The organism is Novosphingobium sp. ERN07, assembly GCF_012641335.1.
Lineage (GTDB): Bacteria > Pseudomonadota > Alphaproteobacteria > Sphingomonadales > Sphingomonadaceae > Novosphingobium.
Map to the genome: position 1 here is coordinate 1 of NZ_JABAID010000021.1, position 57671 is coordinate 57671.

Sequence of the window (57671 nt, forward strand, 5' to 3'; positions counted from 1 at the left end):
ATAATCTGCGCCTCGGTGAAACGGCTCTTCCTCATGCGTCTGCTCCTTACAGTGGCAGACTCTACATCAGAATGAGGGAACTTTCGGGGGGCAGGTCAGCCTAACTGAACTGCGCCTGCGGCATCCCGCTTCCGTCATAGACGGGCTGTTTGGCCACAACCTTGTACTTGTCCACCTCCGCGCCGGTCATTCCGGCTTCGACAAGATAGTTTGCCATGCTGCTGTAGAGTGGCCCCGCCAGATGTGCGGCCAGTGCGCCCACATCTTCCCATTCTTCATAGACCCATACCCGCGAGGGCTTCAGCGGATCAGAATTCCAGACGTAGTGAATGCAGCCATGCTCTTCATAGGTCGGCAGGATGAATTGGGCGCCACCGCGCACCACGTCTGCCGCATCCTTGCCCTCAAAATCGATCCATCCCCACAATGTCACCCGTTCCACGCACGCTCTCCCATGCTGCTTGATGCCGGGACGCTACGCATTCAAAAGTCTGCGTGGAATTGGTTATTCCATCAGGTAGACTATGGCGAAGCTCGGGTGAGGAGTGGTGGACGCACTTGGGCTCGAACCAAGGACCCGCTGATTAAGAGTCAGCTGCTCTACCAACTGAGCTATGCGTCCGTACCCGGCAAAGGGCCGCTTGGTGGGCGGCGAGGAAAGCGATGGTGGTGGACGCACTTGGGCTCGAACCAAGGACCCGCTGATTAAGAGTCAGCTGCTCTACCAACTGAGCTATGCGTCCATGCCATCAGGCATTCCCGTTCGGGAGCCGCCCCAATAGCGATTTTATCCGCGCTGCCAAGCCCAAAATTGCAGTTTTACGAAAGGCCTTTCGGTGCGCTGCGGCTCCACCGCTCAACAGCCATGATCGTACCGATGCAGATCATGTTCGTCATCATCGAGGAACCGCCGTGGCTCATCCACGGCAACGGGATGCCAACCACTGGAGCAAGGCCCATAACCATCATCAGGTTGATGCACATGTAGAAAAAGATCGTCATGGTCATCCCGCTGGCCAACAGGCGCGAAAACCGGTCTGGCGCGGCGAGCGAGACTTTCAGCCCCCAGCGGAAAATCAGGCCGAATACGATCAGCACGAACAGCCCGCCGAACATACCCCATTCTTCCGCCATCGTTGCAAACACGAAATCGGTGTGCGATTCGGGCAGATAGTTGAGGTGGCTCTGCGAGCCGTTGCCAAAGCCCTTGCCGATGAGGCCTCCCGATCCGATTGCGATCTTCGATTGCGTGATGTGATAGCCCGATCCCAGCGGATCGTTTTCGGGATCGAGAAACACCAGGACGCGCTTGCGCTGATAATCGTGCAGGAGCGAAAAGAAGGCGAGGGGAGCAATCACAAGCCCCGCCGCGCCTGCGCCCAAGAACCAGCGGAGTGGCAGGCCGGCCATGAACATCACCACGACCGCGCCAAAGCTGATGGCAAGACCTGTGCCGAGATCGGGTTGCAACATCACCAGCCCGGCCGGAATGCCAAGCAGTACGCCCGCTGGGGCAAGTGCGCGCCAGCTTTGCGTTTCGCCAACTGGCAGAACCGAATAGAACCATGCCAGAACCAGCACGATGCCTGGCTTCATCAGCTCGGAAGGCTGCAGGGTCATGAAGCCGAGGTTAAGCCAGCGCTGGCTGCCGCCGCCGATGCCTCCGATCAGTTCCACCAGCATCAGGAGCACGCAAAGCACGGCATAAGCCGGTAGCGCCATCTTGCGGAACAGTTCCTGCGGCAGGCGTGCGATCACCATTGCCATAATAAGGAACACGCAGAACCGCACCACATGCGACATGGCCCAGACATCGAACCTGCCACCTGCCGCCGAATCGAGCACTGCCGCTCCGAAGCTGACCAGCGCCATCAGCGGCAACAGCACGCTCCAGGGTTGGCGCGCAATCGGGGCAGGAACATATGCCCTCGGCATCATTGCCCTCCCGTCGGCGCGGCAGCGGAGGGCGATGCAGAAGGCGCAGGTGCGGGAGGTTGAGAGGGCGCAGGCGCTTCAGGTTCTGGCCGTGGCGATGCAGCATCGGTCTGCGCTGTGGTAGGTTCGCTCGGCTTGCGCCCTTGTTCTACCCGTTCGGTCACTTCCTCGTCGTCGGGCACGGCCTTGGGGGCAGAAGCACCGTATTTGGCCGCGAAAGTATCGTAGCGTGCCGCCATGCGCTGCTGCACGTTGCCGCCCCACTGCTTTTCGAACGCGTCGAGGACATCCATCGCCTTTGCCGGATCGAAGATATAGGTCATCACGTCGCGCGCGATAGGATAGGCTGCGCCGGAGCCGCCACCGTGCTCGATCACCACGGCGCATGCATACTTGGGCTTGTCGAACGGGGCGAAGGCGATGAAATGGCCGTGGTCGCGATATTTCCACTGCCCACTTTTGCCGTTTGCAATGTTCAAGCCAACGACCTGTGCCGTGCCGGTCTTACCCGCCATCAGAACATCTACCGGCAAGCGCGCTTTGCCCGCCGTGCCTCGTCCGTTGACCACCTCGCTCATCGCAGCGTGGATGTAGTCCAGATGATCCTGCCGGAAGCCCATCGGCTTTGGCAACGGCGCGTTCCTGTCTAGCAATAGTCGCGGCATTATCTGGCGCCCCGAAGCAATCCTCGATGCCATTACTGCCTGTTGCAGCGGATTTACCAGCATGTACCCTTGCCCAATCGTGGCATTTACCGTGTCATACACGGCCCATTCCTTGCCATATTTTTTGAGCTTCCAGGCAGGATCAGGAACCGTGCCATAGGATTGGCCGGGGTAGGGCATGGGAAACTCCTGCCCAAGGCCAAGACGGCGTGCCATCGCGGCAATCTTGTCCATCCCGATCTTTTGCGCGAAATGATAGAAATAGACGTCGCACGATTGGTAAATGCCTTTGGCCATGTCGACAGAGCCGTGGCCGCGGCGGTTCCAGCAGTGGAACACGCGATTGCCTACGCGAAGGCCACCGCCGCATCCGACGCTCTCTGAAGGATCGAGGCCAGCTTCCAGAAAAGCCATTGCGACCATTGGCTTGACCGTGGACCCCGGCGGATACAGCCCGCGAAGCACTTTGTTGCGCAAGGGCACGTGATCATCTTCAGACAGCATCTTCCATTCGATGCGCCCGATGCCGTCTGAAAAGCTGTTTGGATCGAAGCTGGGCATCGATGCCATCGCCAGGATATCGCCCGTTTCGCAATCCATCACGACCACCGAACCGGATTCCAGCCCGATGCGCCTTGCTGCGTAGTCTTGCAGGCCCGCGTTGATCGTCAACTGGATCGGTTTGCCCGGCACGTCTTCGCGCGTGCCCAAATCGCGCACGATCCGCCCTGAAGCTGTCGCCTCAACCCGGCGGGCACCGGGAACACCACGCAAGCGCGTTTCGAAGTGCTTTTCCAGCCCGTCCTTGCCGATCTTGAAGCCGGGCGTGACGAGCAGGGGATTGCGTTCCTTTTCGTAATCCTCAGCCGACGCCGCGCCGACATAGCCTACCATGTGCCCGACCGAGGCACCAAAGGGGTAGAAGCGCGAAAAGCCTTGCTGTGGGATGACGCCTGGCAGTTCTGGCAGGCGGACCGAAACTGCCGCGAACTTTTCCCAATCTAGGCTGGCTGCCACTTCGACAGGTTGGAAGCCGCGCGCCTTGTCCAGCTTGTCACGAATGTCGCGCACTTTGTCAGGCGGCAGCGAAAGCAGGCCCGCGAGCGTTTGCATCGTCCTGTCTGGGTCAACCACCCGGTCGGGAATGAGATCGACGCGGAAGTCGGCGCGGTTGGAAGCAAGCGCCTTGCCAAATCGATCCAGCACCCATCCCCGGCGCGGCGGGATCAGCGTGAGGTTGACACGGTTGCTTTCCGATGCGGCCTGATACTTCTCGTTTTGCGCGACGGCCAGATAGCCCAATCGCGCTGCCAGCAGGGTTCCGACACCCGCCTGAAGCGAGCCTAGCACGAAGGTCCGCCGTTCGAACCGGTTGCTGAGAATGGCCGACGTTATCGGCAGCTTTGCCATTGCGGTCAGAGCCTTTTCAGCGGGAGGAGGCGTATCCGATCAAGCAGTGCCACAATGCTGGTGACCGCTGGATATAGCGCAAGCGAAAGTAACAATTGCGGGCCGATGACCAGTGGCAAGGGATAGCCCGTTGCAAGGCCCGACAATATTGCACAAAGCACCAGATAGATTGTGATAAGCCCACTAGCCGCGAGCCAGTCCTGCACGAAACCTCGCCACAGAAACCGTTCGTCGATCACTTCCATTGCGAGCATGGTGGCAGACCACAGCACTATCCCTGATCCAAAGGTTTGACCGGAATAGAGATCGTCAAAAAAGCCCAATGGCAGTCCTGCCCACAACGGCAATATGCCGGGCCGCATGGTGCGCCATGCCAGCAGCATCATGTAGGCTAGAGGCGGAAGCACCGGTGCCGATGCGATGACGGGCGAAAAGCTGGCCATCGATGCCAACATGATGGTGATCCACGGCAAGCCAAAGGCAAGTGCAGGCAAAGGTGCGCGGTTGATGCGTTTGCGCACCAGCTCTTCGGGCGATGCCACGAATCGGTCAAAAATCACGGCTCTTCCGCCGCAGTCTTCGCGCCTTCCTCTATCATGCGTTCAAGATCCGCTCGCGCTTGTGCGCTGAAAGCCTGTTCGACAACGACATAGACATTATCGGCAGGGTCGGCAGAAAGGTGTCCGGTTGCACCATCACGATGCGGCGTTGTCGCCACGGCTACGGGAATGCCTGGTGGATAGAGACCGCCCGACCCGGATGTCACGAAGACATCCCCCTTTTTGAGCGGATTGACGCCCATGTTGATGAGACGGATATCGATCCGACCATCCGATGCGCCCTGCACGAAGGCAGAAAGCCCGTCGCTGGCGCGCCGCACGGGCACCACGTTATCGGGATCGGTGACCAGCAGGACACGAGCGGTGCGTGGCCCAGCTTCGATTACCCGTCCGATCAATCCGCCTGCTGCGCGGACAGGTTGGCCTGGAACGATGCCATGCGTGCTACCGGCATCGATCACTGCATAGCGGCGCGTGCTTGATCCGGTGGACCCGATGAGATGGGCGGTCGCCACGGGCTTGCGTGCTGGATCGATGATCCCAAGCAAGGCCTTGAGGCGGCGATTTTCGTCCTCCAGCGCCTGCATCGACACAGCATTTGCGCGCGCTGCCTCCACCTCGCGGCGGAGTTCGGCATTCTGTTGACCAGCCTTGAAGTAAGCGCCGATAGCAGCAAACACGCCTTGGCCGGCAAAGCGGCTTTCGGCACCGGCACGACCCACCGGCCTTGCTAATTCGGCTGCGGCACTTCGGGCGAACGAAAAGGCATCTGGATTGATCAGCGATACTGCAAGCACGGCAAGACCAGCCACGACGCCAAGAATGGCGATCACGTAGCCGGTGAAAATCCCGTACTGCGCCCTGCGCGAATAGCCCGGGCGCCGGTCCCGCGACCGCGCCATTCGTTTACCCTTTCAATCCGGCACGATTGGCTGTGCCGCGATGCAACAAGTACCCGAACTGCATCATGCAGTCATCAGAACACCGCGATAGATCGGGTCTTCCATTGCCCGCCCGGTGCCGAGAGCCACGCACGACAGAGGATCTTCAGCTACGCTTACGGGCAGGCCGGTTTCCTCGCGCAGGTGCTCGTCCAGACCACGGATCAGCGCGCCACCGCCCGTCAGAACAATGCCCTGATCAACGATGTCGGCGGCGAGTTCCGGCGCGGTGTTTTCGAGCGCGATACGCACGCCTTCTACAATGGCACCGATCGGTTCGGAAAGCGCTTCGGCAATGTTCGCCTGCGTGATGGTGATTTCCTTCGGCACGCCGTTCACCAGATCACGACCCTTGATGTGGATCGTTTCACCAATACCGTCCGCCGGGGCGGTGGCGATGCCGTAGTCCTTCTTGATACGCTCTGCCGTGGCTTCGCCGATCAGAAGGTTGTGATGGCGGCGCACGTAGGAAACGATTGCTTCATCCATCTTGTCTCCGCCAACGCGGACCGAGGTGGTATAGGCAAGGCCGCGCAGCGACAGCACGGCAACTTCGGTGGTGCCGCCACCGATATCGACCACCATCGAGCCGACTGGCTCGGTTACGGGCATGTCTGCGCCGATTGCCGCAGCCATCGGTTCAAGAATGAGAAATACCTGGCTGGCTCCGGCGTTGCTCGCAGCGTCACGGATTGCGCGGCGTTCGACCGATGTCGAGCCAGAGGGAACGCAGATGACGATTTCAGGATAGCGCAGCAGACTTTTCGAGCCGTTCACCTTCTGGATGAAGTGCTTGATCATGGCCTCTGCCACTTCGATGTCGGCAATAACGCCGTCACGCAATGGGCGGATCGCCTCGATTGTGTCGGGCGTCTTGCCCATCATCATCTTTGCATCGTCGCCCACGGCCTTGACCTTCTTGATGCCGTTCAGCGTTTCGATCGCGACGACCGACGGTTCGTTCAGAACGATGCCGCGATCCTGCACGTAGACCAGCGTATTCGCCGTGCCGAGATCGATCGCGATGTTCTGCGAACCAAACTTGAAGAATCGGGAAAAGATCGATGCCATCAGGAAATCCGTGAAAATCTGCGGTTTGGCGCACGGGCACGCGCCAGACCCCTCGAATGTAAGCGCCCGGGAAGGCGGCTTCCTAGCAGGCGATTCGTGCAAAGGACATGGGTTTGTGCCGGTTTGGTTGGATAACTTCACCGCTTTGTCTCGAAATACATCGGCTTCGGCGCTAGGCCTGAAATGGCCATGCGAGTCATCCGCCGTCTTCCCGAAACGCTCATCAACCGCATTGCTGCGGGCGAAGTGGTCGAACGCCCGGCAAGCGCGCTGAAAGAGCTTGTCGAAAACGCTATCGATGCGGGCGCAGACCATGTCCATGTTCGCCTTTCGGAAGGCGGCCTCGCCATGATCGAGGTGACCGATGACGGCTGTGGGATGCGCCCGGACGAGATCGAACTGGCGCTGGAGCGTCACGCTACGTCAAAGCTGCCCGACGAAGCGATCGAATTGGTCGAAACACTGGGCTTCCGGGGCGAAGCGCTACCCTCGATTGCCTCTGTTGCCCGTGTCACCATCGAATCCCGTCCGCATGGCGCGCCCGATGGCTGGAAGCGGGTGGTGGATAATGGCGCGCTTGCGGCAGAAGGCCCTGCCGCCCTTTCACCCGGAACGCGGGTCAGAGTAGAACACCTGTTCGAGAAGATTCCCGCCCGCCGCAAGTTTCTGCGCAGCCCACGCTCGGAATGGGCGGCTGCCTCCGATGTGGTGCGCCGCCTTGCGATGGCGCGCCCGGATATCGGCTTCACGCTTGAACACGATGGCCGGCGCGCGCTGAAGGTGATGGGGGGCGAGACGCTGGAAGTGCGCGTGGCGCAGCTCGTCGCGCGCGAACTGGCGGGCAATTCTGTAGAAGTTGATCTTGTGCGAGGCGACTATCACCTGAGCGGTGTTGCGGGCCTTCCGACCTACAATCGCGGCGTGGCAGATCATCAGTATCTGTTCGTCAACGGGCGACCGGTGAAGGACCGCTTGCTGATCGGCGCCGTGCGCGGTGCCTATGCAGACATGCTGGCGCGCGATCGCCACGCGGTGCTGGCGTTGTTCCTGCAAGTTCCGGCGAGCGAGGTTGACGTCAACGTTCACCCTGCCAAATCCGAAGTCCGTTTTCGTGATCCGGCACTGGTGCGCGGCATGGTGGTGTCGGGTTTGCGTCATGCGCTTGCCAGCGGAGATCAGCGCAGTGCGCAGGCACCATCGGCCAGCGCGATGGCGGCGTGGCAGGCCGAACCGATTGCTCCTCTGCCGTCCGCAACTGTGACACAGGGCAACATTTTCAGCCAGCAATGGCATCCCGAACAGCGTGTGTCGGAAGTGGGCGTCGCCTGGCGTGGCTATGAACAATCCATCATGGCTCCACCGTCCGCCCGTGCCGAGGTTGCGACGGAGCCTGTCGTCGAAGCTGCGCGCCATCCGCTCGGTGTTGCGCGCGGACAGGTTTCCAATACCTATATCGTTGCCGAAGCTGAGGACGGCCTTGTTATTGTCGATCAACACGCCGCGCACGAACGTTTGGTACTGGAACGCTTGCGCGCGGCCGGGGCAGGGCAGGGCACGGCACCATCGCAAGCCCTGTTGATTCCCGAAGTGGTCGAACTTGAAGAGACGGCGTGCGACAGGCTTGAGGAATCGGCTGGTAAGCTTGCTGAATTCGGCCTTATGCTGGAGCGGTTTGGCACCAACGCGGTACTCGTCCGGGCTATTCCCGCCGCCCTTGTCAAAGGCGATCCGGCCAAGTTGGTGGCAGATGTTGCGGACGATCTTGCCCAAAACGGCGATGCGTTGTTGCTTGGTGAAAAGCTCGATCTGGTGCTTGCCACGATGGCCTGTCACGGATCGGTTCGCGCCGGCCGAACGCTTTCGGTTGCAGAGATGAACGCGCTGCTGCGTGAAATGGAGGTTACGCCCCGTTCTGGCCAGTGCAACCACGGCCGCCCGACGTGGGTGAAGCTTGCGCATGGCGATATAGAGAAACTGTTCGGGAGAAAGTGATATGTCAGGTCTGGTGCGCATCTCGCTTATGTCGCTCGCGTTTGCCGGTCTTGTTGCCTGCTCCGAAAAAGAGCCAACCGATGCCGAGGCTATTGCGGCAGTCGAAAAGGCGCAGGATGGCAAGCCGCCGGTGAAGAAGATTGCGCCGCAGGCCATTCTCTATCCCGATATTTCCAAAAACAAACTTCACGGCACGGGCTGTGCCTTTGTGGCTGATGGCGGTGGCATTGGTCCGGTGCTTCTCGCGCAGGACACGCGGGGCGTGCTGAAAATCAACGGAAACCTGCAGATCCTCGCGCCTGATGCAGGATCAGCAAAGCTGCCGAAAGGAAGCTGGTCACGCTACACCGGCAAGGAGTTCGCTCTGACGCTGACGGCGACAGGCCCGATCGAAGCCGTGGGCACCAACGAGCATTTCGATGGTAAGCTGGTCGTCACCGATGCGTTTGAACGGCCGGTTTATGATGCGAACGGCGACGTGCAGTGCAAGGCGATCTGAGACGTTTCGAGGGCATGGGCGAGACAAGCCGCCCCAAAGTCTGATCAACCTGCTGCCCGTGCCCGCTTGTCGAGCCAGATCACGTAAGCCGAAAGAACCGTGCCAAGTGTCCGTAAGCTTTCGCTGCCGCGCATCCGTGCGCAAACAGAGATGATCGCTGAGATATTCAGGTAGCGATCTTCCACCACACGAGAGCACTTTTAGAACACTTTCCGACCAATCCGGGCCAAAATCGCCCCGCCACGCAGTGGCTGTCCACGAAGTTCACTGGCAGCGTCGCACCGTTTGCAGGGAAAGCGTTGCGGTGCACGCCGCGCGCTCCCAGACGACCTTATGAACCAATCATGATGATCAAGATTGGACGGAAAGTGCCCTAAATGCCGCACCTTGCGTGGCACAGCCTGTGCCATTTTCAACTGTCGCGCCTAGAGCTTTTGCAAAGCTTCGGCTGCAAGGCTCACTGATCGCAGCCTCTTGGCGTGCGTTTGTGTGCCGTTGGCCCGCACTGCAACCAGTCATCGAATTGATCCGCATCCGCGCGGTTAGTGCCCAAGATGGACGAGTTGCGTCCAAACCGGGTTAATGAACAATAGAATCGAACCCGGATATATACGAAAGTATGAACAGACCTGTCAGCTTTTGGCAATGGCCAGTTGTATGGATCAGCAGATGGCGTGTTTCGTTCGTTTAACATGCGCCATTTTGGCGTGATCTGGATCACGTTTATATGTTTCACGAAAAAGTTTCAATTTGGAGTTATCGCGCTCGTGACCAATACATATACGGATAATCCTGTATTGGCGGACCTGTCGTCGAAGCAGCGCGAGGTGCTCGACCTGGTCGTGGATCGCCGGACAAACAAGGAAATATCGGTGATTCTCGGTATTTCTCCTTCTGCCGTGGAGCAGCGGCTGCAATCAGTTCGACGGAAATTTGATGTTCAGGGGCGTGCAGACCTTGCCAGAGCCTACCTGCGCGTTGTTGCTACCTGTGAAAATCCCACAGGAGAGGAAAAGCAGGTTTCCGAAGGTGCTGATTTATCTACTTTTGCGGCATCGCAGCGTGATGGATCTGATTATCTCCGAGACGAGAGTGATCTGGTTGGCCAATGGCGGCGCTCAGGCAGTTTGATGGTCGATGGAATTGAAGAAAGGCGTACACAGCAAGTGGTGCATCGGCAGCCAGTTCTTGATCGCCTTGATGCGGTTGCCGGGTTGAGCGGGCGGCTTGCCGCAATTGCGACGACTGCTGCGGCTTTTGCGTTTCTTGTGGTGCTGATGACCAGTGCATCGCAGGCCATGAGTTGAAGTTCGCAGAGAATTTCGATGAAAATATGCTGCAGTCCCTGTCACATTACAAGATTGGGAAAATAATGGTTCGACAATTTGATCGATAAGGATGGGTCTTATTTAGATGGAGGTGTTTAATTATGTCATAATATTTTTCGTTATATTGATGGGATCGTTGTGTATAATCATCGGAAATGAGGCGGAAAGACTCGCTGGAATATCTATATTATTTATGGTTTCAATAGACATCTTATTATTTAACATAATCAACGATAATGTATTTGGCAGGGACGTTTCAAATATCGTATCGGATTCCATGAGGTTTTTGGCATTTTTGGCAATCTCTCTGCGGTCTGTAAAAATTTGGCCAACTCTATGCTCAGGCGTGCTTTTAACGATGGTTTCTGCATCGATATTTAAGATACTCAAACTGCCGGTTGGCGTGTTCAATAGTGAGGATGTTCGGATCGCCTGCCATCTCACTGTTTATGCGGCGGTTTCAATAGGTCTTTGGCGCAACAATACGGTTCGCCAGTGAGCGGAGCAGAGAAGGGTTCAGAAGTGCAGGGATGCTGCTGGTCGCAGCAACAAGTCTTTCGGGCAAGATCAATTGAAAGTGGCCGTCATGCAAAATCACATCAGGGCAGGTGAACTTTCGCGTTTGAAAGATGCCGTCAGCCAGATTTTTCGGCTTTCCGAAGCGTTGGCTCCCCTCAAGGAGGCCGGCGCGGATGGGTTGTTCTCGTTGTATGATGACTGGCAATCGGGGGCGGGCGATCCGACTCTTTCCTTTGCCCGCCGCATTTACGATTTTCGCCGGAAGCGCGAACGATATTTTCCGGCTGATCTGTTTGCCGAACCGGCTTGGGACATACTTCTCGATCTTTACATTTTCAGATTGGAAGGACGCCGTGCAACCGTGAAAAGCGTGTGCATTGCATCGGGCGTTCCGCAGACAACGGCGCTTCGCTGGATCAACCTGTTGATCGAGAAGGAACTGCTAGATCGAACCCAGGACGAACATGACAGTCGTGTGCGGTGTATATCACTGTCAGACAACGGATATCATGCTGTCAGGGCCATGCTCTTGGCAGCGCTGGGTAAATCTGGAGGAGCGCCGGGTGATACGGCCCAATCGGGTGCGCGCGTCGCCGCAGCGGGAGGCGCGCGATGATCGACGATTTAGCAGGCGTAGAGACGCGGTCTGCTGCCCAGCATGGAGGGGGCGGGTCTGTCCTGCCTGAAATCCCCGGTCGGCCTGAAATTCCCGACCTGCCTGAGATCGTTGTTCGAAAGGAATGGCTGCCCACCAAATCCGCTTCGTCGATCGAGGGCATTCTCCTCGGCGCGATCGTGGTGACGGCTATCGGTCAGGCGGTTTGGGCCGTCAGTTGACGTAACGACCTGTGTTACTGCTCCAACAGCCGGGGCATCAGTTCCACAAAATTGCAGGGTCGGTTCCGGCTGTCGAGTTGCTCGTCAAGGATCCCGTCCCAACCGTCTTTCACCGCGCCATTGGATCCCGGCAAGGCAAAGAGATAGGTTCCACGCGCGACGACAGCGCAAGCGCGGGACTGGATGGTGCTGGTGCCGATGGTTTTGTAGCTGAGCCAGCGAAACAATTCACCAAAGCCGGGAATGTCACGAGTTTTTACACGATCCAGTGCTTCGGGCGTCACGTCACGGCCTGTCAGGCCGGTGCCGCCGGTAATCACCACAGCATCTACCGAGCGATCATCGATCCAGTTGTTAAGACGACTGGCAATACGGTCGGCATCGTCCTTCTCCATCGCCCGCGCGACAAGGCGATGGCCCTTCACCTTGATCCGATCCGCCAGAATGTCGCCCGAAGTATCGTCGTCCGGGCCACGCGTGTCGGAGACTGTGAGCAGGGCGATATTGATGGGCTTGAACTCGCGCGAGGTATCAATTGCCACGCGATGCGATCCTTACGTTCTCTGAACCGGCAAGTCCCGGAAACTTGGGCCATAGCCCTTGCACAAGGCCGATGCGGCTTTCCGAAGGGCCGCCGGCCTGCCGTTCGTACATCCAGTAGTTGCGCATCACGATGGCAACATAGCCGCGCGTCTCCCAGTAGGGGATCGATTCCATCCAGAGCAGTGGATCGCTGCCACCCCGAATCTCGGTGTTCCAGCGCGAAATTGGCAATGGACCGGCATTATAGGCTGCCATGACCTTGGGCAGCAGTCCTTGCGTTGCGTCATTGTCGCGTAGGTGCTGGAGATATTGCTGGCCGAAGGCGAGGTTTACGTCAGGCAGATCGAGTTGCTTGTCACGCCCCGCCATTGCAGGTTCCACCTTGGCCATGTCGCGCGCGGTGCCGGGGCGCAATTGCATCAGACCCTTTGCCCCTGCCGGACTGGTGACCGATGTGCGGAAGTTCGATTCCTGCAGTGAATGAGCAAAAAGTAGAGCCGGATCGACTTTCCAGCCTGTTGCGGGTGTCCATTTGGGCGCAGGGAACCGAGCGGCTTCGTCCGGCCTTGCGCCCGATGGCGCGTTATAGGCCATCCACAATTGCGTCGACGGCAGACCCAGATCGCGCGCAAGGCGTGAAAGCGGCGCATATTGACCAGGATCGCCGATGCGGGCCTGATGGCGCAGGATTTCATCGGCAAGGCCATCCTCACCGATCTCGGCAAGCTGCACTGCGGTGCGGATATTCGGCACATCGCGAAGCCCCTGCCAGTCACCCTGCGAAAAATCGGGTGCCGCAGGCGGCTGACTTTCGCGCATTCCCAGCGCTTCGGCTGCCATCATGCCGTACAGCGTATCACGGAACCGTGCAGCACCGCGCAGCGCGCCTGAAACCTTTTCAGGCTTGCGGCAGCGTGTCCATGCGCGGCTCGCCCAATAGTGTGCTGCTGATGCCAGTTCGTCGTTATGCGCCGAGCCTGCTGATCGTTCGAACGATTCCGCCGCAGCGACGCAATCGCCCATGCGCCAACTGGCAAGACCTGCAGTCCAAAGCGCTTCGGACACCCACGGCCCGCTACCCTCGGCTGCTGTCAGCGAAATCGCGCGGGCTGTTGCATCGTCGTTTTCGATGTAGAACGCCCAGCCGATCTTCTGCCGCCATTCAGCGCGGGCGTCCGACGAAAGAGTTGCGTCCACACCATCCAGCAGCAACCGTGCGCCCACGGGATCATCAAATTTGATTCGATCCTGTATCGCGTTTGAAACGCTTTCGGGCATCGTACCGTCAGTGATCGAGCGCGGGCGGATGCGCTTCGATACGCTGGGCAGGGCGACCAAGCGTTGTGCCGGCGGCAGGGCGGGAAGTTCTGTCGCGCCGCGCTTCAGCGCCAGACGGCCCAATTGTTCGGCCCAAGGTAAATCAGGCGAACGCATCAGTACATCGGTAATCGGTGCGAGTTCAGCGCGGGGCGATGTGGCGGCAAGCATGTATTGCGCGCGCGCGACCGTATGCAGCGGTCCATCAGTGCGCTGCGCGAAGAGGCTTTGAACTTTCGTCCAGTCTTCCTGCTCGATCGCGGAAAACACTGCCTTGTAGTAGTTCCGATCTTCGGCGCTCAGCAGTGTCGGCACCGCAGTGCGCGCGGCCCGGCCCCGGAAATAGTCTACTGCCGCACTATTGGCCTGCGCCGGAACTGCCGACAGAACACAGCCCGAAGCGGCAAGCGCAATCAGCGTCATCTTCGTGGCGCGTGCCAGTTTCAAAACGTATCGGTCCCCGTCCATTCGAGCCACCTGCTCCACAACGCTGCCTTCAGGGCAGGGCGGGCCAGCATGGCTTCGAGATCCCACGCTGGCATGGCAGTGATAGGTGAACTGTCTTGATTAATTGCGCGTAAACGTTGAGCCAAATTCGGCGGATCGTGTCCGAGAAGCGCTGAAACGCTCGAAGTGCCAAGGATCAACAGACGTTTGGGTGCTGCCAATCCGATGTGGTGCAGCAGAACATCTCCCAACCCCGCCGCCTGAAAGGTCTGCCAATCGGGCATGGGCACATGAGCGGGCAGGGCGGACGCTGCATATACCTGGGATCGCTGAACACCGATCGCGCCGAGAATTGCGTTAAAAAGGCGCCCCGCACGCCCACTCAGCAGTGCCTCCTCATCGTCTGCCGCGGGCATCGGCACTAGCACCATGAGGTCTGCCCCGGCAGGGCCAAGGGGCGGCAGGCGACGCAGGCCTGCAGGGGACAGCGCTTCCTCTGCAAGCCACCACGGCGCAAAGGTATCAAGCGACTGTGGCCACGCGGATCGATCCCCGACTTTGGGCATTTGTGGCGATTCGCTGCGCTCCGCCGCCATTTCGCGCAAGGGTTTGAGCGGAGCCGCTGCCGGCATGTCGGGAACATCCCGCGCATCCGCCAGCCAATCCTGCGGATCGTCGATGAACGCGTGATCGACTCCCGCATCGCGCCACCAATCAAGCGCAGCCGTAACGGCACTGCTCCAGTCGGCATTTTGCGAGGTAGCGGTATCGGGCAACCTGTACTTCCTTCCAGTCCAATTTGCGGTCTTGACCTTGCCTGTGGCCTCTTTCAAGGCTCAATCGGAAATCAATCACGCAATTAGTCGAAGTCGGGAGTGAGTGAGGCATGAGCGAACGGGAATCGATGCCGTATGATGTCGTCATCGTCGGCGGCGGTCCGGCGGGGCTGGCTGCCTCGATCCGGTTAAAGCAGGTCGATCCCGAAATTTCGGTTTGCGTCCTCGAAAAAGGGTCGGAAATCGGCGCGCATATCCTGTCGGGCGCGGTGGTCGATCCTAAGGCTCTGGACGAACTTCTGCCCGATTGGCGCACCTCGGGTTGCCCGATGGCCGAAGTGCCGGTGACCGACAACTGGCACTGGGTGCTGTCCAAATCCGGCAAGATGAGCGTGCCACACTGGCCCATGCCTCCGTTTATGTCGAACGATGGCAACTACACCGGATCGCTGGGCAATCTGTGCCGCTGGCTAGCCGAACAGGCGATGGAACTGGGCGTCGAGATTTTCCCCGGCTTCCCCGCTGCCGAAGTGCTGTTTGACGAGAACGGCGCGGTCATGGGCGTCGCCACCGGCGACATGGGCGTTGGCCGCGATGGCGAGAAGAAGCCGGACTATCAGCCCGGCATGGAACTTCACGCCAAGTACACCCTCTTTGCCGAAGGCGCGCGCGGGCACCTGACCAAGCGTCTAAAGGCGCACTTCGATCTTGAGCGCGATTGCCAGCCGCAGGTCTATGGCATCGGCATCAAGGAACTGTGGGATATCGACCCTGAAAAGCACGTGCCGGGCCGCGTGATCCACACGCAGGGCTGGCCGCTTTCGGAATCGAACTCGTGGGGTGGCGGGTTTCTTTATCATCAGGCGAACAATCAGGTCGCGCTGGGCTTCGTCACCGCGCTCGATTACGCCAACCCCTACGTCTACCCGTTCGAGGAATTCCAGCGCTGGAAGCAGCACCCGGAAATCCGCGCGATTCTGGAAGGCGGACGCCGTGTGTCCTATGGTGCGCGGGCGATCAACGAAGGTGGCTGGCAGTCCGTGCCGCGCCTGTCGTTCCCCGGCGGTGCATTGATCGGATGTTCGGCAGGCTTCGTCAACGTGCCACGGATCAAGGGCAGCCACACCGCGATGAAAAGCGGGATGCTGGCAGCGGACGCTATCGTGGCGGCGATTGCGGCCGGGCGTGAGAAGGATGACATGGTCGAATACGATACGGCCGTGCGTGAAAGCTGGATCGCCAAGGAACTGAAGAAGGTCCAGAACGCGCAGCCGCTGGTTGCAAAGTTCGGTGGCGAACTGGGCACCGTGCTGGCAGGCGCGGACATGTGGCTGCGCACTATTGGCGGGTTCGGCATCTGGAAGCCGATGAAGCATCACAAGGATGCCGAAGCAACACAACGGGCAGACCTTTACCAACCCATCGCTTATCCCAAGCCCGATGGTGTGATTACGTTTGACCGCCTGACCAGCGTTTCGTTCTCCTACACCAATCACGAGGAAGACCAGCCGTGCCACCTTGTGCTGAAAGACCCAAGCGTGCCAACGCGCATCAACCTGCCGATCTATGCAGGGCCGGAGCAGCGCTATTGCCCGGCAGGCGTCTATGAATACGTCGGTGTTGAAGAGGGCAATCCGCGCCTGCAGATCAACGCGCAGAACTGCGTCCACTGCAAGACCTGCGACATCAAGGACATGACCCAGAACATCGAATGGGTGACGCCCGAAGGCGGCGGCGGCCCGAACTACCCGAATATGTGAGTGTTCCTCCCCGAAACGGGGACGGACGAAAAGGCGAAGCGCTGGGGTTGCCTCAGCGCTTTCGTCGTTTCAGAGAAAGGCGATGACACTGCGCGAAACCGCCTTTGCCAAGATCAATCTTGCGCTGCACGTCCGGCGGCGCAGGGGCGATGGCTACCACGAACTCGAAACGCTGTTTGCTTTCGTCGATACCGGCGACGAACTGGTCGCGCGTTTTGCACCAAGGGATTCGCTGCGGGTGACTGGCGAATTTGGCGGCGCGCTGGACGACCCATTCGGCAACGTCGTCGCAAAGGCGCTGAATGCCCTGCCGCATGGTGCGGGCTGGGATCTCACGCTGGAAAAGAACTTGCCGGTGGCGGCGGGGCTTGGCGGGGGGTCGGCTGATGCGGGGGCGGTGTTCCGCATGGTTCGGCACGCGCACGGATTGCCGGACGACTGGCAATCACGCGCCGCAAAGCTTGGTGCCGATGTCCCGGCGTGCGTCGAAAGTGTGGCCTGCATCGGCCGCGGGACCGGCACGGAACTGGAACCGATAGCCAACGATCTGGCCGGACTTCCTGTGCTTCTGGTCAATCCCCGCATACCCTTGGCAACCGGGCCAGTGTTCAAGGCGTGGGACAGCGTGGATCGCGGCCCGCTGGAAGGCAACGATCTTCGCACGATGGCGCTGAACGGGCGTAACGACCTCGAAGGGCCGGCGCTTTCGCTCGTGCCGGAAATCAGAGACGTGCTGCAGGTGCTACAGCAAACCGGAGCATGGTTGACGCGCATGTCAGGTTCGGGTGCGACGTGCTTTGCGCTCTACGATACGACGCAAGTGCGCGATGCGGCGCGGACGGCAATGCCTCCCGCCTGGTGGACCTTGGCGGGGAAGTTGCGATGAGCGAGGCTTATGCAATCATTGGCGCACCGCGCTTTGGCGGCATTCTGGTCGTGTCCGACCACGCATCAAACAGGGTGCCGGACGACATTGATCTTGGGATTGATGCTGCCCTGCTGAACCAGCATGTGGCCATCGATATTGGTGTTGCCGAAGTGGGCGCGTTGATGGCTCAGCAGGCGGGCATCGCGGCGTTTCAGGGCGGTATCAGCCGTCTTGTATGCGATTTCAACCGCGACGAAAATCTGCCCACCGTCGTCCCGATTGCCAGCGACGGGCACGCCATTCCCGGCAATGCTCTCGATCACGCGGGGCACCAAGCACGTCTGGCGCGGTTTTTCCGGCCTTACCACGAAGCGCTGGCAGCATTGCTGGCTGAAACCCCGCAGGCGCTGATTCTTTCACTGCACAGCTTTACGCCGCAGCTTGCTTCCAGCAGCGAAAAGCGCCCGTGGCATGTGGGTGTGCTATACAATGAGGATGATCGGGCAGCGCGCATCGCGATCCCTCTGCTGGAGGCAGAAGGCCTGTGCGTGGGGAATCAGCAGCCCTATTCGGGCAAGCTGCTCAACGCCACGATGAACCGCCATGCCGAGGCGGACGGGCGGCCTTATCTGGGCATTGAAGTTCGTCAGGATTTGATTGGCGATGCGGCGGGACAGGCCGAGTGGGCGGCACGCCTTGCTAAGATTGCCAATGTGGTTGCTGTGGAAATCAGCTAGGATTTCTGCGCCTTTCCGGGCTGACGCGATACTGGCATAGTTGTAATTAATACCTTCGACATGCGCGGTTCGGGTGGGCTAGGGACCGTTGCCAAGTCGCAAGTAAAAACTGATTCCCTGTCCGGAGTTTCCGCAATGCCCCCGTATCGTTCCCGCACCACCACTCATGGCCGCAACATGGCTGGCGCGCGCGGATTGTGGCGTGCAACGGGGATGACCGACGCCGATTTCGGCAAGCCGATCATCGCGGTTGTGAACTCGTTCACGCAGTTCGTGCCGGGTCACGTCCATCTCAAGGATCTCGGCCAGATGGTCGCGCGCGAGATTGAGGCTGCGGGCGGTGTTGCCAAGGAATTCAACACTATCGCGGTGGATGACGGCATCGCGATGGGCCACGATGGGATGCTCTATTCGCTGCCCAGCCGCGATCTGATCGCCGATAGCGTGGAATACATGGTCAATGCCCACTGCGCCGATGCGATGGTGTGCATTTCCAACTGCGACAAGATCACACCCGGTATGTTGATGGCCGCGATGCGGATCAACATTCCCGTGGTGTTCGTCTCCGGCGGGCCGATGGAGGCGGGCAAGGTCGTGCTGAAGGGCAAGGAGCACGCGCTCGATCTGGTCGATGCAATGGTCGCTGCGGCTGACGATACGTTGACCGATGAAGAAGTGAACGCGATTGAACGTTCGGCGTGCCCTACTTGCGGATCGTGTTCGGGCATGTTCACGGCAAATTCGATGAACTGCCTGACAGAGGCTTTGGGTCTTTCGCTGCCCGGCAACGGGTCCACGCTCGCGACCCATGCTGATCGTCAGCGCCTGTTCCTCGAAGCGGGCCGCCTCGCTGTCGATTTGTGCAAGCGCTACTACGAAGAGGACGACGCCAGCGTCCTGCCGCGTTCCATCGCCACGTTCGATGCTTTTGAGAACGCGATGTGCCTCGATATCGCGATGGGCGGTTCAACCAACACGGTGCTGCATCTTCTTGCTGCCGCGCACGAAGCGGGCGTGAATTTCACCATGACCGATATTGACCGGTTGAGCCGCCGCGTGCCCTGCCTGTCGAAAGTCGCGCCCGCAAAGGCCGACGTGCACATGGAAGATGTTCACCGCGCGGGCGGCATTTATGCCATCCTTGGCGAACTCGATCGCGCCGGGTTGATTCACACGCATCTGCCGACTGTCCACAGCCGCACGCTGGCCGAAGCGCTGGATCGCTGGGACGTGAAGCGGACCAATTCCGCCAGCGTGCAGGATTTCTTCCGGGCTGCTCCGGGCGGCGTACCCACGCAGGTCGCTTTCAGCCAGAGCCGCCGCTGGGATGAACTCGATCTCGACCGTGAGAACGGCGTGATCCGTTCAGCTGATCACGCCTTCAGCAAGGATGGCGGGCTTGCCGTGCTGTTCGGCAATATCGCCCGCGATGGCTGTATCGTTAAGACGGCTGGCGTGGACGAGAAGATCCTGAAGTTCACCGGCCCGGCCAAGGTCTTCGAAAGCCAGGACGCTGCCGTCACCGCGATCCTCACCGGGCAGATCGTTGAAGGCGATGTGGTCGTGATCCGTTACGAAGGGCCGAAGGGCGGGCCGGGGATGCAGGAAATGCTCTATCCTACCAGCTATCTGAAGTCGAAGGGCCTTGGTGCCGCCTGCGCGCTTCTTACCGATGGCCGCTTTTCCGGCGGCACGTCTGGCTTGTCCATCGGCCACGCTTCGCCCGAAGCGGCGCAGGGTGGTGAGATCGGGCTGGTCGAGAATGGCGATGTGATCGAGATCGATATTCCCAACCGCACGATCAACCTTGCCGTGTCGGACGAAATTCTCGCTGAACGCCGCGCGGCGCAGGAAGCCAAGGGATGGAAGCCTGCCCAGCCGCGTCCGCGTCAGGTTTCCGGCGCGCTCAAGGCCTATGCTGCGATGACGACCAGCGCGGCACGCGGCGCAGTGCGCGATCTCTCGCAGATCGGAGTAGAATGATGCGTGGGCGGTTTTTCCTGATGCTGGGGGCTTGTGCGGTGCTTTCCGCGTGCTCGCAGGCAGAGGAAAAACCGCAAGGGCGCGTGATCGATTGCGCGCTGGCAGGCGCTGCAAAGTTTACGCCCGATTGCTTCGTGCAGGATTCACGCAGCGGTGATCAGCACTTGCTGACCGTGCGCCATAAGGACGGCGCATTCCGGCGGTTCCAGATGGTAGACGATGGTCGCGGCGTCATCGCGGCCGATGGCGCGGATGAAGCCAGTGCCAAGTGGACTGCCGAGGGCGTGCTGGAAGTAACCGTTGCGGGTGACCGCTATCGCTTCCCCGCGCGGATGAAAGACGATGCCCCGCAGTCGTGACGGCATTCTGAATCAAGTTCTGACCGTAGCGCAGATGCGCGCGGCGGAAGACGCCCTGATTGTAGAGGGCGCCAGTGTCGATGAACTCATGCAGCGGGCCGGACAGGGCGCGGGCGAATGGGTGCGGCGCATTGCAACAGGCGGTCCGGTTACAGTGCTGTGCGGCCCCGGCAACAACGGCGGCGATGGCTGGGTCATTGCCGAATATCTGCGCGAACACGGCAACCCTGTCAGTGTGATCGCCGCGCGAGAGCCTGCAACCGAGGCCGCGCGCCGTGCGCAGGCGCTATACTGCGGCGAGACGTTGCCGATGGATGCTGACATTTCGGGCACGGTATTCGTCGATTGCCTGTTCGGCAGTGGCTTGACCCGACCTCTGCCGACCGATCTGGCGGCGCTGCTCATGCGCCTTGTCATGCACCACCGCCATGCGATTGCCATCGATGTCCCCAGCGGCTTGGATAGCGATACCGGGCAGCCGCTCAATGCCGGGCTTCCGGGTTATGGCATGACGATTGCTCTGGGCGCCTGGAAGCACGCCCATTTCGCCATGCCCGCCGCTACGGCGATGGGCACGCTGCGACTGGTAGATATTGGTATTGCCTCAATCCCCCGCTCCGCCCGTGCGCTTGCAAAACCCCGCGTCGCTGCGCCAGCGGCAGACTCGCACAAGTACCGGCGCGGGATGCTTGGCATTGTCGCCGGTGAGATGCCGGGGGCGAGCCTGCTTGCAGCGCAGGCCGCTCTGCGCGCTGGCGCGGGGTATGTGAAGCTGGCGGCGCAATCGCCGCCGCAGGGCGTCCCACCCGAACTGGTGACAACGGACAGCGACCAAACCCTGCTGGATGACGCCCGCGTTGTTGCGCTTCTCATCGGGCCGGGCCTCGGTCGATCAGACGGCGCATCGCGCCAACTCGCTGCAGCGCTGCACGCCGCGCGGCCTTGCGTGATCGATGCCGATGCACTGATCCTTCTGCGGCCAGAAATGCTGGGCACAGCACCTTGCGTGCTGACGCCACACGAGGGGGAAATGGCGGAGCTGGAGCGCACCTTCGGCCTTGCGGGCGATGGTCTGCGGCGTGACCACGCGCTGGCTTTGGCAGAGAAATCCGGCGCGGTCATCGTGCTCAAAGGCCCCGATAGCCTTATTGCCGGGCCATCCGGCGAACTTATACTCGCCCCCCGCGCATCGTCATGGCTTTCGGTGGCGGGCACGGGCGACGTTCTGGCAGGAACCATCGCCAGCAGGCTGGCAACGCATGGGCAAGCCTTGCGCGCGGCCGAGGAAGGCCTATGGCTCCACGCCGAAGCAGCACGGCGCTGCGGCGCGGCTTTCACCGCCGGGGAACTGGCGCTCGGCATCCAGGCCGCCTTGAGGGATTGTATTGAATGAGCGTTTCCGGCCTGATCGTGCGCGTTGCCGCCAAGGGGGAAGGGGCAACAGCGGACGGCAGGTATGCAACGCTTGCTGCGCCCGGCGATGTGCTTCAAGCGGATGGATCAGTGGTTCGTGGTCCCAACCATGTCGATCCGCCATGCCGCCACTTTCCGGCCTGCGGTGGCTGCCAATTGCAGCATCTTTCGGAAGCTGCCTTGTCCGAATATGTCCATGATCGCGTGGTCGGTGCGGCAAAGGGGCAAGGTATCGATGATGTGGCTGCATCACCAGCGCACCTTTCGCCTGCGCGTTCACGTCGCCGTGCCACGATGCACGCGCAAGCCATAGGCAAGCGCGTGGTGATCGGCTTTCGCGAGCAGGGTTCGCACAAGATCGTCGATATGCGCGAATGCCACGTTCTATCACCCGAACTTTTCGCGCTGGTCGCGCCTTTACGCACTGTTCTTGAGAACTGGAACGACCGCAAGCTGGCCGTGGATATCGAACTTGCCCTTGCCGATCAGGGCGTATCGGTCGGCCTCAAAGGGCTGACGGCAGAAGGACTGGCAAAGACCGAAGCGTTGCTGGATTTTGCCCGCGACAACGCGCTGGCGCGCCTGACGCTCGACAACGGGTATGGTCCCGAAGGCACGTGGGAGCCGGAACCGGTAACGATCACGCTTGGCGGAACGGCCGTTTCCTTGCCGCCGGGGGCGTTCTTGCAAGCCACCGCCGATGGTGAGGCCGCGCTTGTGAACGCGGCGCGCGAATGGCTGGCAGGGGCAACGACCGTTGCAGACCTGTTCGCAGGCCTCGGCACATTCGCCTTCGCGCTGGCCGGGCCGAAAACCAAGGTTCTGGCTGTGGAAGCAGCGCGCGACGCTTTTCTCGCCTGCCAAAACGCGGCGAGGATGCAAGGCCGCCCGGTTCACACGCTGCACCGTGACCTGTTCCGAAATCCCCTGCGGGTCGAGGAGCTTGACCGCTTTGCCGCCGTCCTGCTCGATCCGCCGCGCGCCGGGGCGCAGGAACAGGTTGATCAGATTGCTGCGAGCAAGGTTGCGCGGGTTGTCTACATCAGTTGCAATCCGGCAAGTTGGGCACGCGACGCGGTAAAGCTGGTCATGGGTGGCTATCGCTTGGCCGAATTGCGCCCCGTGGGCCAGTTCCGCTGGTCAACACATGTGGAGCTGGCAAGCCTGTTCGTGCGTGATTGAAAGACGGCAAATGACCGGCGGCAAAACAATCACGCCCCCGCTTGGGCGGGGGCGCACAAGATCAGAACCGAAATACGATCCGCGCTGCATGATAAATCAGCGCCATCAACGTGATGGATGACAGCGAGAACAACACAAAGCGCAGCATTACTTTATTCACCGTTGCCTGTACGATCGAATGGACGATCCGCAGCGCAACATAGACCCACGCTACCGTGGCGCTGATGCCGCCACCTTGCCCTGTCAGGGCGATCACCAGACAGACCGCGTAAAACAGCGTTGGCGCTTCATGCAGGTGATTGTAATTGTGTGCTTTCCACTGGGTCGATGCTGGCAGGATATCATCCAGAGTCTTCGATGGATCACGCGCCAGGCTATCGGGATCGAGCTTGGCGGCATTCATTGCCGGAATGCGCGTGGCATACATCCACACCCACATGACCATTGTCCAGGCCATGAGCGCGACGGCAGGTTGCAGGATTTTCGCAATTTCCATTGGCATTCTCCCACTTGGATTCCGTTCCTGTCAGTGCCCCAGCGTTGCCCCCAATGCCCGCAACGCCAGCGCTGCAAGGCAAAGCGTCGACAGCACGAACATCACGAACCGCACCGGAACCCGGTTCACCGTTGCCTGCCAGATCGAATGGACCACCCGCAGGACCACGTAACCCCATGCCAGCGCCACATCGAGCGCCGTTGGTCCCATGATCGCCAGTATCACGACCGTGGCATAGAACAGCGTCGGCTGCTCCATCAGGTGGGCATAGTTGTGCGCCTTCCAGTTGATCTCATCGGGAAGAACACCTTCCAGATCTTGCCCGCGTCCGCCCGGCTTGGCCTTGCCTAACCCGCCGATTCGCTTGAGCGCTGGTAAGCGCGTTCCGGCCATCCAGAACAGCATGACGATGGACCACAGCACCAGCACAGCGGCAGGTGTCAGGATTTGCGCCTGCATTGTCAGTCTCCCCCTGCAATTGCGGGGGAGACTGCTTGGCGCAAGCTAGATTGTCAAATGCAACTTATCTGCGCAATGTGATGCGACGGAAATAGCCGTAGCGCCCCCGCAATGTGCGCAAAGCCAGATTCCGGTCTGCGGCGATGTGTGAGGCGAGGTCGCTCATATCTTCGCGCGGGAAAACGTGGAACCGTCTAAGCCAGCCATACATCAGCGAACGCAGCGGATTTGGCAGCCCGCCAAAGTCCCCGAAATCAACGACATGCAGCGATCCGCCCGGGGCGACAAGGCCTGCCGCATGGGCTAGCGTTTCCCGCCATTGCGGGATCATCGAAAGCGCATAGGATATGACCACCCGGTCAAAGCTGCCTTGCCCGAACAGCGCCGCAGCATCGAAATCGGTGGCATCGCCACGAGCCAGTTTGCACCCATCACCAAGCCGCTTGCGCGCGACCGAGAGCATCTCGTCCGAGATATCCAGCCCGTGCAGCCGTGCTCCTGGCCAAGTGCAGGCGATACGACCAAGGTTGCGCCCCGTGCCGCAGCCAATTTCCAGCACGGTCATGCCGGGCGCTGCTTCAAGCCCGCTGATCAGACCATCGCGCCCGAACAGGTAGAATTTGCGGGTGGCGTCATAGATGTGCTTCTGGTGGCGGTAAACCGCGTCCATCAGCGCACCGTGGGGCGTGGCCGGGGCAACGCTGGCCATATCAGGCTAACTCGTAAAGATGCACGCCGCCATAGATGGACGAGCGATCCTGAGCGGTGCATTCGGCAGAAAGCGCCGCATCATATCTCCAGAGCGATAGCAGCGCATCGTTGACCCTGCCGGGAAGCAGGCTGGGTTCGGCTGCGGTGCGGAACAGCACGCGCGCGCCGGGGCGGGCGGTGCGCGTGATCTGGTGCCACAGACCGTTCAACTGTTCGTCGGTCATCCAGTCCTGCGCGTCGAGCAGGACATAACGGTCCAGCGTGGCATCGGGCTGCGCGCTCAGATGTTCGGTCAGATTGGCATGGCGCACGTCAACGCGGTTGGCCCGGTCGCGCACGGCCTGCCAATTCGCGGCTTGCAGGTATGGCGGCAGCGGGCAGCGATCACCCCGACCGTAGCTGCGTCCAAATGCCTGCCATGCGAAGTAGTTGTCCTCAACCGGGAAATCGCAGGCCAGTTTGGCAAGGCGACGGCGCAGCACTTCGGCCATCGGTTCGTTCCCGGCCAACGCATCGAATTGGGCGGGCGGAATACCAAGGCCGAACAGCGACGCTGGTTGATCCGTCAGCCAGCGCACGAAGCGCTTGTCGAAAATCGGCGCCATCTCGCGCTCGAACACGCGGCGCTGTTCCTCGACATCGCGCGCGGCCAGCAGGTTGGAAAGATCGATCTTGTAGAGACGGGCGAGGAGGTGGGCCACCCCGATAAAGTTACCAAGCAGCCCACGCTTGTAGATATTGCTGGAAAAGCCGCTAATGCGGCGGCGACCCGAAAGATCGCGGCCTTCCCAGTAGCGGCGCGTCGTTTCGTCAAGTTGCGGCAGTATGTGCGCACGATAGGCGGCGACGTTCGCGGCGCTGTCAGCCTCGGCAAAAAAGCGGCGGAAGTGGGCATGATCTGGCAGGTGCCGTGCCGATGCCAGTTTGAGCTTGTTCAGCGCAATGTGCGCGGTGTTCAGATCGACTGCGGTAATGGCCGCAGGATTGGCTGTCAGATAGGACAGGACATTGCAGCCACCGCTGGCGATGGCGATGATCCGGCTGTCGGGCTGGATTTGCAGCGCTTTCATGTCAACGTCTGGGTCTTCCCAGATTTGCGCGTAGACAAGACCGCGAAAAGCCAGCGCAAAGGCATGATCAAGCATCCGGTTGGCCATGCCCGAACTGCGGCGGACGACCGAACGTGTAATCGGATGGGAACGGGCGCGTTCCAGCATATCAATGATCCCCGAAAGAAGTGTTCGGGGAGTGCGACTAGAACGTGACCATTGCGGCCTTGTGGCAGTTGCGGGCAGATTGTCCGCAAGTTGTAAGATGATGATCAAGCCCCTGAAATGACAGCAGCGAAGGTTGCGGGATCGACATTGCCACCAGACAGGATGATGGCGGTCCGCCCGTCAGCCGCAGCTTTGCCCGCCAGCACTGCGGCAAGTGCCGCTGCCCCACCCGGTTCCACCACCAGCCGCAACTTTGTGAACGCATAGCGCTGCGCCGCGCGCACTTCGCTTTCGCTCACGCTCATCCCTCGCAATCCGCGTGACGTCATGACAGCGAAGTTGATTGGAAACGTGGCAGGCGTTTGCAGTGCATCGCAGGCGGTGGCTGGCGCACCCGGGCCGACCCGTTCGATAGTGCCGGACGCAAGGCTGCGGGTGACATCGTCCCAGCCTTCCGGCTCGACCGGCACAATCTCCGTATCGGGCAGGGCAAGCGCAAGCCCGGATGTCAGCCCGCCGCCGCCGCAGGGCGTAACGACGCGCGTAGGCTGGCCACCTGCAAGCCGCTCCATCTGAGCTGCAAGTTCCACGCCGCTGCTGCCTTGCCCTTCGATCACCCACGGATCGCCATAGGCGTGGACCAGCGTTGCGCCACTTTCGGCAGTAAGCCGCGCGGCCAGCGCGTCGCGGTCCTCACCGCCGGGGCGGTCATAAAGCACGACTCCAGCGCCCAGCGCGCGCGTTGCGTCCAGCTTTACCGCCGGGGCGTCGATGGGCATCACGATCTTTGCAGCGATGCCCAGCCTCCGCGCCGCCCACGCTACGCCTTGCGCATGGTTCCCGCTGGAAACGGCAACGACTCCGCGTGCGCGTTCATCTTCGCTCAGGTCGGTCTGCCGGTGCCACGCGCCGCGAATCTTGAAGGCGCCTACGGGTTGCAGGCTTTCGGCCTTGCACCACACCGTTTCCCCGCCCGGAATTTCGAGCGGCAGCAAAGGCGTTTGCGGCAGCAGAGCGGCGATCTTCTCTGCCGCGCGCAGCACGCCTTCGCGTGTCGGGGCGCGCATATCAATAGAAGGACTTGGGTTTGTCATGCCAGTCCTCTAAAGGCCCTCGCCATGATTGTCCCGCGCATCCTTGGCGTGGGACGCACAAAGGCAATTGGAGTCATCATGACAAAAGTTCTCGTCATCGGCGCAGGCGGCGTCGGCTCGGTCGCGGTTCACAAGATGGCGATGAACGCGGATATCTTTGGCGGCATTGCGCTGGCTAGCCGCACCAAGAGCAAATGCGATGCCATTGCCGCTTCGGTGAAGGATCGCACCGGCGTTACCATCGATACCTATCAGATCGACGCAGACGATGTTGCTGCCACCACCGCGCTGATCAACGAGGTGAAGCCCGTCCTCGTCGTCAATCTCGCGCTGCCCTACCAGGATCTCAACATCATGGACGCCTGCCTCGCTGCTGGCGTCAACTACATGGACACAGCGAACTACGAGCCGATCGACGAGGCAAAGTTCGAATATTCGTGGCAGTGGGCCTATCAGGAGCGCTTCAAGGAGGCCGGCCTGATGGCGTTGCTGGGTTCGGGCTTCGATCCGGGCGTGACCAGCGTCTTTGCCACCTGGCTGAAGAAGCACAAGCTCGACACGATCCGCACGCTCGACATCCTCGATTGCAACGGCGGCGATCACGGCCAGCACTTTGCCACAAACTTCAACCCGGAAATCAACATCCGCGAAGTGACCGCCCCAGCCCGCCATTACCTGAATGGCGAATGGGTCGAAACACCCGCTTTGACTATCCGCCAGCAGTTCGACTTCGAGCAGGTCGGCCCCAAGAACATGTACCTGATGTACCACGAGGAACTCGAAAGCCTCGCGCATCACCTGCCGGAAATCGAACGCATCCGCTTCTGGATGACCTTCGGCGATGCCTACATCACGCACCTCACCGTGCTGCAGAACGTGGGCATGACCCGCATCGACCCGGTGATCTACGAAGGCAAGGAAATCATCCCGCTGCAGTTCCTCAAGGCCGTGCTGCCCGAGCCTGCATCGCTGGGCGCGACGACCAAGGGCAAGACCAACATCGGCGACATCGCCACCGGCCTGAAGGACGGGGTGGAAAAGACTTTCTACATCTACAATATCTGCGACCATGAAGACGCCTATGCCGAAACCGGCAATCAAGCTGTCAGCTACACCACCGGCGTTCCGGCGATGATCGGCGCTGCCATGATGGTGCAGGGCATCTGGTCGGGCGAAGGCGTGTTCAACATGGAACAGTTCGATCCCGATCCCTACATGAACATGCTCAACAAGCACGGGTTGCCGTGGCAGGTGAAGGAACTGGCGGGGCCGTTGGCGTTTTGACAAGATGCGAAAGCTGATCGTCGCAGTGATCATTGGCTCGCTTGGTTATTGGTCTGCGGCGACGATTAAGGCGGGTTACGATCACGACCTCATCTGCGAGCCATTCGGAAAGTACTACAGAGGGTCCACGGTCTTTCGTGGACCGGTCTGCTTGAACTATTTCGAAGATGGCCAGCAGGCTTGCAGTACAAAAAATGACTGTCAGGGAAGGTGCATCGCTCCAGCAGGATCTCCTTTCGGTTCAGTCGCGTCGGGTCGCTGCGAAGCGTACCAGTCTGAGGGCATTTTAAACGGCCAGAACGAGTTGAAGGATGGGCGCGCCAAGGCGATTGACCATTTCGCGCTTTAAAGAGTTCCTAAGTACCAGCATTTGAAAGACAAGTTGGAAATGGAAACCAGAGCTGGCGATCCGGGCGCGTTTGCGCAGTTTGACTTGAACCGGGTGGATAGCCCCGCCTTCGTGGTCGATGCTGCCAAGTTGCGCGCCAATCTGGCTGTGCTTGCCGATGTGCGGGATCGGGCCGGGATCAGGGTTCTTGCGGCCCTCAAGGCGTTCTCGATGTGGAAAGTTGCGCCGATTGTCGGGGAATATCTCGACGGTGTATGCACATCCGGCCTCTGGGAAGCCAAACTCGCCGCCGACCACTACTCTGGCGAGATCGCGACCTACTGCGCGGCTTACAAGGCCGAGGACATGGCCGAGATCCTGCGCCTGTCTGACCACGTGATCTTCAATTCTCCCGGTCAGCACGCGCGCTTTGCCGGCGAGCTTGCCGCTGCGCGCGCGGCGGGCGAGGCTTTCGATATCGGGCTGCGCATCAACCCGCTCCATGCCGAAGGCGAAGTGCCGCGTTACGATCCTTGCGCTCCGCATTCGCGTCTGGGCTTTCCGGTGGATCAACTGACTGCCGAACACCTGGAAGGCGTTTCCGGGCTGCACTTCCACACGCTGTGCGAACAGGACTTCGAGCCGCTTCAGCGCACGTGGGATGCCCTTGAAGCGCGCATCGCGCCTTATTTCGGTCAGCTCAAATGGCTGAACTTCGGCGGTGGCCACCACATTACCCGCGCGGATTACCAGCGCGAGGATTTGATCGCTTTTCTGCGCGATGTGAAGGCACGCACGGGCTGTGAAATCTATCTGGAGCCGGGTGAGGCCGTTGCGCTCGATGCGGGGATTCTGGTCGGCACCGTGCTGGATACGCACTGGAACGGCATGCGGCTTGGTATCACCGATATATCTGCGACCTGCCATATGCCCGATGTGATCGAGGCTCCTTATCGCCCGGCCATGCTGGGTGAATTGCCTATCGATGAATACGAGGATTCGGGCGAGGGCGGTGCGCCGGTGCGTCTGGGCGGGCCGTCATGCCTCGCCGGAGACGTGATTGGCGATTACCGCCTGCCGAACGGTGCAGAACCGGGCACGCGCTTTGCCTTCCTTGATCAGGCGCATTACTCGATGGTCAAGACCACGACCTTCAACGGCGTCCCCTTGCCGTCGATCTGGCTTTGGGACAGCGAAAGCGATGCGCTGGAGAAGGTCCGCACCTTCACTTACGAGGACTTCCGCGACCGCCTTTCCTGAGGCATGTTCCCCGCCAAGGACAACCACGGCGGGAGAATGGCATGACTGGTGAGGTGCTCAATGGCTTGACCAGCGATCCGGTGCACATGGGTTGGATGCAGGGTTCGCCGCCACCGGCAGACAAGCTGCTGCTCGCTTCACGCGCCGATCACATGCGCTTTCCGATGATCCGCTGGTCCTATTCGAACATGCGCCAGTTCGTGCCAACGTGCCGGGTCGGCGCGGGGGCAGGGGCCACGCCTTTTGCGCGGGCGCTGCGCGATGATCTGGCGCAGACCATGTTCGTGCCGCTGGGTGCTGATGAGCCGATATCCTTCAAGGATTCGCTGACGCAGGCCTTTACCGATGGGATCATGGTGCTGCATCGTGGCGAGGTGGTGTTCGAACGCTGGTTCGGCGTGACGACGCCTGAAACGCGGCATATCGCTTTTTCCGTGACCAAGAGCTTTGTTGGAACACTGGCAGAGATGCTGGTGGAGGAAGGCAGGCTCGATCCTGCGGCACCTGTTACCAGCTATCTGCCGGAACTCGGTCCAAGCGGTTTTGGCGATGCCACGGTGCGGCAGGTCATGGACATGACGACGGCACTGGATTTTTCCGAGGACTATGCCGATCCAAATTCCGGCATCGGTGCCTACAGCGCAGCCCTCGCGCTGACTCCGCGCCCGGAGGGCTATGCCGGCCCCACCGACCTTGCCACTTTTCTTCCAACTATTAGCAAGACCGGAGAGCATGGACGGGCGTTCACCTATCGCACGCCCAACACCGAAGTGTTGGCGTGGCTGATCGCGCGGGTTGAGGACAGGCATCTGGCCCACGTGTTGAGCGAACGCTTGTGGCAGCCGCTGGGCATGCTGGGCGATGCGGACCTGGTCGTGGATCAGGCGGGCATGGCCTTTGCCGGAGGCGGCCTGAACTTGCGACTGGAAGACCTTGCCCGCTTTGGTGAGGCGATGCGGCTGGGCGGTGTTAGGGTAATCCCGACAGGTGTGGTAGACCGCGTGCGCATGGGTGGTGATCCGGCACATTTCGACGCCGCACGCTATCCGCAATTGCCGGGCTGGAGCTATGGTAGCCAGTGGTGGCACAGCCACAACAACCGGGACTGCTTCTCGGCGCGGGGCATTCATGGGCAGACCCTGTGGGTCGATCCGGCGGCTGAAATGACAGTTGCACGATTCGCATCGCATCCCACGGCCGCAAACGGCGCAAACGATCCGCTTTCTCTGCCCGCTTGGGCTGCGCTGGCCGATGCGCTAAGTCGCTGAAATAAGGCGATCCATCTGGAAATGTTTCATTTTTCTGACGCGCGTTTGCAGTAGCGTTATTTTCACTTGAGATTCAGGCGCAGGGCCTTATTTACCCCCTCTCGCTGCCCCATGGGGACTTCCAAACCGCAAGGCAGCTTTGTTCAACGTTCCGTTTGGGGGTCCCTTGAGTTGCACATCCATCCTGACGCACTGGCTGTAGTTCGCGCCTCCGCGCCTGAACAACCCGCCATTCTGAACCGTCCGCACGCCGCCGCGCGCGCTGCCCGCTTCTTTGTCGAGAAGTTTCCGGGCAAGTCGCTCTATGCGGTCAAGGCAAATCCGTCGGCAGACCTGATCCGCATCCTGTGGGATTCGGGTGTCACGCATTATGACGTAGCTTCCATCGTCGAAGTGCGTCTTGTGCGCGAAACATTGCCCGAGGCGACGCTTTGCTTCATGCACCCGGTGAAAGCACCGTCTGCGATCCGCGAAGCCTATCACACGTATGGCGTGCGTGTGTTCAGCCTCGATTCGATCGAGGAACTGGAAAAGATCAAGGCCGCTACCGCCGATGCCGAAGGCAACGTGCCCGAAGATCTAACGCTGTGCGTGCGCCTGCGTGTCTCGTCGGAATATTCGGAACTCAGCCTCGCGTCGAAGTTTGGCTGTGATCTCACCAATGCGGCGGAACTGTTGCAGGCAACCCGTCAGGTCGCGGATTCGCTGGGCGTATGCTTCCATGTCGGCAGCCAGTCGATGAGCCCGCACGCCTATGTGCAGGCGCTTGAACGCGTCCGCGCCGCCATTGTCGATGCGTCGGTCCTCGTTGACATCATTGACGTGGGCGGTGGCTTCCCGTCGATCTATCCGGGCATGGAACCGCCCCCGCTCGAAGACTACTTCGGCGTGATCGACCGCACCTATGAATCGCTGCCGGTCTCGTACTCGGCCGAACTGTGGTGCGAACCGGGCCGAGCACTGTGCGCGGAATACAATTCGATGATCGTTCGGGTCGAACGTCGTCGTGGCAGCGAACTGTACATCAACGACGGTGCCTATGGCGCGCTGTTCGATGCGGCTCACGTTGGCTGGCGCTTCCCCGTGCGTGTTCTGCGCGATGAAGTGGCCAACGACGTTGAAACCGAGATCGAACTGGAGCCGTTCAGCTTCTACGGCCCGACCTGCGACGATATGGACCATATGGAAGGTCCGTTCGAACTGCCGGTGGACGTGAAGGAGGGCGATTACATCGAGATCGGGATGCTCGGTGCCTATGGCGCAGCGATGAAGACCGCATTCAACGGCTTTGGCGCAACCGAAGTGTTCGAAGTTTCGGATGAACCGATGGCTAGCCAGTACCGTGGTGACCGCCGCGATCCGCGTGTGTCGGACAATGTGGTGTCGCTGCGCTGATTTCAGGCGCAGGCCGCTCAAAGAAACAGGAAAGGCCCTGCCGAAATGTGGGGCCATTCCCAACTGTCATCAGAAGCCCACAAACCGCGCCGCTTCGTCCACGCTCTTGCGATGGCTGACGACCGCATTTGCGGGGAAATCGGGGTCGGGCCAACCCATCGCTACCGCTTTCATGATCACCTGATCGTCAGGAACACCCGCGTGTTCACGGACGACAGGTGACTGCATGATGCCTTGTGAATTGATCACGCAGCCAAGGCCGCGTGACCATGCAGCATTGACCAGCGCCGTGGTGACGGCTCCACAATCGAACGCGGTGTCATCACTGCCCGATAGTTCGCGATCATAGGCGACGATCACGCACACCGGTGCGTCGAACTGCCGGAAGCCGCGCAGCACCCAGTCCCGTCGTGCTGGTGCATCATCGCGGGCGATGCCCATCGCGGCGAAAAGCTGCTTTGCGACGACAACTTGCCGCTCACGGTGAACGCCCGCGAAGGGGTCGCCCCGGCGGAATTCGCGACTGTCGGGTTCGCCCGCGAGGATGCGTTCGGTATTGCCCTTGCGAATGCGATCAAGCGGTTCGCCCGTGATAACGTGAAAATGCCAGGGCTGTGTATTCATCGACGTGGGCGAGCGCATGGCCAGCGCGATGATATCCTCGATCAACGCGCGCGGGACCGGCTTGTCGAGATAGCCACGGATTGAGCGGCGGCCGAGAACAACCTCGTCGTAAGTCAGCCCAGTCATACTCCCTCCCGTCATTAATTGATCAATTAAATCTAGCGGTGGATGAAGGAAAGGCAAGCCCAACGAAAAAGCCCTCCCGGTGATGGGAGGGCTTTTGACGTGGTGTGAGGCAAAATCTCAGGCGGCTTTGGACAGTTCCATTTCCATCCGCTGCCAGATTTCCACCAGCGCGCCCGCCAGTTCATCCATCATCTCTTCGGTGTGCGAAGGGCCGGGGGTAAAGCGTAGGCGTTCAGTGCCGCGAGGCACGGTGGGGAAGTTAATCGGCTGCACGTAGACGCCATATTCGGCCAGCAGAATGTCGCTGATCTTCTTGGCGCGTACCGGATCGCCCACCATCAGCGGCACGATATGGGTGGTAGACGGCATGACCGGCAGACCAGAGTCGGCAAAAGCCTTCTTCAGATAAGCTGCGGCGGCCTGCTGGCCTTCACGTTCGGCGCTCGATGCCTTGAGATGGCGGACCGAGGCAAGCACCCCTGCCACCAGCACCGGTGAAAGCGACGTGGTGAAGATAAAGCCGGGGGCATAGGAGCGGATCACGTCGATGATCTTGCGATCAGCCGCGATATAGCCGCCCATCACGCCAAACGCCTTGCCCAGCGTGCCTTCGATGATGTCGATGCGGTGGGCCGCTTCATCACGGTCGGTGATGCCACCGCCGCGTGGGCCATACATGCCAACGGCGTGAACCTCGTCGATGTAGGTCAGCGCGTTGTATTTTTCGGCAAGGTCGCAGATCGTGTGGATCGGGGCGACATCGCCGTCCATCGAATAGACGGATTCGAATGCGATCAGCTTGGGCAGGGCCGGGTCGGTTTCGGCCAGAAGCTGTTCAAGATGTTCGACGTCGTTATGCCGCCATACCTTCTTTTCCGCGCCCGAATTGCGGATGCCCGCGATCATTGAGGCGTGGTTCAACTCGTCGGAAAAGATCACGCAACCGGGCAGGATCTTGGCCAGCGTGGAAAGCGTGGCGTCGTTCGAGACATAGCCCGATGTGAACAGCAGCGCGCCTTCCTTGCCGTGAAGGTCGGCCAGCTCGGCTTCAAGTTCGATGTGATAATGCGTGTTGCCGCCGATGTTGCGCGTGCCGCCGGAACCCGCGCCAACATTGTGCAGCGCTTCTTCCATCGCGGCGATCACCTTGGGGTGCTGGCCCATCGCAAGGTAATCGTTCGAACACCATACGGTGATCGGCTTGGGACCATTGTGCCCGGCAAAGCAGCGCGCGTTGGGGTAGGCCCCCTTGTTGCGCAGGATATCAATGAAAACGCGGTAGCGGCCTTCGGAGTGCAGACGCTCGATCGCAGAATCAAAAACCTGATCGTAATTCACCCCGCCGCTCCTTCCTGCAACAGGGACACCAACTTGTTTCATTGGTCCGTCCCTTGGCCCGATCCCTTTGGGCCACCCGGCGAATGGGCGGCTTCTACGCCTGTTCAAACCGCAATGCCAGCGCGATTTGGGGTAACTGTCCGAAAGGCGGACTTATTTCGTAGGCGATGGCAGGGGGCGCACAGGCGCGCGCGAAATGTGCAGTGCGGCGGCATTGGTAGCCAGCCAATCGGCATCGTGAGATGGCAAAAGAACAAGCGACTTGTTGCGTTCTTTCAGCGCTTTGAGGCCTTTGAGCCACCCAATCACGGCGGGCCGATCCTCTGGCGCAAGAATGTCGGCCACCAGCCTTGAGCGTGGCGTTGCCCGTTCGAAATTGGGAGCGAGCGAGGCGGTATCGCCGGTCAGGATATATTCCCGCCCGTTGGCGAGTTGCACGTAGATCATCTGTGACCCAGGGGTATGGCCCGGCGTCTGGATGATCACCACGCCGGGGGCGACCGCTTCGACCGGCGCAAGTTTGCGTGTTTTGCTGATATGGCTGCCATTTTCGCGCCAGAGAGCGCTTATGCCGCCCAGCATCTTAGGTGTGACAATCGCCTTGTCCACAATGCTGTCGAAGCGCGGATGATCAAGGAACAGGCCCACATGATCGATGTGCGAATGGGTGAACAGGATCAACTCTGCCCGATCCATCCAGCGATCGACCAGCGCCATCGCAGCATTGTTATAGTGGGAAAAACTCATCGCCTTCGCATCGGGTGGCGAAAGGCCGGGATCGACCACGATGCCGCCATTTGGCGTATCTATGTGCCATGCGATCACGCCTGAGGTGATCTGCCGAAGACCCGTTCCCGCAGCGAGCGTAGCCGAAGGGATGCGGCGTGTCGCCAGCGTGACAAAGCGGATGGCCGTCGGTTTTGCGCCAGCCTTCGCATCGGCTGCGGCGCGCAGCGCGGCGATATCGAACGGCCGGGCGGGAATGCCCGATGGTCCGGCATTCACCAGCAACCAATAATAGGCAAATCCGGCCAGAATCAGCAGGACAACGACAGCTTTAGAAAAACGCCCCACCGTTCGCCCCCTGCGGCCTGCATTCAGCATCAAAATGTCGCGATACGGCCAAGGCCATGCGCTTCGAGCGCCGCTTCTAGCCGGTTCACTTCGCTTTCGCCACGGGTGAACAGCGCCAGATCGGGTTCCCGGCGATCCCACGCCTGGCCCTGGGTGAGGAAGGCAATTCTCCGTGCGATGCCGTCCGATCCGTCGATGAACGACACGCCGGGGCCGAATGCGGCGGAAAGTTCTTCCTGAATCAGCGGAAAGTGCGTGCAGGCCAACACCACCGTGTCGATTGCCTCGCCACCGGGTTGTGATCGCAAGGCGGCAGCGGCGCGGGCATAGACTTGGGCGTCCACCGCATCGCCGCGCAACTTTGCCTCGGCAGCAGCGACCAGTTCCGGCGCGCCGTGGCGCAGCAGGCGCTTGTCTGCGGCGAATTCGGCTTCCAACCGGTCGACATAGCTCTGCCGGATGGTAGCCTCGGTGCCGAGCAAACCGATCACGCCAGTTTTGGTCATCGCCGCAGCGGGCTTTATCGCTGGAACGGTGCCCACAATGGGCACTTCCAGCACTTCGCGCACAGATGCCAGCGCGATGGTCGATGCGGTGTTGCACGCAATGCAGACAAGCCGAGGAGCGAGGCGTTCGGTCAACCTACCCAGCAGGCCTGACACACGCGCCGCGATCTGCGCTTCCGTTTTTGCGCCATAGGGCAGGCCTGCATTGTCAGCGACATAGATCACCGGCGCTTGCGGCAAAGCCATGCGGACCTTGCGCAAGACGGACAATCCGCCAACCCCCGAATCGAATAGGAGCAGAGGCGCAGTGCGATCGACAGACGGAATGGACGTAGGGGAAGGGATAGTCATCTGACAGCGCTTGTATCGGGATTGGCGGTAAAATGGGAAGTGGCCTCTTTCGCTTTCCGGGCCGTTGCGGATATGAACGCCTTCGTGGACACGCTTCTTCCCTTGCTCGTCGGCTACCTGCTTGGCTCGGTGCCCTTTGGCCTCATCCTCACCCGTATGACCGGTGGGGGCGATTTGCGCTCCATTGGTTCGGGCAATATCGGCGCAACCAACGTGCTGCGGACGGGCAAGAAGGGTGTCGCTGCGGCAACCCTGCTGCTCGACATGGGTAAGGGGCTGAGCGCCGTTCTGCTCGCCCGCCATATCTGGCCGGGGAGCGAGGGGCTGGCCGCGCTGGCCGCCGTTCTGGGGCATTGCTTCCCGCTCTGGCTGAAGTTCAAGGGCGGCAAGGGCGTGGCAACGATGATGGGCGTGTCGCTTGGCCTCGCTTGGCCTATTGGCCTCGTCTACGCCGTTGCCTGGCTTGGCGTTCTGTTCGCAAGCCGGATTTCATCGTTGGGAGGGATGAGCGCTGCGGTTGCGGCTCCTGTTGCGGCGCTGCTTTCAGGTTACACGGCTTACGTCCCGGTTCTGGCCTTGCTGGCGTTGCTGGTGCTGTTCCTTCATCGTGAAAACATCGCCCGCCTTCGCGCCGGGACCGAGCCGAAGGTCGGCAGAAAGAAGTGAACGCCGCACCACCGGCCACGCTTACGCGGGACGAGGCGTTCGCCCGCATCCGCCTGCTGCGCTCACCCAATATCGGGCCGGTAAGTTACAACCAGTTGCTGCGCCGCTTCGGGACTGCGGCAGCGGCAATCGAAGCGCTTCCCGATCTCGCCGCAAGGGGCAGCACGCCCTACCGGCCAGCGGCGGTTGATCGCATCGAGGCCGAAGTCACCGCAGTGCGCAAGGCAGGTGCCCGCTACCTTTTTCACGACGGGCCGGATTATCCTGCGCTGCTGTCCGCGCTGGAGAACCCGCCGCCGATCCTCACGGTGCGCGGCGATCCCGCATTGCTGGGCCGTCCATCGGTATCGGTGGTCGGTGCGCGCAATGCCTCTGCCGCTGCCGTGAAGCTGTCCCGCGATTTCGCAACCGTGCTCGCAGGCCGGGGCTATGCCGTGATTTCAGGGCTTGCACGCGGAATAGATGCAGCGGCGCATCGCGGCGCGCTTGCAGGCATGGCTGATGGCGGGGGCACGGTGGGCGTCATCGCCAGCGGCATCGATATCGCCTATCCGCCGGAAAACGCGGAGTTGCAGGAACAGGTTGCCAATGAAGGCCTGCTGATTGCAGAGATGCCGCCGGGCACAGAGCCGCTGGCTCGGCATTTCCCGCATCGCAATCGCATCATCGCCGGTCTGGCCACTGGCACGCTGGTGGTTGAGGCTGCGCCAAAGTCTGGCTCGCTGATCACCGCCCGCCTTGCTGCCGAAGCAGGGCGAGAGGTTATGGCCATTCCCGGCTCGCCGCTCGACAGCCGCTCGCACGGCTGCAACCAGCTTATCCGCGATGGCGCGGTCCTTGTGCAATCGCCCGATGATGTGATCGAACTGCTCGTCGGCTTCGAGGGGCAGCCGCGCTCTAGCTTTTGTGAAAGCGGCTCGGGTTTCGCCCAGGACGTTGCCGATGAACCGGCTGACATCGCCGGCCTGCTCACACTCGCACCCGTCGCGGTCGATGAACTGATCCGCCAGAGCGGGGCCAGCGCCGGGGCCGTGCAGATGGCGCTGCTCGAAATGGAACTGGCGGGCAGGCTTGTCCGTCACGCTGCCGGCCGCGTCAGCCTCTCGTCTATTTGATGCCACGGCGCTTGACGAATGCCTGCCTCCGTCTCCACCCTCGCGCACACGTACACGTAAGGACTGCTTTTTCACATCATGCAGCTTGTCATTGTTGAATCGCCGGCCAAGGCCAAGACCATCGAGAAATATCTTGGACCCGGCTTCAAGGTTCTCGCCTCCTATGGCCACATCCGCGATCTTCCGGTGAAGGACGGTTCCGTCCGTCCTGACGAGGATTTCGCGATGGACTGGGAACTTTACGGCGACAAACAATCGCGCGTGAAGGCCATCACCGACGCCGCCAAAGACGCTGACCGTCTGATCCTGGCGACTGACCCTGATCGCGAAGGTGAGGCAATTTCATGGCATGTCAAAGAGTTGCTGGCGAAACGTCGTGCGCTTCCTAAAGAGGTGGAGCGCGTAACCTTCAACGCGATCACCAAGCAGACGGTGACCGACGCGATGAAGCGCCCGCGCGAACTCGATCAGGATCTGATCGATGCCTATCTGGCGCGGCGTGCGCTTGACTATCTGTTCGGCTTCACCCTCTCGCCAGTGCTGTGGCGCAAGCTGCCCGGCGCGAAATCGGCAGGTCGCGTGCAGTCGGTGGCACTGCGTCTGATCGTTCAGCGCGAACGCGAAATCGAAGTTTTCCGCGCTGAGGAGTACTGGTCGGTGATCGCCCGTCTGGAGCAGGCCGGAACCGAATTTTCGGCGCGCCTCGTCAAGTTCGACGGGCAAAAGCTTGATAAGCTGACGCTGGGCGATGAAGGCGCAGCGATGAAGGCCAAGGCCGTCGTCGAAGCGGGCACATTCCGCGTCGAAGAGGTCGAAACGAAGCCGACCCGTCGCAATCCCTATCCGCCGTTCACCACGTCTACCTTACAACAGGAAGCCGCGCGCAAGCTGGGCTTTTCGGCCAGCCACACCATGCGCGTGGCGCAGACGCTTTATGAAGCAGGCGCGATCACTTATATGCGTACCGATGGCGTGCAGATGGACCCAAGCGCTATCTCCGCCGCACGCAAGGCGATCTCGGACCGGTATGACGGGCATTACCTCCCCGAAAAGCCGAGGCATTACGAGACGAAAGCCAAGAATGCTCAGGAAGCGCATGAAGCTATTCGGCCAACCGATTTCGCCAAGGATCGGCACGGTTCGGGTGATGAGGCGCGGCTTTATGATCTGATCTTCAAACGCGCGATGGCCAGCCAGATGGCATCGGCCAATATCGAACGCACTACCGTTACCCTGCGCGACGGCACCGGAAAGCATGAATTGCGCGCAACCGGGCAGGTCGTGAAATTCCCCGGCTTCCTTGCCGTTTACGAGGAAGGCCGCGATCAGAAGGCCGATGCGGAGGAAGACGATGCAAACCTGCTGCCGGCGCTGAACAAGGGCGATACGCCCGCCAAGCGTGGCGTGGACGCCACGCAGCACTTCACCCAGCCGCCCCCGCGCTATTCCGAAGCCAGCCTTGTCAAGCGGCTTGAGGAATTGGGCATTGGTCGCCCTTCGACTTATGCTGCCACGCTGCAGGTGTTGAAGGACCGGAACTATGTAAGAACGGAGAAAAACCGTTTCTTTGCAGAAGAATCGGGCAGGCTTCTCACATCATTTCTCGAACGATTCTTTGCCCGCTATGTGGCCTATGAGTTCACCGCCGGGATGGAGGACGAACTTGATGACGTGTCCGGCGGGCGCGCCGAATGGAAGAAGGTGCTTGCTGCCTTCTGGCGCGATTTCAAGCCGAAGTCCGACGAGGTGATGGAAAAGAAGCCCAGTGAGGTCACAGCCGAGCTGGACGAATTCCTTTCCGACTATCTGTTCCCCCCGCGTGAGGATGGCACCGACCCGCGCCTTTGCCCCAAGTGTGAAGCCGGACGGCTTGCTCTGCGCGGTGGACGCTATGGCGCGTTCGTGGCCTGCTCGAACTATCCAGAATGCAAATACACCCGCAAATTCGCGCAGCCGGGCGGGGCCGACGGCGATGGCGCCGAAGACGGCGTGCTGGGCAAAGACCCGGTTACCGGCTTGGACGTGGTGCGCAAGGCAGGGCGCTTTGGTCCCTACATCCAGTTGGGTGAAGGCAAGGAGGCCAAGCGCGCATCAATCCCCAAGGACATTGGTGAACTTGATTTGGAATGGGCGCTCAAGCTGCTGTCACTCCCCCGCGAAGTGGGCGCGCATCCTGAATCGGGCAATCCGATTACCGCCAGCATCGGGCGCTATGGCCCCTATCTGGCACATGATGGCAAATACGCGCGGCTCAAGACCACTTCGGAGGTCTTCGAAACCGGTATGAATGCCGCGGTCATGTTGCTGGCTGCTGCTGCTGCCGGGGCAGGCGCGCGCGGCAGCCGTGCGGCGGCAGAACCGCTCAAGGTCTTCGGTCCGCATCCGACATCGGGTGGCGAGATCAAGCTTATGGCGGGCCGCTACGGTCCCTATGTGACTGATGGCACGACCAACGCGACCCTGCCGCGCGACAAGCAGCCTGAAGCATTGACGATGGAAGAAGCGGTCACGCTAATTGACGAGCGTGCCGCAAAGGGGCCAGCCAAGGGCAAGAAGGGGGCGAAGAAGGCTCCCGCCAAGAAGGCTGCGCCTAAAAAGGCGGCCGAGAAGAAGACTGTCGAGAAGAAGGCTCCGGCGAAGAAGGCGGCAAAGCCAAAGGCAGCCGCCAAGGCAGAGTGATCAACTGGCTCTATCGCTTCAGGCGATAGAGCCAATATTCCCGCGTGCCGAGCGTGTAGGTAGCATAGCGTTCATAGGCTTTGGGAAGTTCAGCCCTCATTACAACGCGGGTTTCCAGATTGGGCAGGTAGAGCTTTTGCGGCGCCCACATCAGGATCACGTCTGGACGCGCGGCCACGATGCGGCGCACTTCGGCAGTGGCGTCCATGCCGATGGCGGTCGATTCGATGAATGTGTTCAGATGGTTGGGGAATATCCGCGTGGTTGGCAGGCACGTGGGAAGCGTGCGGTAGAAGGCCAGTTCGCCTTCGAAGATGAACAGGCAACCGCCATGCATCTCCCGCTCGATTAGCGCACTCATCTCTTCGTATTGCGCCGTCGTTCCGTGCCGCCAGACCTGATAGATCGGCACGACCATGCCTGCCAGTGCCCCGAAGCCGAGCAGGAAACGCCCGTACCACCGCTGGCCGGGCTGCACGCGGGCAAGGGCAGGGGCTGCCAGCACTGCCAGCGGCACCAAGAGCGGCGCGACATAGTGATCGTACCACGTTCCGAAGATCAGGAAGCCAAGGCACGCCATCGCGCCCCAGATCTTCAGGAAGGCGTGCGAGCGCGGTGACAGTCCGCCCGATGTGTCTAACATTTTCGGCGCGTGGAAGATCGCCAGCCAGAACGGCAGCAGCGCGGCGCATTCCTTCGCCAACCTGCCATATGACCGCATCCCGTCAGAACCGCGCTCGAAAATCGAGACGAAGTTTGCATAGATGAAGACATCAAGTTGGCCGATCTCGGCGTACCAAGCCATCGCGACCGCAGTCGGCAGCAGCGCTACTGCAACCCACAGCACAGCGGCTGCGGCCAGTCGGCGTAACGACCAGATATCGGCAAAGCCGCGCGCCAGCAGCATCACGCCAAAGGCTGCGCCTTCAAAAATCACCGTATATTTGATCTGGATCGCAAGGCCGAGCAGGAGCATGACCCAGCATCCGCGCCCCAGCAGCGTCTCGTCCTCGTTCCGCTTCATGGCATCGACCACAGCAATCGCGGCCACAGCTACCAGCAGGTTATAGAAGACCGGCGCTTGTCCCATGCCTGCATTGAAAGCGGGCATGAACAGAATATAGGCCGCGCCTGCCTGCCACGCAGCAGCAGGAGAAGCGATTTCCCGCGCCAGTCGCGATATCGCCAGCGCGGTCCCCGCTGTCGCCAGCGCTGCGCCAAACTGGTAGGCCAGCAGCGGATCGCCGGGAACCGCCGCGAACGCTTCATACAGCACAAACAGGCCGATGGGCTTGCGGTCCCAGATATCGACATAGGGCACTGCACCATCGCGCATCCGCTCGGCCACGAACAGATAGAACTGTTCGTCGATATGGATCACCGGATTGCCGAAGAGGAAGCTGCGCGTGATCAGAAACAGGCCGAGGTAGGCCAGCCCCGGAATTACCCAGGCGGGCAGCGAAACGCCGCGCAGCCCGATGGTCGGAGCCAGTGAGCGACTTGTCGTGCCAACGGCTGCCGGGCCGACAACTGCCGGATGTACCGTCGCCGCATCGCCTAGCGGAATCCCGCCCGTTTCGTTCATTCCCGCACTCCGTTGAGAAGGTATCCGAACGCTCAACGGGGTGAGGCGCGGTTCCCTTCGCTACGGGCGTAGACGCGTGTGATGAATGCTGGCTGTCAGTTTCGTGACGACAGTTTTTGCGGTGCGAAAGACCGGGGTGGGCCGCCCAAAAGACAGGATCAATGGCGCCGGTTTAATTCCGGCGTAGAAATTTCCCAAGAGCTTTCGCGGCCGCAACATGGCCGATTCGGTTGGGGTGAATCGGAATACCGTCACCATCTGGTGCGGACATGCCATTACTCCACGGCACAGCGGAACAAGGGGCATGATCACGCGAAAGTTGCGAGAACTTCAGCACTTCCGCCCCTTCAGCCTTCGCCACATGCGCGGTGATCTTGGCCAGGCGCTTTGCTGCCGCGCGGCTTTGATCCAGACGTTCCGCGGTGATCGGCAGCGCGGAACAGTCTTTGGCCAGCGGCAGCACCGAAATGTAATCGACGAACACGATCCGCGCGTCGGGCGCGCGTTCGCGGATGGTGCGCACGATGCGCCGCATCCGCTCTTCATCGCCTGCCCACTCGGCCTCGCTCACCTCGCGCCACTTCTGGCAACGCGGATCGGGCTTGGCCATCTGCTCGCAAGCAGCGGCAAAGATATTGCCGACAAAGGCGATGTCGTTGCCGCCAATCGTGATCGTCACCAAGCGAGTCTTGGCGTCCACACTGTCGATCTGCGGTGCGATCTCGTTCCACGGCCCCAGCACGTGCTGCGTCGTCGCGCCGCTGCAGGTGGCGTCCGCGAGATCCAGCCCAAGGTCTTTGGCCAGCAGGTTGGGGTAATTGAGCATCCCCCGTCCACACCGCGCCGGCGTGCCGGGCGTATTCGGCCCGACACCCGGCCCGGCGGCAAAGGAGCTGCCCAAAGCAACATAGCGATCACCGGCGGCGGGCGCTGCGGGCTTTGCGGCAAGCGATGTCGAGGCACCCAGCGCCAGCGCCGCCAACATAACCTTGCGCATTACTTAACCCACTCCAGCCCGATTTCCTCGTAGATTTCCTTGGCATCGGCCCAGCGCTCATCCACCTTCACGTGCAGGAACAGGTGGACCTTGGTTTCCAGCAGTTGCGCCAATTCCTTGCGCGAAGCCTCGCCAATTGCCTTGATCTTCGCGCCGCCCTTGCCCAGCACGATGGGCCGCTGGCTTTCGCGCGCGATCACGATCTGCTGGTGTATCTCGATCGAACCATCCTTGCGCGTCAGATACTTCTCTGGCCGCACCGTGCTGTCATAGGGCAGTTCGTCGTGAAGCTGGCGATAAAGCTGCTCGCGCGTGATCTCCGCCGCCATCAGCCGCTCGCTGGCGTCCGAAACCTGATCTTCGGGATAATGCCACACCGCTTTGGGCATCAGTTCGGCAAGGCGCGACTTCAGTTCGGGCACGCCATCGCCGGTCAGCGCCGAAACGAAGAACACCTCATCGAACTGCGCCTCGGCGGTCAGCGCCTCCGCCATCACAAGAAGCGGTTCCTTCGGCGTCGAATCCACCTTGTTCAGCACCAGCAGCTTGCGCTCTGGCCGATCTTTCAGGCTGGCAAGGATCGGTTCGAGGTAGTCGCGTTTCTTCTTTCGGGCATCCACCACCAGCAGGATCGCATCGGCTTCCTGCGCGCCGTCCCACGCCGCGCTCACCATCGCGCGATCCAGACGGCGCTTGGGTTCGAACAGGCCGGGCGTATCCGCCAGGATGATCTGCGCTTCCCCTTCCAGCGCAATGCCCATCAGCCGCGCGCGCGTGGTCTGCGCCTTGGCAGAGACGATCGCCACTTTCTGCCCCACCAGCGCGTTCACCAGCGTCGATTTGCCCGCATTCGGCGCGCCCAGCACGGCCACGAGGCCACATTTTTCGGTCATATATCCAATTCTCTGAAAGTCTGGGGGCACTTTAGGCGAAATGCACGTCAGCCGTAAGCCTGCATGAAGGCAGTGGCCGCCGCAGTTTCGGCCTCCTGCTTGCTCGATCCGGTGGCGCTGGCTTCGCCCACGCCTTTCACCTCGACCGACACCGTAAAGCGGGCCGCATGATCCGGCCCTTCCCGCGCAACCATCGTATAGACGGGCGGCTTGCGGCGATTGCCCGCAGCCCACTCCTGCAACGCGGCCTTGGGATGCTTGCGCTGCCCGGTGCCCGAAGCCATCGGCTTGTCCCACAGCTTGCGCACGAACATGCGCGCCGCTTCAAAGCCGCGTTCCACGAACAGCGCCCCGATCAGCGCTTCCATCACATCGCCAAGGATATTGTCGCTCTGCGCCCCGCCATCGTCGCGCGCCTGTTTGCCCAGGCGGATGTGCGGGGGCAGGGCGATGGTCCGCGCCACATCGGCACACGTCTCACGGCTGACCAGCGCGTTGAGCCGCTGCGAAAGCTTGCCTTCGGCAGCATCGCTCTTTTCGTGCAGCCAGTCCGCGATCACCAGCCCCAGCACGCGGTCACCCAGAAACTCGAGCCGCTGGTAATCGCGCGCCTGCCCCATAGAGCCATGAGTCAGCGCTTCGGCCCACAAGTCGGCACGCGCAGGCGCACTCCCGGTCAGTTCCGTAAGAAACGTCAGGCTCTCGGCAGGAAGCGCGCTCAGAACGTGCCTCCGATCCGGTCCCACCGCGCTGCGGTGAACCAGGTCCACGGCAGGAACCAGTTGGCGCTGCCATCGGTGGACCACATCATGATCGCCGCGCGCCCCACAAGGTTGTCCTGCGGCACCAGGCCGATGCCGCCGCCTTCCATTGCCGGGAAGCGGCTATCCATCGAATTGTCGCGATTGTCGCCCATCAGGAAAAGCTCGCCTTCCGGCACGACGACCGGCACAGTATCGTCAACCGAACGCGGTCCAAGGTCGAGCACGTTGTAGCTCTTCCCGTTGGGGAGCGTCTCACGGAACTGCGGATAGTGGCAGGTAAGGCGGCCATCTGCTTCGGTCACCGCAAATTCGGCCGAAAGGCAATCGGTGTTCGGGCTGACCGGGATAATGAAATCCGCCACCTTCTGCTTCGGCACGGCTTTGCCGTTCAAATGTAACACGCCGCCGATCATCTGCACCGTATCGCCCGGCAGCCCGATCACGCGCTTGATATAGTCAACATCATTGCCCGGAGGCGCTTTGAATATGGCGATGTCGCCGCGCTCTGGCTGGCTGGCGAAAATGCGCTTGGGCAGCAGCGGGGCGCTGAACGGCAACGAATAGCTGCTATATCCATACGGCCACTTCGCGGCGAGCAGGTAGTCCCCATTCTCAAGCCTCGGCAGCATCGATTCCGAAGGGATGTTGAAGGGCGAGAAGATGAAGCTGCGGAAGATCGCCACCACCAGCACCAGCTTCACGAGGAAGATGGGAAAGCTGTCCTCCTTCTTTTCCTTCTTCGCGCGCGGCGGAGGGGAAGCCGGATCGGCCGGAGTCTGCGGGCTGGCTTCGGGCGTGTCGTTCATCGTCGCGGTCATGTTGCTCGCAAGGCCCTTCGTCAAGTGTGTTATTCAAACAATACAGTCGCGAAATACGTCTGCGAAGCTTGCCGGTGGATGAACAGTCGGCTTGGCGAACGGGGCGGTAGCGGGCATTAGAGCGATTACGCAGTTGCGAAACGATGAGGATTGTCATGATCGATGCCCAAGCCGAACTCTTCTGGACGGCGCTGGCGGGTCTGCCCCGGCCGACCCTGAAAGACCTGTTTGCCGATCCCGCGCGGCTCGCACGCTATTGTGCCACGCTCGATCTGCCGGGCGGGCCGATCCTGTTTGACTGGTCGAAAACGCACCTTTCGCCCGAAGTCGAAGCGCTGCTTGGCTCGATTGCCGCCGCAATGGACCTCGAAGGCCGCCGCGATGCGCTGATCAATGGCGAGAAGATCAACAACACCGAAGGCCGCGCTGCAGAACACACCGCGCAACGCGGCGTGGGCAAGGATACCAGTGTCGAGGAAGCCGAAGCGCTTCATGCCCGCATGAAGATGCTGGTCGATGCGATCCACGAAGGCCTGCTGGGCGATGTGAAGAGCCTGATCCATATCGGCATCGGCGGCTCCGCGCTCGGCCCGGCGCTGGCGATTGACGCATTGACGCGCGACGGCGCCAAGGTCGCCGTCCATGTCGTTTCGAATATCGATGGCTGCGCACTCGAAGCCGCCATGAACGCCTGCGATCCGACGACCACGATGATCGCCATCGCCTCGAAGACTTTCACGACCACCGAAACGATGACCAACGCTCGCTCTGCGCTCGACTGGTTGAGCGAGAACGGCGTTGACGATCCCTATGGTCGCGTCGTCGCGTTGACCGCTGCGCCTGAGAAGGCGGTGGAATGGGGTGTGGATGAAACCCGCGTCCTGCCATTTTCCGAAACCGTGGGCGGGCGCTATTCATTGTGGTCGTCCATCGGTTTTCCGGTCGCGATGGCGCTGGGTTGGCAGGGCTTTGCCGAATTTCTCGATGGTGCTGCTGCGATTGACCGCCACTTCATTGACGTTGACCTTGCCGAAAACGTTATCGTCCGCGCCGCTTTTGCCGATCTCTACTATGCCCAGGTGCGCGCCTGCCAGACGCGCGCGGTCTTTGCCTATGACGAACGGCTCGCTCTGCTGCCCGACTATCTCCAGCAGCTAGAGATGGAATCGAACGGCAAGCGCGTGCTGGCCGATGGCTCGCCGCTCACGCGGGCCAGCGCGCCGATCACCTGGGGCGGTGTCGGCACCGATGCGCAGCACGCGGTGTTCCAGTTGCTCCATCAGGGCACCCACCTGATCCCGGTCGATTTCCTTGCCGTGAAGGTGCCCGGCCACGATCTCGATCCGGTCCACCACCAGATCCTGCTATCGAACTGCTTTGCGCAAGGTGCTGCGCTCATGGCAGGCAAGGCATCGGAAGATGGGGCGCGCGCCTATCCGGGCGACCGTCCCTCCGCCACCATCCTGTGCGACGATCTGAACCCCGCCACGCTCGGCGCGCTGATCGCCTTTCACGAACACCGCACTTTCGTTTCGGCGGCGATGCTCGGCATCAATCCGTTCGACCAGTTCGGCGTGGAACTGGGCAAGGCCATTGCCAAGCAGATCGATACCGGCGCTGGTGAAGGTTTCGATCCTTCGACCGAGGCTTTGCTGGCGGCCGCAGGTATTGGCGGATAATTGTAAGTCTACCTAACGGTATTGCGCAAAAGCCTCTGGTCTTGCGAAGGGCCAGAGGCCATATGCTGCTCCACAAGAAGGAGTGCATATGGCTGACCAGCAATTCGACTACGACCTCTTCGTCATCGGCGCGGGTTCCGGGGGCGTCCGGGCCAGCCGCATTGCCGCCAGCCACGGCGCGCGCGTTGCGGTGGCGGAAGAATACCGGGTCGGCGGCACGTGCGTGATCCGGGGCTGCGTGCCCAAGAAGCTGCTGGTCTACGGTTCGCACTTTGCCGAAGAACTGCAGGACGCCGCCAACTATGGCTGGACGGTCGAGAAGATGAGCTTCGACTGGCCGACGTTACGTGACGCGGTTCTGAAAGACGTTGATCGCCTCAATACGGCCTACACAAACACCCTTGAGACCAACAAGGTTGAGCGTTTTCTGGAACGCGCCACCGTTACGGGACCGAACACCGTGCGTCTCGCTTCGGGGCAGGAGATCAGCGCGAAGTATATTCTGATTGCCACAGGCGCGTGGCCGGTCATGGCGGAGTTCGAAGGCAGCGAACACTGCATCACGTCGAACGAGGTGTTTCATCTGAAAAGCCTGCCAAAGCGTGTGGTCATTTCCGGCGCAGGCTACATCGCGATGGAATTTGCAGGCATTTTCAATGCGCTGGGCTGTCACGTAACGGTGGTCAACCGCAGCGAAACGATCCTGCGCGGCTATGATGAATCGATGCGCGACCGCCTGCTCCAGATCACAATGGCGCGCGGCATCGAATACAAATTCAACTGCCCGTTCGATCGCGTGGAAAAGCAGGACGACGGCTCGTTCCAGGTCTATGTGGGCAAGCAGCCCGACCCACTCCACGCCGATGTTGTCCTCGTCGCCACCGGACGCCGCCCCAAGACGGACGGGCTGGGGCTGGAAAGCGCCGGGATCGAACTCGGTGCGCAAGGTGAAATCCCGGTGGACGACCACGGGAAAACGGCGTGCGCCAGCATTTACGCCGTCGGTGACGTAACGAACCGCGTGCAGTTGACTCCGATTGCCATCCGCGAAGGCCACGCCTTTGCCGACCGTGTGTTTGGCGGCAAGGAAACCTCGGTCAGCTACGACTGCATCCCCAGCGCCGTATTCTCACAGCCCCCGCTGGCCGGCGTTGGTCTGACGGAAAGCCAAGCGCGGCAGGCCTACGGCAGCAACATCAAGGTGTACTCGTCGGACTTCCGCCCGATGAAGAACATCTTCGGCCACCGCCCGGAACGCGGCCTCTACAAGATGATCGTCGAAGCCACGACCGAGAAGGTGCTGGGCATTCACATGATCGGCCCTGACAGCCCGGAAATCCTGCAGGCCGCGGCCATTGCGGTAAAGGCCGGCCTGGCCAAGGCCGATTTCGATGCGACCGTGGCGCTGCATCCCTCGATGGCCGAGGAACTCGTGCTGATGCGTTGATGCGTAACGTCCCATAAAACTGTTTTAATTCAGTAGTATGTCGGCCTGTTACGTTGCACTCGCGCGTGGCAGGCCGATCCATTTCAGATACCGGCGAACCACTGATAGCCGGAATGATCCTCCCAATATCCACCCTTGCCGCCATGAATGCCCGTCAGCGAGGCGACCGCCTCGATCCGCATCACGAACTTGGCCTGCTTGTACCCCAGCGCCCGCTCCACGCGCAGCCGGATCGGTGCGCCGTGGCCGATGGGCAGGGGCTGGCGGTTCATGGTGTGGGCAAGGATCGTTTGCGGGTGCAAGGCGTCGATCATATCGATGCTCTCATAGTACGGGATACCTGAGAAATCATCTGCACAATGGAAGACAATGAATTGTGCTTTATCGGAAATCTGTGCGTGCCGCAGAAGCAGGGAAAGCGGCACGCCGGTCCATTCACCAATAGCGCTCCACCCCTCGACGCAGTCTTGCCGGGTGATCTGCGTGCGCTGCGGAGCGGCCTTGAGCTGCGCCAGCGTCAGTCGTAGCGGGTTTTGTACCAGCCCGCCTACCTCCAGTGCCCAGTCGGCAAAGCCAGTGGCCACGTGGCGGGCATATTCGGGGGACGCCGGCATCGCATTTCCGTTCACCCGGAAGCGTGGGGAGAGGTCCGCGCGGGTGAATTCGGGGGCCAGCGCGTTACGGTTCGTAACCAGACGCTGACTGGTTAACGTAGCTTTTTCCCCAAAAGTCAGTATCTTGCGGACAGTCGGTGATCGCGTAACGCGCTCGCATCCCGAAAGTGTTAACGCGCCTACACCAATCAGCGCGGTGCGCCGGGAAATCATAACAAATCCTTCCCGCGCTGCGGCAGCCTATACCATCCGGTAAGGATCGAGCGCATTTCGTTGATTGGACCCGCAAGGACAACCATCAGAAGATGGATGAGGATGAAGCTACAAAGTGCTGCGGCACATAGAAAATGTATGGATCGCGCCGACTGGCGTCCGCCGAAAATGTCGAGCAGAACCGGAAATGCCGCGTTGAGATTGGGCGACATTGTGAGGCCAGTCAGGATAACCAACGGAATCAAAAGGAAAATTACGCTGAGATAGGCGATCTTCTGCAATGCGTTGTAATTGCGCGCTGCCGCTCCGGTCGGGAAGCGGAAGCGGGCATGATCCTTGATATCCTGCCATAGACGTGTCGTGCGTCGCTCCTCAGATGATAACGCAAGATCATTCTTCAAATGTCTGGAGAAAATGGAATAAATCACAAATGTGATCAGCGCGATGATCAATATCCACGCAAAGAAAAAATGCCACTGCCGCCCTTCGGCCAAGCTGTAATAATTCGGTATCGTCAGTAGCGGCGGGATCGCCTTGGAGGACCAAGGGGTATATCCCAACAGGCCAGTCGTCGGAATTTCAAGGCTGCCCAATTGCAGGAATCCTTCCTGCCCCCGCTTTCCGATGATCAACCACGGATCATCGTAATTCGCGCCATATTTGCCCCAGTAGAGGCGTGGATGGGCGTTGAAGATCGTCGCGCCGCTCATCAGCAGGGCGAAGATCGAGATGGCGTTGATCCAGTGCCAGATGCGCACGGGAAGGCGAGTGCGATAGACTAGGTCCGGCGTACTATCGGACCGGTTTTGTAACGTAACGGGCGTCGTTGCGGCATCCACGTCCGATCTCCCTTGCGCACGCGCATTGTGGCACGCCTTGGGCGCATCGCAAACCGCGATTTGGACCTGTCAGATGCGCGTAGGTGCAGTTAGGTGCATCTAGGTGCAGTTCGGAACGCCCTGCTTGCGTGACAGTGCCATCAGGTCAATTCTGCCGTATTTCCGGGCACTTGCAAGGGCGATGCAGGACCGTGGAACCGGGCGGATGGCTGCCCACGCTGCGTTGGCCACAAACCCCAACTTACGACCGTTACTAACGACAGCGCGATGGTCCCAGGCGTGTTCGCCACGCCGCGCAACCTCCCGCGCAATCTCGCCATAGATGCCCGCCGCAGCAAGGATTGCCCAGCGCTGGCGGGGCCGGAGGCGGGCTGCGCCGATGCGCGCCGAGCATTCGTGGATTTCGGCCGCCTTGCACATCCGCGCCACAATCCGCGTCAGGGCGGGGCGATAGTGCGGCTTCATCTGCTCGCCCGGCGGAATGTCTTCCTCAGCCAGCCAGTCCAGCGGAATGTAGCAGCGGTCTGCCGCGTCATCCTCCTCGATATCGCGCGCGATGTTGGCGAGCTGGAAGGCGAGGCCGAGGTCGCAGGCGCGGTCGAGTGTGTCAGCATCATCGGGGGATACGCCCATGACCACGGCCATCATCACGCCCACCGCGCCCGCGACATGCCAGCAGTAGCGCATGAGATCGGCTTCGGAATGGGGCTGCCATTCGGCGGCGTCGAGCGCGAAGCCATCGATAACGTCACGCGCCATGTCGAGCGTAAGGCCGGTTTCGCGCGCGACGAGGCCGAGCGCGTCAAAGGCGGGATCGCCAGAGTCCTTGCCTGCAAAGGCAAGTGCGGTCTTTTCCCGCACTTGCGCCAGACGCTCTGCCGCGCCTGTCTGAATACCCAAGGCACCGCCGTGATCCTGCGCATCGATGATATCGTCGCAGCGGCGGCACCATGCGTAAAGCAGCCACACCCGTTCGCGCGTGACGCGATCAAACAGGTGGCTGGCGATGGCGAAGCTTTTCGACCCCTTCAGGATCGATTGGCGCGCGTTAGTAACGAGAGCGGCCCGATCCTGCATCGCCTAGAGATCGTCGGCCTTCATCGCAAAGATCGGAGTGTGCGGCACGTGGGTTTCCATCCGGGCCAGCAGCAGATCGAGGTCAGGCTCGGCGATGATGATGTTGGCGTGCGCCGGGCGAATGAAGCCCACATCGATCATGTGGCGGTTGAAGGCCAGCAGATGATCGTAGAAGCCGAAAGCGTTGAGCAGCCCTACCGGCTTGGCATGATAGCCAAGCTGCGCCCAACTGACGGCTTCCCACAGTTCGTCCATCGTGCCGACGCCGCCGGGGATGGTGAGGAAACCGTCCGACAGATCGGTGAAGCGCTTCTTGCGTTCGTGCATCCCAGAAACGACGTGGAGTTCGGTGCAATCGTGGTTGGCGACTTCCGAATTGACGAGGCCTTCGGGGATCACGCCGATAACTTCACCGCCCGCATCCAGCGCGCCATAGGCAACCGCGCCCATCAGGCCCAACCTTCCGCCGCCATAGACGACCCCAATGCCGCGCCGCGCCAGTTCCTGCCCGATTTCGCGGGCCAGCGTGACGTAACGAGTGTCGGCAGGCGAGGCGGAGCCGCAATAGACGGCGAGACGTTTCACAGAAGATCCTCCAGCATCAGCTTCGCGGTGGCTTTGGCCGAGCCGACCACGCCGGGAATGCCCGCGCCGGGATGGGTGCCCGCGCCGACAAGGTAAAAGTTCGAGATGGCATCGTCGCGGTTGTGCGCGCGGAACCATGCGCTTTGCGTTAGTAACGGTTCAAGGCTGAACGCGCTGCCGAGGTGTGCGGACAGATCTGTCTTGAAGTCTGCCGGAGCGTAGTGGAACTTCGTTATGATACGCGAATGGATATCGGGGATCAGACGACGGCCCACTTCATCCAGAATGCGCTTTTCCAGGATGGGACCAACCTGATCCCAATCGACGGGTAGCTTGCCCATATTGGCGACCGGGACGAGGGCATAGAAGGTGCTCATGCCCTCTGGCGCTACCGAGGGATCGGTAACGGTGGGGTGGTGGAGGTAGATCGAGAAATCCTGCGGCAGGACGCCGTGGGTGTAGATGTCGTCGAGCAGGCCTTTGTAACGCGGGCCGAACAGGATCATGTGGTGGGGAATGCCCGGCCATGTGCCTTCCACGCCAAAGTGGACGACGAAGAGGCTGGGGGAATAGCGCTTTTTCGCCAGAGCCTTTGCGCGCCGCTGGGCGTGCGTATTGTCGGGCATCAGGTCGCGATAGGAGTGCATGATATCGGCATTGGATGCGACAGCATCGAATCTGCCGGACCATCCGCTTTTCGTTTCGACGCCTGTCACCCGCGTGCCGAGCGTTTCGACATGGGTGACCGGATCGCCCATCCGCACTTCGCCGCCGATGCGGCGGAAGTGGGTGACCATGCCTTCGATCAGGCGGTTGGTGCCGCCCTTTGCCCACCACACGCCGCCGTCCTTTTCAAGCTTGTGGATCAGGGCGTAGATGGCGCTGGTGGTCATCGGGTTGCCGCCGACGAGCAGGGTGTGGAAGCTGAAAGCCTCGCGCAGCTTTTCATTCTTGATGTAGCTGGAGACGACCGAGTAGACCGAGCGCCATGCCTGATAGCGTGCCAGCGACGGCGCGGCTTTGATCATGCTGGCGAAATCGAGGAACGGCACGGCACCTAGCTTGCGATAGCCTTCTTCGAAGACGCCCGCCGAGTAATGCAGGAAGTCTTCATAGCCCGCCACATCCTGCGGGCTGAGCTTGGCGATCTCGTTGCGCAGGTTCACGCTGTCGTTGGAATAATCGAAGTTGGTGCCGTCCGCCCAGTTCAGCCGGTAGAACGGCATGACGGGCATGAGGTCCACATCATCTGACAAGCGATGGCCCTTGAGCGCCCAGAGTTCTTCCAGACAGGCAGGATCGGTGATCACGGTCGGCCCGGCATCGAAAGTGAAGCCGTCCTTCTGCCAGTGGTAGGCGCGGCCGCCCGGCTTGTCGCGGGCTTCGATCAGCGTCGTCTGCACGCCGCCTGACTGGAGCCTGATGGCCAAGGCAAGGCCACCGAAGCCTGAGCCGATTACGCAGGCACGTTTCATGGTCGGGTTCCTGAGAAGGAAAGGGGTTTTGGCCGTGCGCCAAGGCGTGTCAGCACGCCGACGGCGCGGGTGACGGGCAGCGGCGGCTTTCCGGCAAGGATGCGGAACTTGTCGAGCGTGGTGGTGCGCCCGGCATAGAACCGTTCGATCAGCCTGTGGTCGAGGCCATAGAAGCGTTCGAGCACGCGATAGCGCAGATGTGGCTCTGCCCCGGCAAAGAGTAGGGCGGAGAGCGTGCGGTAATAGGCCGATTCCTGCCAGTGGCGCTGCGCCCATGCTTCGCTGAACCGGGCCAGCGCCTCTCCACCCAGATCGGCCTGCGATGCCAGCGCGAGGGCATAGCGCACCGCATCAGGCAGCGAGTAGCTGGTCACCGCGTGGAATAGCCCGGCGCGAACGCCTGCGCGCGCAACGTTACTGCCACTTGCCCGCCAGAATGCGCCGAAATCGCCGCCTGCCACAACGGGTAGAATACCCTGTTCCTCGTCCAGCACTTCGGTCACGATCCAGCCCTGCTGGGCGACGTAGGCATCGATCCGGGCGCGAATGGCGTTGACATCCAAGGCTGGGCCATCGGCGTAATAGGTGTCTTCGACGAAGATCTCGTCCGGCGCAAAGGGCAGGCAATAGACGAAGCGGTAGCCGTCGATCTGTTCGACGGTGGCATCCTTTACAATGGGAGCGTTCAGGCCGTGGGGGGCCTGAAGCCGGAACCTGCGGCCGACGAATTTCTGCCAGCCGCCGGTCAGATCATTGACGTTGCGCAGGCCGCGCGCATCGATGACTGCGCCTGCCTCCACCCGCGTTCCATCGGACAGGGTGGCATTGGTGGCGCTGCAGGCCAGCGCCCTGACGCCGGTCATGATCGCATCGGACCCAAGGCTCGCCCGGACAACGCGATCAAAACGGGCCGAGGTTATGGAATAGTAGCTGGTGCGCAGGCACCGTTCGTGCCGGGGGAAGCGCACGGTGTATTCAGGCCATGCAGCCACGATCATGCCATCCAGCAGATCACGCCCGGCCTTGCCGATATCGGTGCCGAAAAACGACCAGACGTGATGGCCGCCGAGCGTATCGCCCTGTTCGACCAGCAACAGCGAAAGACCCGGTTGCGCCTGTTTGAGCGCCAGCGCGACGAGGCCGCCTGCCAAGCCGCCTCCGAGAATGACAATATCGCAATGGCGCACACTCATTATCATGCGCTTAGGGCGATGCGGTTGCGGGTGCAACCACGGGCTTGTGACTTGGAGGCTGACCCGTCAGAAAGGGCAGAGAGGGGAAGGGACAAGACCGATGAAATCAAACTTGCTGCCGGATCGCGCTGGCAAACTTGCGGCATTGGGCGTGGCCGCGGGCATCGTGATCATTCTGCTGGGAATGCACCGGCCGCCGATCTGCCCCTGCGGCACAATCAGGCTGTGGCAAGGCGTGGTGGAATCGGCAGAGAACAGCCAGCAGATTTCGGACTGGTACAGCTTCAGCCATGTGATCCACGGCTTCCTGTTCTATGGCGTAGCACATCTTTTATGGCGGCGGTTCGGCTTGCAGACGCTTTCGCCGCGCTGGGCGCTGGCGCTGGCCGTGCTGGTCGAGGGCGCTTGGGAAATCCTTGAAAACTCTCCCATCATCATCGACCGCTACCGCGCGGTGACGATATCCTATGGGTATTCTGGTGACAGCGTGCTCAATTCCTTTGCGGACATGGCGTTCATGAGCCTTGGGTTCCTGTTTGCCGCGCAGGTTCCGGCACTGGTCACAGTGGGCGTGGCGCTGGTGTTCGAGGCATTTACGCTGTTCATGATCCGCGATAATCTGGCGCTCAACGTGCTGATGTTGGCCTATCCGCTGGATGCTGTGCGGGAATGGCAGGCCGGCGGATGATCGCTGCATTTTCTTGACCGATAACTTCATTGTCAGGTGCATCAGGTTGCAGCTTGATACCGATCAATGTCACCTTTCCGCATGAGCCGAGAACGGCCTGACACGCCCCGTTCGAAAGGGGGCGAGGATCATGGAGAGGACAGATGGGCGAACACGCAAGTTCGGGCGGCGATTTTGATGTCCTGATCATCGGGGCCGGTATCTCTGGGATCGGGTCGGCATGGCACCTGCAGGACCAGTGCCCCGGCAAGACATATGCGGTGATCGAATCCAAGGATACGTTTGGCGGAACGTGGGAGACGCACAAGTATCCGGGCGTGCGGTCTGATTCAGACCTCTACACGTTCGGCTATCGCTTCAAGCCGTGGGTTGGCGCGCCGATTGCCAGCGCGCAGGCGATCCTCGACTACATGGGCGAAGTGATCGAAGATGCCGGGATCGACCGGCATATCCGCTATGGCCACACGATCACGAGCGCGAAATGGTCCAGCAAGACGAACCGTTGGACGTTGGAGGCACGCCTGAAGGACGGAAGCGTTGCTACGTTTACCGCCGGGTTCCTGTGGATGTGCCAGGGCTATTACGACCATCAGGTGCCTTATATCCCGAAAGAGTGGCAGGGCGTTTCGGACTTCAAGGGTTTGTTCGTCCATGCCCAGTTGTGGGATCCGGCGACTGATTGGGAAGGCAAGCGCATCCTTGTGATCGGATCGGGCGCGACGGCGGCAACGGTGGTTCCGGCCTTTGCCGAGAAGGCGCAGGTGACGATGCTGCAGCGTTCGCCCACATACTTCTATTGCCATCCCAACCAGAACGAACTGGCCGACCGGCTGCGGCAAATAGGCATAGATGAGCCGACCATCCATCGCGTTGTGCGGGCGCAAGTGATGCATGATCAGGCAGTGATGGACAAACGCTGCGTCGAGGAACCGGACGTGGTGTTTGAAGAACTGAAGATGGCGGCGCGCGCCTATGCCGGTGAGGACTTCAACTTCGAGCCGCACTTCACGCCCAAGTATCGCCCGTGGCAGCAGCGGCTGGCGTTCTGCCCCGATGGCGATCTGTTTCAGGCCGCCGCGCAGGGCAAAGTTCGCGTGGTGACTGACACGATAGACCGCTTCACCGAAAAGGGCGTGCTGACTGCTTCGGGTGAAGTGCTGGAGGCAGACATCATCGTGGCCTGCACCGGATTTCATCTGAAGGTGCTGGGCGACATTCCGTTCGAGGTGGATGGCACGCAAGTCAACTGGGGCGATACGGTGACCTATCGCGGGATGATGTTCACAGGTGTTCCGAACATGGTCTGGGTCTTCGGCTATTTCCGGGCAAGCTGGACGCTGCGCGTGGACATGCTGGGCGATTTCGTCTGCCGCCTGTTGCGCCATATGGACGAGCGGGGCGCGAAGAAGGTGGAAGCGGCCTTCCGGGACGAGGATGCGGGCATGGATGTGCTGCCGTGGATCGAGGCGGACAACTTCAATCCGGGCTACCTGATGCGCGATATGCACAAGCTGCCGCAGCGCGGTGGCAAGGAAGAATGGCGGCACAACCAGAACTACTGGCTGGAACGCGATGCAATTCCCGCCATCGATCTGGACGGGCAGGAGTTCGTCTATGATGGTGTGCGGGGAGCGGGACGTTTGGTGGAAGCGGCGGAATAGACAAACGCCG

General features: G+C 60.9%; 54 protein-coding genes and 2 tRNA genes. 24 read left to right on the forward strand and 32 right to left on the reverse strand.

The annotated features are described in order from the left end of the window. Window positions 1–100: 100 nt before the first annotated feature. The 8 genes from HGI47_RS18745 to HGI47_RS18780 form a co-directional block, all read right to left on the reverse strand. Window positions 101–442, reverse strand: coding sequence for an antibiotic biosynthesis monooxygenase (locus HGI47_RS18745; RefSeq protein ID WP_168854308.1), 342 nt, complete (start codon window positions 440–442; stop codon window positions 101–103). Between the two features lie 104 nt (window positions 443–546). Further along, a tRNA-Lys gene (locus HGI47_RS18750) sits at window positions 547–622 on the reverse strand. A gap of 45 nt (window positions 623–667) precedes the next feature. Next, a tRNA-Lys gene (locus HGI47_RS18755) sits at window positions 668–743 on the reverse strand. 76 nt (window positions 744–819) lie between these two features. Then, window positions 820–1935: a rod shape-determining protein RodA gene (rodA, locus tag HGI47_RS18760; RefSeq protein WP_168854309.1), complete on the reverse strand. Its 1116-nt coding sequence runs from the start codon at window positions 1933–1935 to the stop codon at window positions 820–822. Then, window positions 1935–4010: a penicillin-binding protein 2 gene (gene mrdA / locus HGI47_RS18765; RefSeq protein WP_168854310.1), complete on the reverse strand. Its 2076-nt coding sequence runs from the start codon at window positions 4008–4010 to the stop codon at window positions 1935–1937. Before mrdA ends, rodA begins: the two co-directional genes overlap by 1 nt. A gap of 5 nt (window positions 4011–4015) precedes the next feature. Beyond that, entirely contained in the window at window positions 4016–4570 is a 555-nt protein-coding gene (locus tag HGI47_RS18770; RefSeq protein ID WP_168854311.1) for a rod shape-determining protein MreD, read from the reverse strand. Then, window positions 4567–5472 carry a rod shape-determining protein MreC gene (mreC, locus tag HGI47_RS18775; protein ID WP_168854312.1) on the reverse strand — a complete coding sequence of 302 codons (906 nt, stop codon included), beginning with the start codon at window positions 5470–5472 and terminating at the stop codon, window positions 4567–4569. Before mreC ends, HGI47_RS18770 begins: the two co-directional genes overlap by 4 nt. Window positions 5473–5535: 63 nt before the next feature. Then, entirely contained in the window at window positions 5536–6582 is a 1047-nt protein-coding gene (locus tag HGI47_RS18780) for a rod shape-determining protein (RefSeq protein ID WP_168854313.1), read from the reverse strand. A gap of 189 nt (window positions 6583–6771) precedes the next feature. Between HGI47_RS18780 and mutL the strand changes: the two genes are divergently transcribed. The 3 genes from mutL to HGI47_RS18795 all read left to right on the forward strand — a co-directional run bounded on the left by mutL (window position 6772) and on the right by HGI47_RS18795 (window position 10380). Continuing rightward, the gene (mutL, locus tag HGI47_RS18785) at window positions 6772–8574 is read left to right on the forward strand and encodes a DNA mismatch repair endonuclease MutL (protein ID WP_168854363.1); all 1803 of its coding nucleotides are present in this window, start codon (window positions 6772–6774) and stop codon (window positions 8572–8574) included. Window position 8575: 1 nt separating this feature from the next. Continuing rightward, window positions 8576–9073 (forward strand): hypothetical protein, encoded by a 498-nt coding sequence (locus HGI47_RS18790; protein WP_168854314.1) that lies wholly within the window; start codon window positions 8576–8578, stop codon window positions 9071–9073. 674 nt (window positions 9074–9747) lie between these two features. Then, window positions 9748–10380, forward strand: coding sequence for a helix-turn-helix transcriptional regulator (locus HGI47_RS18795; RefSeq protein ID WP_168854315.1), 633 nt, complete (start codon window positions 9748–9750; stop codon window positions 10378–10380). Window positions 10381–10500: 120 nt separating this feature from the next. Here the strand turns inward: HGI47_RS18795 and HGI47_RS18800 are convergent, their stop codons facing one another. Next, on the reverse strand, window positions 10501–10845 hold the full coding sequence (locus HGI47_RS18800; protein ID WP_168854316.1) for a hypothetical protein: 345 nt from the start codon (window positions 10843–10845) through the stop codon (window positions 10501–10503). A 142-nt stretch (window positions 10846–10987) separates the two neighbouring features. Between HGI47_RS18800 and HGI47_RS18805 the strand changes: the two genes are divergently transcribed. Together HGI47_RS18805 and HGI47_RS18810 are read left to right on the forward strand one after the other, a co-directional pair. Beyond that, window positions 10988–11536, forward strand: a complete 549-nt coding sequence (locus tag HGI47_RS18805; RefSeq protein ID WP_168854317.1) for a winged helix DNA-binding protein — start codon at window positions 10988–10990, stop codon at window positions 11534–11536. Continuing rightward, window positions 11533–11757, forward strand: a complete 225-nt coding sequence (locus tag HGI47_RS18810; protein WP_168854318.1) for a hypothetical protein — start codon at window positions 11533–11535, stop codon at window positions 11755–11757. Before HGI47_RS18805 ends, HGI47_RS18810 begins: the two co-directional genes overlap by 4 nt. A gap of 14 nt (window positions 11758–11771) precedes the next feature. On the opposite strand, the gene moaB is transcribed toward HGI47_RS18810, so the two are convergent. The 3 genes from moaB to HGI47_RS18825 are packed head-to-tail and all read right to left on the reverse strand — an operon-like array spanning window position 11772 to window position 14840. After that, on the reverse strand, window positions 11772–12299 hold the full coding sequence (gene moaB, locus HGI47_RS18815; RefSeq protein WP_168854319.1) for a molybdenum cofactor biosynthesis protein B: 528 nt from the start codon (window positions 12297–12299) through the stop codon (window positions 11772–11774). Beyond that, window positions 12289–14085 (reverse strand): lytic transglycosylase domain-containing protein, encoded by a 1797-nt coding sequence (locus tag HGI47_RS18820; RefSeq protein ID WP_168854320.1) that lies wholly within the window; start codon window positions 14083–14085, stop codon window positions 12289–12291. Before HGI47_RS18820 ends, moaB begins: the two co-directional genes overlap by 11 nt. Further along, window positions 14061–14840 (reverse strand): hypothetical protein, encoded by a 780-nt coding sequence (locus HGI47_RS18825; protein WP_168854321.1) that lies wholly within the window; start codon window positions 14838–14840, stop codon window positions 14061–14063. Before HGI47_RS18825 ends, HGI47_RS18820 begins: the two co-directional genes overlap by 25 nt. 110 nt (window positions 14841–14950) lie before the next feature. Here HGI47_RS18825 and HGI47_RS18830 point away from each other — a divergent pair, with 110 nt between their 5' ends. From HGI47_RS18830 to HGI47_RS18860, 7 genes are all read left to right on the forward strand, one after another. Then, complete coding sequence (locus HGI47_RS18830) at window positions 14951–16600, forward strand: electron transfer flavoprotein-ubiquinone oxidoreductase (RefSeq protein ID WP_168854322.1); 1650 nt, start codon at window positions 14951–14953, stop codon at window positions 16598–16600. 82 nt (window positions 16601–16682) lie between these two features. Next, window positions 16683–17486, forward strand: coding sequence for a 4-(cytidine 5'-diphospho)-2-C-methyl-D-erythritol kinase (locus HGI47_RS18835; RefSeq protein ID WP_168854323.1), 804 nt, complete (start codon window positions 16683–16685; stop codon window positions 17484–17486). Further along, complete coding sequence (locus HGI47_RS18840; protein WP_168854324.1) at window positions 17483–18205, forward strand: N-formylglutamate amidohydrolase; 723 nt, start codon at window positions 17483–17485, stop codon at window positions 18203–18205. Before HGI47_RS18835 ends, HGI47_RS18840 begins: the two co-directional genes overlap by 4 nt. Window positions 18206–18340: 135 nt before the next feature. Next, window positions 18341–20188, forward strand: a complete 1848-nt coding sequence (gene ilvD, locus HGI47_RS18845) for a dihydroxy-acid dehydratase (protein ID WP_168854325.1) — start codon at window positions 18341–18343, stop codon at window positions 20186–20188. After that, on the forward strand, window positions 20188–20547 hold the full coding sequence (locus HGI47_RS18850; RefSeq protein WP_240950293.1) for a hypothetical protein: 360 nt from the start codon (window positions 20188–20190) through the stop codon (window positions 20545–20547). Before ilvD ends, HGI47_RS18850 begins: the two co-directional genes overlap by 1 nt. Beyond that, window positions 20531–21940 (forward strand): NAD(P)H-hydrate dehydratase, encoded by a 1410-nt coding sequence (locus HGI47_RS18855; RefSeq protein ID WP_168854327.1) that lies wholly within the window; start codon window positions 20531–20533, stop codon window positions 21938–21940. Before HGI47_RS18850 ends, HGI47_RS18855 begins: the two co-directional genes overlap by 17 nt. After that, complete coding sequence (locus tag HGI47_RS18860) at window positions 21937–23142, forward strand: class I SAM-dependent RNA methyltransferase (protein WP_168854328.1); 1206 nt, start codon at window positions 21937–21939, stop codon at window positions 23140–23142. Before HGI47_RS18855 ends, HGI47_RS18860 begins: the two co-directional genes overlap by 4 nt. Before the next feature lie 61 nt (window positions 23143–23203). Here HGI47_RS18860 and HGI47_RS18865 read toward each other — a convergent pair whose 3' ends face one another. The 5 genes from HGI47_RS18865 to HGI47_RS18885 all read right to left on the reverse strand — a co-directional run bounded on the left by HGI47_RS18865 (window position 23204) and on the right by HGI47_RS18885 (window position 27119). Then, complete coding sequence (locus tag HGI47_RS18865; RefSeq protein WP_168854329.1) at window positions 23204–23638, reverse strand: MAPEG family protein; 435 nt, start codon at window positions 23636–23638, stop codon at window positions 23204–23206. A 30-nt stretch (window positions 23639–23668) separates the two neighbouring features. Continuing rightward, window positions 23669–24097, reverse strand: a complete 429-nt coding sequence (locus tag HGI47_RS18870; protein ID WP_168854330.1) for an MAPEG family protein — start codon at window positions 24095–24097, stop codon at window positions 23669–23671. A gap of 64 nt (window positions 24098–24161) precedes the next feature. Then, window positions 24162–24806 (reverse strand): class I SAM-dependent methyltransferase, encoded by a 645-nt coding sequence (locus HGI47_RS18875; protein ID WP_168854331.1) that lies wholly within the window; start codon window positions 24804–24806, stop codon window positions 24162–24164. Between the two features lies 1 nt (window position 24807). Then, window positions 24808–26025, reverse strand: coding sequence for a DUF3419 family protein (locus HGI47_RS18880; protein WP_168854332.1), 1218 nt, complete (start codon window positions 26023–26025; stop codon window positions 24808–24810). 104 nt (window positions 26026–26129) lie between these two features. Further along, entirely contained in the window at window positions 26130–27119 is a 990-nt protein-coding gene (locus HGI47_RS18885) for a pyridoxal-phosphate dependent enzyme (protein WP_168854333.1), read from the reverse strand. 78 nt (window positions 27120–27197) lie between these two features. On the opposite strand from HGI47_RS18885, the gene HGI47_RS18890 reads away from it, so the two are divergent. The 5 genes from HGI47_RS18890 (at window position 27198) to HGI47_RS18910 (ending at window position 32654) form a co-directional block, all read left to right on the forward strand. Beyond that, complete coding sequence (locus HGI47_RS18890; protein WP_168854334.1) at window positions 27198–28403, forward strand: saccharopine dehydrogenase family protein; 1206 nt, start codon at window positions 27198–27200, stop codon at window positions 28401–28403. Between the two features lie 4 nt (window positions 28404–28407). After that, complete coding sequence (locus tag HGI47_RS18895; RefSeq protein ID WP_168854335.1) at window positions 28408–28752, forward strand: hypothetical protein; 345 nt, start codon at window positions 28408–28410, stop codon at window positions 28750–28752. 39 nt (window positions 28753–28791) lie between these two features. Then, window positions 28792–29991: a carboxynorspermidine decarboxylase gene (locus HGI47_RS18900; RefSeq protein WP_168854336.1), complete on the forward strand. Its 1200-nt coding sequence runs from the start codon at window positions 28792–28794 to the stop codon at window positions 29989–29991. Window positions 29992–30032: 41 nt separating this feature from the next. Next, window positions 30033–31259: a serine hydrolase gene (locus HGI47_RS18905; protein WP_168854337.1), complete on the forward strand. Its 1227-nt coding sequence runs from the start codon at window positions 30033–30035 to the stop codon at window positions 31257–31259. A 171-nt stretch (window positions 31260–31430) separates the two neighbouring features. Then, window positions 31431–32654 (forward strand): type III PLP-dependent enzyme, encoded by a 1224-nt coding sequence (locus HGI47_RS18910; protein ID WP_168854338.1) that lies wholly within the window; start codon window positions 31431–31433, stop codon window positions 32652–32654. Between the two features lie 69 nt (window positions 32655–32723). On the opposite strand, the gene HGI47_RS18915 is transcribed toward HGI47_RS18910, so the two are convergent. The 4 genes from HGI47_RS18915 to murI form a co-directional block, all read right to left on the reverse strand. Beyond that, window positions 32724–33404, reverse strand: coding sequence for a nitroreductase (locus tag HGI47_RS18915; protein WP_206066294.1), 681 nt, complete (start codon window positions 33402–33404; stop codon window positions 32724–32726). A gap of 117 nt (window positions 33405–33521) precedes the next feature. Beyond that, the gene (gene hemA / locus HGI47_RS18920) at window positions 33522–34742 is read right to left on the reverse strand and encodes a 5-aminolevulinate synthase (protein ID WP_168854339.1); all 1221 of its coding nucleotides are present in this window, start codon (window positions 34740–34742) and stop codon (window positions 33522–33524) included. Window positions 34743–34895: 153 nt separating this feature from the next. Beyond that, window positions 34896–35816 carry an MBL fold metallo-hydrolase gene (locus HGI47_RS18925; protein ID WP_168854340.1) on the reverse strand — a complete coding sequence of 307 codons (921 nt, stop codon included), beginning with the start codon at window positions 35814–35816 and terminating at the stop codon, window positions 34896–34898. 29 nt (window positions 35817–35845) lie between these two features. Continuing rightward, window positions 35846–36673 carry a glutamate racemase gene (gene murI, locus HGI47_RS18930; protein ID WP_168854341.1) on the reverse strand — a complete coding sequence of 276 codons (828 nt, stop codon included), beginning with the start codon at window positions 36671–36673 and terminating at the stop codon, window positions 35846–35848. Between the two features lie 72 nt (window positions 36674–36745). On the opposite strand from murI, the gene plsY reads away from it, so the two are divergent. The 3 genes from plsY to topA all read left to right on the forward strand — a co-directional run bounded on the left by plsY (window position 36746) and on the right by topA (window position 41133). Next, the gene (gene plsY / locus HGI47_RS18935) at window positions 36746–37339 is read left to right on the forward strand and encodes a glycerol-3-phosphate 1-O-acyltransferase PlsY (protein ID WP_168854342.1); all 594 of its coding nucleotides are present in this window, start codon (window positions 36746–36748) and stop codon (window positions 37337–37339) included. Continuing rightward, complete coding sequence (dprA, locus tag HGI47_RS18940; protein WP_168854343.1) at window positions 37336–38454, forward strand: DNA-processing protein DprA; 1119 nt, start codon at window positions 37336–37338, stop codon at window positions 38452–38454. The genes plsY and dprA overlap by 4 nt, the downstream gene beginning before the upstream one ends. Window positions 38455–38532: 78 nt before the next feature. Then, the gene (topA, locus tag HGI47_RS18945) at window positions 38533–41133 is read left to right on the forward strand and encodes a type I DNA topoisomerase (protein WP_168854344.1); all 2601 of its coding nucleotides are present in this window, start codon (window positions 38533–38535) and stop codon (window positions 41131–41133) included. Window positions 41134–41143: 10 nt separating this feature from the next. On the opposite strand, the gene HGI47_RS18950 is transcribed toward topA, so the two are convergent. The 5 genes from HGI47_RS18950 to lepB all read right to left on the reverse strand — a co-directional run bounded on the left by HGI47_RS18950 (window position 41144) and on the right by lepB (window position 46190). Next, window positions 41144–42718 (reverse strand): glycosyltransferase family 39 protein, encoded by a 1575-nt coding sequence (locus tag HGI47_RS18950; protein ID WP_206066296.1) that lies wholly within the window; start codon window positions 42716–42718, stop codon window positions 41144–41146. 172 nt (window positions 42719–42890) lie between these two features. Further along, window positions 42891–43715, reverse strand: a complete 825-nt coding sequence (locus HGI47_RS18955; protein WP_168854345.1) for an SGNH/GDSL hydrolase family protein — start codon at window positions 43713–43715, stop codon at window positions 42891–42893. After that, complete coding sequence (gene era, locus HGI47_RS18960) at window positions 43715–44608, reverse strand: GTPase Era (RefSeq protein ID WP_168854346.1); 894 nt, start codon at window positions 44606–44608, stop codon at window positions 43715–43717. The genes HGI47_RS18955 and era overlap by 1 nt, the downstream gene beginning before the upstream one ends. A 47-nt stretch (window positions 44609–44655) precedes the next feature. After that, window positions 44656–45354: a ribonuclease III gene (gene rnc / locus HGI47_RS18965; RefSeq protein ID WP_168854365.1), complete on the reverse strand. Its 699-nt coding sequence runs from the start codon at window positions 45352–45354 to the stop codon at window positions 44656–44658. Continuing rightward, on the reverse strand, window positions 45327–46190 hold the full coding sequence (gene lepB, locus HGI47_RS18970; RefSeq protein ID WP_168854347.1) for a signal peptidase I: 864 nt from the start codon (window positions 46188–46190) through the stop codon (window positions 45327–45329). Before lepB ends, rnc begins: the two co-directional genes overlap by 28 nt. Window positions 46191–46345: 155 nt before the next feature. On the opposite strand from lepB, the gene pgi reads away from it, so the two are divergent. After that, entirely contained in the window at window positions 46346–47869 is a 1524-nt protein-coding gene (gene pgi / locus HGI47_RS18975; protein WP_168854348.1) for a glucose-6-phosphate isomerase, read from the forward strand. An 88-nt stretch (window positions 47870–47957) separates the two neighbouring features. Further along, window positions 47958–49316, forward strand: a complete 1359-nt coding sequence (gorA, locus tag HGI47_RS18980) for a glutathione-disulfide reductase (protein WP_168854349.1) — start codon at window positions 47958–47960, stop codon at window positions 49314–49316. A gap of 83 nt (window positions 49317–49399) precedes the next feature. Here the strand turns inward: gorA and HGI47_RS18985 are convergent, their stop codons facing one another. The 6 genes from HGI47_RS18985 to crtY all read right to left on the reverse strand — a co-directional run bounded on the left by HGI47_RS18985 (window position 49400) and on the right by crtY (window position 55312). Then, window positions 49400–50143, reverse strand: coding sequence for a molybdopterin-binding protein (locus HGI47_RS18985; protein WP_168854350.1), 744 nt, complete (start codon window positions 50141–50143; stop codon window positions 49400–49402). Continuing rightward, window positions 50140–50982, reverse strand: coding sequence for a cytochrome b/b6 domain-containing protein (locus HGI47_RS18990; protein ID WP_168854351.1), 843 nt, complete (start codon window positions 50980–50982; stop codon window positions 50140–50142). Before HGI47_RS18990 ends, HGI47_RS18985 begins: the two co-directional genes overlap by 4 nt. Before the next feature lie 99 nt (window positions 50983–51081). After that, the gene (locus HGI47_RS18995) at window positions 51082–52059 is read right to left on the reverse strand and encodes a phytoene/squalene synthase family protein (RefSeq protein WP_168854352.1); all 978 of its coding nucleotides are present in this window, start codon (window positions 52057–52059) and stop codon (window positions 51082–51084) included. Between the two features lie 3 nt (window positions 52060–52062). After that, window positions 52063–52644, reverse strand: a complete 582-nt coding sequence (locus HGI47_RS19000) for a TIGR00730 family Rossman fold protein (protein ID WP_168854353.1) — start codon at window positions 52642–52644, stop codon at window positions 52063–52065. After that, window positions 52641–54119 carry a phytoene desaturase gene (locus HGI47_RS19005; RefSeq protein ID WP_168854354.1) on the reverse strand — a complete coding sequence of 493 codons (1479 nt, stop codon included), beginning with the start codon at window positions 54117–54119 and terminating at the stop codon, window positions 52641–52643. The genes HGI47_RS19000 and HGI47_RS19005 overlap by 4 nt, the downstream gene beginning before the upstream one ends. After that, window positions 54116–55312: a lycopene beta-cyclase CrtY gene (gene crtY, locus HGI47_RS19010; protein ID WP_168854355.1), complete on the reverse strand. Its 1197-nt coding sequence runs from the start codon at window positions 55310–55312 to the stop codon at window positions 54116–54118. Before crtY ends, HGI47_RS19005 begins: the two co-directional genes overlap by 4 nt. A gap of 100 nt (window positions 55313–55412) precedes the next feature. Between crtY and HGI47_RS19015 the strand changes: the two genes are divergently transcribed. Further along, entirely contained in the window at window positions 55413–56000 is a 588-nt protein-coding gene (locus HGI47_RS19015) for a DUF2585 domain-containing protein (protein WP_168854356.1), read from the forward strand. A gap of 143 nt (window positions 56001–56143) precedes the next feature. Continuing rightward, a complete protein-coding gene (locus HGI47_RS19020; RefSeq protein ID WP_168854357.1) occupies window positions 56144–57661 on the forward strand; it encodes an NAD(P)/FAD-dependent oxidoreductase in 1518 nt (505 codons plus the stop codon). Window positions 57662–57671 lie beyond the last annotated feature (10 nt).

Excerpts from the sequence above, each read along its gene's own strand:
- mreC (WP_168854312.1), bottom strand. The coding sequence starts at position 5,472 with ATGGCGCGGTCGCGGGACCGGCGCCCGGGCTATTCGCGCAGGGCGCAG.
- HGI47_RS18790 (WP_168854314.1), top strand. The coding sequence starts at position 8,576 with ATGTCAGGTCTGGTGCGCATCTCGCTTATGTCGCTCGCGTTTGCCGGT.
- HGI47_RS18890 (WP_168854334.1), top strand. The coding sequence starts at position 27,198 with ATGACAAAAGTTCTCGTCATCGGCGCAGGCGGCGTCGGCTCGGTCGCG.
- HGI47_RS18955 (WP_168854345.1), bottom strand. The coding sequence starts at position 43,715 with ATGCGCAAGGTTATGTTGGCGGCGCTGGCGCTGGGTGCCTCGACATCG.
- gorA (WP_168854349.1), top strand. The coding sequence starts at position 47,958 with ATGGCTGACCAGCAATTCGACTACGACCTCTTCGTCATCGGCGCGGGT.
- rodA (WP_168854309.1), bottom strand. The coding sequence starts at position 1,935 with ATGCCGAGGGCATATGTTCCTGCCCCGATTGCGCGCCAACCCTGGAGC.
- HGI47_RS18855 (WP_168854327.1), top strand. The coding sequence starts at position 20,531 with ATGCCCCGCAGTCGTGACGGCATTCTGAATCAAGTTCTGACCGTAGCG.
- mutL (WP_168854363.1), top strand. The coding sequence starts at position 6,772 with ATGCGAGTCATCCGCCGTCTTCCCGAAACGCTCATCAACCGCATTGCT.
- plsY (WP_168854342.1), top strand. The coding sequence starts at position 36,746 with ATGAACGCCTTCGTGGACACGCTTCTTCCCTTGCTCGTCGGCTACCTG.
- crtY (WP_168854355.1), bottom strand. The coding sequence starts at position 55,312 with ATGAGTGTGCGCCATTGCGATATTGTCATTCTCGGAGGCGGCTTGGCA.
- HGI47_RS18900 (WP_168854336.1), top strand. The coding sequence starts at position 28,792 with ATGGAAACCAGAGCTGGCGATCCGGGCGCGTTTGCGCAGTTTGACTTG.
- HGI47_RS18915 (WP_206066294.1), bottom strand. The coding sequence starts at position 33,404 with ATGACTGGGCTGACTTACGACGAGGTTGTTCTCGGCCGCCGCTCAATC.
- mrdA (WP_168854310.1), bottom strand. The coding sequence starts at position 4,010 with ATGGCAAAGCTGCCGATAACGTCGGCCATTCTCAGCAACCGGTTCGAA.
- HGI47_RS19005 (WP_168854354.1), bottom strand. The coding sequence starts at position 54,119 with ATGAAACGTGCCTGCGTAATCGGCTCAGGCTTCGGTGGCCTTGCCTTG.
- HGI47_RS18840 (WP_168854324.1), top strand. The coding sequence starts at position 17,483 with ATGAGCGAGGCTTATGCAATCATTGGCGCACCGCGCTTTGGCGGCATT.
- HGI47_RS19020 (WP_168854357.1), top strand. The coding sequence starts at position 56,144 with ATGGGCGAACACGCAAGTTCGGGCGGCGATTTTGATGTCCTGATCATC.
- HGI47_RS18885 (WP_168854333.1), bottom strand. The coding sequence starts at position 27,119 with ATGACAAACCCAAGTCCTTCTATTGATATGCGCGCCCCGACACGCGAA.
- HGI47_RS18850 (WP_240950293.1), top strand. The coding sequence starts at position 20,188 with ATGCGTGGGCGGTTTTTCCTGATGCTGGGGGCTTGTGCGGTGCTTTCC.
- HGI47_RS18830 (WP_168854322.1), top strand. The coding sequence starts at position 14,951 with ATGAGCGAACGGGAATCGATGCCGTATGATGTCGTCATCGTCGGCGGC.
- HGI47_RS18865 (WP_168854329.1), bottom strand. The coding sequence starts at position 23,638 with ATGGAAATTGCGAAAATCCTGCAACCTGCCGTCGCGCTCATGGCCTGG.
- era (WP_168854346.1), bottom strand. The coding sequence starts at position 44,608 with ATGACCGAAAAATGTGGCCTCGTGGCCGTGCTGGGCGCGCCGAATGCG.
- HGI47_RS18905 (WP_168854337.1), top strand. The coding sequence starts at position 30,033 with ATGACTGGTGAGGTGCTCAATGGCTTGACCAGCGATCCGGTGCACATG.
- HGI47_RS18780 (WP_168854313.1), bottom strand. The coding sequence starts at position 6,582 with ATGGCATCGATCTTTTCCCGATTCTTCAAGTTTGGTTCGCAGAACATC.
- ilvD (WP_168854325.1), top strand. The coding sequence starts at position 18,341 with ATGCCCCCGTATCGTTCCCGCACCACCACTCATGGCCGCAACATGGCT.
- HGI47_RS18880 (WP_168854332.1), bottom strand. The coding sequence starts at position 26,025 with ATGCTGGAACGCGCCCGTTCCCATCCGATTACACGTTCGGTCGTCCGC.
- HGI47_RS18875 (WP_168854331.1), bottom strand. The coding sequence starts at position 24,806 with ATGGCCAGCGTTGCCCCGGCCACGCCCCACGGTGCGCTGATGGACGCG.
- HGI47_RS18995 (WP_168854352.1), bottom strand. The coding sequence starts at position 52,059 with ATGCAGGATCGGGCCGCTCTCGTTACTAACGCGCGCCAATCGATCCTG.
- HGI47_RS18950 (WP_206066296.1), bottom strand. The coding sequence starts at position 42,718 with ATGAACGAAACGGGCGGGATTCCGCTAGGCGATGCGGCGACGGTACAT.
- HGI47_RS18860 (WP_168854328.1), top strand. The coding sequence starts at position 21,937 with ATGAGCGTTTCCGGCCTGATCGTGCGCGTTGCCGCCAAGGGGGAAGGG.
- HGI47_RS19015 (WP_168854356.1), top strand. The coding sequence starts at position 55,413 with ATGAAATCAAACTTGCTGCCGGATCGCGCTGGCAAACTTGCGGCATTG.
- topA (WP_168854344.1), top strand. The coding sequence starts at position 38,533 with ATGCAGCTTGTCATTGTTGAATCGCCGGCCAAGGCCAAGACCATCGAG.
- HGI47_RS18985 (WP_168854350.1), bottom strand. The coding sequence starts at position 50,143 with ATGATTTCCCGGCGCACCGCGCTGATTGGTGTAGGCGCGTTAACACTT.
- murI (WP_168854341.1), bottom strand. The coding sequence starts at position 36,673 with ATGACTATCCCTTCCCCTACGTCCATTCCGTCTGTCGATCGCACTGCG.
- lepB (WP_168854347.1), bottom strand. The coding sequence starts at position 46,190 with ATGACCGCGACGATGAACGACACGCCCGAAGCCAGCCCGCAGACTCCG.
- HGI47_RS18805 (WP_168854317.1), top strand. The coding sequence starts at position 10,988 with ATGCAAAATCACATCAGGGCAGGTGAACTTTCGCGTTTGAAAGATGCC.
- HGI47_RS18870 (WP_168854330.1), bottom strand. The coding sequence starts at position 24,097 with ATGCAGGCGCAAATCCTGACACCTGCCGCTGTGCTGGTGCTGTGGTCC.
- HGI47_RS18895 (WP_168854335.1), top strand. The coding sequence starts at position 28,408 with ATGCGAAAGCTGATCGTCGCAGTGATCATTGGCTCGCTTGGTTATTGG.
- HGI47_RS18820 (WP_168854320.1), bottom strand. The coding sequence starts at position 14,085 with ATGGACGGGGACCGATACGTTTTGAAACTGGCACGCGCCACGAAGATG.
- HGI47_RS18835 (WP_168854323.1), top strand. The coding sequence starts at position 16,683 with ATGACACTGCGCGAAACCGCCTTTGCCAAGATCAATCTTGCGCTGCAC.
- HGI47_RS18810 (WP_168854318.1), top strand. The coding sequence starts at position 11,533 with ATGATCGACGATTTAGCAGGCGTAGAGACGCGGTCTGCTGCCCAGCAT.
- pgi (WP_168854348.1), top strand. The coding sequence starts at position 46,346 with ATGATCGATGCCCAAGCCGAACTCTTCTGGACGGCGCTGGCGGGTCTG.